This window comes from Streptomyces sp. NPDC101194, from assembly GCF_044767885.1.
In the GTDB taxonomy this organism is placed as follows: domain Bacteria; phylum Actinomycetota; class Actinomycetes; order Streptomycetales; family Streptomycetaceae; genus Streptomyces.
Map to the genome: position 1 here is coordinate 686,887 of NZ_JBIWOS010000003.1, position 57,671 is coordinate 744,557.

Annotated in this window: 42 protein-coding genes (2 of these 42 only partly in view); 11 read left to right on the forward strand and 31 right to left on the reverse strand. The window is 71.1% G+C overall.

The window, feature by feature from the left end; genetic code table 11:
* Positions 1-908: the beginning of a RecQ family ATP-dependent DNA helicase gene (locus tag ACIRP2_RS16085; protein WP_404250610.1), read on the reverse strand. Its footprint begins 1,252 nt before the window's first position; only the first 908 of its 2,160 coding nucleotides appear in the window; its start codon is at positions 906-908; its stop codon lies beyond the left edge, outside the window.
* A gap of 531 nt (positions 909-1,439) precedes the next feature.
* Here ACIRP2_RS16085 and ACIRP2_RS16090 point away from each other — a divergent pair.
* Positions 1,440-2,078, forward strand: a complete 639-nt coding sequence (locus ACIRP2_RS16090; RefSeq protein ID WP_404250612.1) for a hypothetical protein — start codon at positions 1,440-1,442, stop codon at positions 2,076-2,078.
* Positions 2,079-2,143: 65 nt separating this feature from the next.
* Here the strand turns inward: ACIRP2_RS16090 and ACIRP2_RS16095 are convergent, their stop codons facing one another.
* From ACIRP2_RS16095 to ACIRP2_RS16120, 6 genes are all read right to left on the reverse strand, one after another.
* Positions 2,144-2,758 carry a hypothetical protein gene (locus ACIRP2_RS16095; protein WP_404250614.1) on the reverse strand — a complete coding sequence of 205 codons (615 nt, stop codon included), beginning with the start codon at positions 2,756-2,758 and terminating at the stop codon, positions 2,144-2,146.
* A 60-nt stretch (positions 2,759-2,818) separates the two neighbouring features.
* Complete coding sequence (locus ACIRP2_RS16100; RefSeq protein WP_404250616.1) at positions 2,819-3,529, reverse strand: ribonuclease HII; 711 nt, start codon at positions 3,527-3,529, stop codon at positions 2,819-2,821.
* A gap of 174 nt (positions 3,530-3,703) precedes the next feature.
* Positions 3,704-5,479 carry a DUF4153 domain-containing protein gene (locus tag ACIRP2_RS16105; RefSeq protein WP_404250618.1) on the reverse strand — a complete coding sequence of 592 codons (1,776 nt, stop codon included), beginning with the start codon at positions 5,477-5,479 and terminating at the stop codon, positions 3,704-3,706.
* Positions 5,480-5,706: 227 nt separating this feature from the next.
* Positions 5,707-6,609 (reverse strand): ADP-ribosylglycohydrolase family protein, encoded by a 903-nt coding sequence (locus ACIRP2_RS16110; RefSeq protein ID WP_404250620.1) that lies wholly within the window; start codon positions 6,607-6,609, stop codon positions 5,707-5,709.
* A gap of 12 nt (positions 6,610-6,621) precedes the next feature.
* On the reverse strand, positions 6,622-7,281 hold the full coding sequence (locus ACIRP2_RS16115; RefSeq protein WP_404250622.1) for a histidine phosphatase family protein: 660 nt from the start codon (positions 7,279-7,281) through the stop codon (positions 6,622-6,624).
* A 227-nt stretch (positions 7,282-7,508) separates the two neighbouring features.
* Positions 7,509-9,119, reverse strand: coding sequence for an ABC-F family ATP-binding cassette domain-containing protein (locus ACIRP2_RS16120; protein ID WP_404250624.1), 1,611 nt, complete (start codon positions 9,117-9,119; stop codon positions 7,509-7,511).
* 258 nt (positions 9,120-9,377) lie between these two features.
* On the opposite strand from ACIRP2_RS16120, the gene ACIRP2_RS16125 reads away from it, so the two are divergent.
* Complete coding sequence (locus ACIRP2_RS16125) at positions 9,378-10,007, forward strand: TetR/AcrR family transcriptional regulator (RefSeq protein ID WP_404250854.1); 630 nt, start codon at positions 9,378-9,380, stop codon at positions 10,005-10,007.
* Positions 10,008-10,077: 70 nt separating this feature from the next.
* Here ACIRP2_RS16125 and ACIRP2_RS16130 read toward each other — a convergent pair whose 3' ends face one another.
* Positions 10,078-10,683 (reverse strand): YdbC family protein, encoded by a 606-nt coding sequence (locus ACIRP2_RS16130; RefSeq protein ID WP_404250626.1) that lies wholly within the window; start codon positions 10,681-10,683, stop codon positions 10,078-10,080.
* An 89-nt stretch (positions 10,684-10,772) separates the two neighbouring features.
* Here ACIRP2_RS16130 and ACIRP2_RS16135 point away from each other — a divergent pair, with 89 nt between their 5' ends.
* A complete protein-coding gene (locus tag ACIRP2_RS16135; protein WP_404250628.1) occupies positions 10,773-11,729 on the forward strand; it encodes a DUF1152 domain-containing protein in 957 nt (318 codons plus the stop codon).
* Positions 11,730-11,868: 139 nt separating this feature from the next.
* Entirely contained in the window at positions 11,869-12,405 is a 537-nt protein-coding gene (locus ACIRP2_RS16140) for a TerD family protein (RefSeq protein ID WP_404250630.1), read from the forward strand.
* Between the two features lie 394 nt (positions 12,406-12,799).
* On the opposite strand, the gene ACIRP2_RS16145 is transcribed toward ACIRP2_RS16140, so the two are convergent.
* Complete coding sequence (locus ACIRP2_RS16145; protein ID WP_404250632.1) at positions 12,800-15,703, reverse strand: vitamin B12-dependent ribonucleotide reductase; 2,904 nt, start codon at positions 15,701-15,703, stop codon at positions 12,800-12,802.
* 160 nt (positions 15,704-15,863) lie between these two features.
* Positions 15,864-16,376 (reverse strand): transcriptional regulator NrdR, encoded by a 513-nt coding sequence (gene nrdR / locus ACIRP2_RS16150; RefSeq protein ID WP_351075152.1) that lies wholly within the window; start codon positions 16,374-16,376, stop codon positions 15,864-15,866.
* A gap of 556 nt (positions 16,377-16,932) precedes the next feature.
* Between nrdR and lexA the strand changes: the two genes are divergently transcribed.
* A complete protein-coding gene (lexA, locus tag ACIRP2_RS16155; protein ID WP_404250634.1) occupies positions 16,933-17,727 on the forward strand; it encodes a transcriptional repressor LexA in 795 nt (264 codons plus the stop codon).
* An 81-nt stretch (positions 17,728-17,808) separates the two neighbouring features.
* On the opposite strand, the gene ACIRP2_RS16160 is transcribed toward lexA, so the two are convergent.
* From ACIRP2_RS16160 to ACIRP2_RS16180, 5 genes are read right to left on the reverse strand one after another with little or no spacing between them, the layout of a single operon-like run.
* A complete protein-coding gene (locus ACIRP2_RS16160) occupies positions 17,809-19,779 on the reverse strand; it encodes an ATP-dependent DNA helicase (protein ID WP_404250636.1) in 1,971 nt (656 codons plus the stop codon).
* A gap of 50 nt (positions 19,780-19,829) precedes the next feature.
* Entirely contained in the window at positions 19,830-21,770 is a 1,941-nt protein-coding gene (locus ACIRP2_RS16165) for an IucA/IucC family protein (RefSeq protein ID WP_404250638.1), read from the reverse strand.
* A 60-nt stretch (positions 21,771-21,830) separates the two neighbouring features.
* Positions 21,831-22,661, reverse strand: a complete 831-nt coding sequence (locus ACIRP2_RS16170; RefSeq protein ID WP_404250640.1) for a GNAT family N-acetyltransferase — start codon at positions 22,659-22,661, stop codon at positions 21,831-21,833.
* 44 nt (positions 22,662-22,705) lie between these two features.
* A complete protein-coding gene (locus ACIRP2_RS16175) occupies positions 22,706-24,595 on the reverse strand; it encodes an IucA/IucC family protein (RefSeq protein ID WP_404250642.1) in 1,890 nt (629 codons plus the stop codon).
* 23 nt (positions 24,596-24,618) lie between these two features.
* The gene (locus tag ACIRP2_RS16180) at positions 24,619-25,998 is read right to left on the reverse strand and encodes a diaminobutyrate--2-oxoglutarate transaminase family protein (protein ID WP_404250644.1); all 1,380 of its coding nucleotides are present in this window, start codon (positions 25,996-25,998) and stop codon (positions 24,619-24,621) included.
* A gap of 329 nt (positions 25,999-26,327) precedes the next feature.
* Here ACIRP2_RS16180 and ACIRP2_RS16185 point away from each other — a divergent pair, with 329 nt between their 5' ends.
* Together ACIRP2_RS16185 and ACIRP2_RS16190 are read left to right on the forward strand one after the other, a co-directional pair.
* Positions 26,328-27,548 carry a trypsin-like serine peptidase gene (locus tag ACIRP2_RS16185; protein ID WP_404250646.1) on the forward strand — a complete coding sequence of 407 codons (1,221 nt, stop codon included), beginning with the start codon at positions 26,328-26,330 and terminating at the stop codon, positions 27,546-27,548.
* 251 nt (positions 27,549-27,799) lie between these two features.
* Positions 27,800-28,969, forward strand: coding sequence for a trypsin-like serine peptidase (locus ACIRP2_RS16190; RefSeq protein WP_404250648.1), 1,170 nt, complete (start codon positions 27,800-27,802; stop codon positions 28,967-28,969).
* 82 nt (positions 28,970-29,051) lie between these two features.
* Here the strand turns inward: ACIRP2_RS16190 and hflX are convergent, their stop codons facing one another.
* The 9 genes from hflX to ACIRP2_RS16235 all read right to left on the reverse strand — a co-directional run bounded on the left by hflX (position 29,052) and on the right by ACIRP2_RS16235 (position 39,864).
* Positions 29,052-30,572: a GTPase HflX gene (gene hflX / locus ACIRP2_RS16195; protein WP_376218073.1), complete on the reverse strand. Its 1,521-nt coding sequence runs from the start codon at positions 30,570-30,572 to the stop codon at positions 29,052-29,054.
* Between the two features lie 143 nt (positions 30,573-30,715).
* A complete protein-coding gene (locus tag ACIRP2_RS16200) occupies positions 30,716-32,170 on the reverse strand; it encodes a M1 family metallopeptidase (protein ID WP_404250650.1) in 1,455 nt (484 codons plus the stop codon).
* A 111-nt stretch (positions 32,171-32,281) separates the two neighbouring features.
* On the reverse strand, positions 32,282-34,438 hold the full coding sequence (locus ACIRP2_RS16205) for a RelA/SpoT family protein (protein ID WP_404250652.1): 2,157 nt from the start codon (positions 34,436-34,438) through the stop codon (positions 32,282-32,284).
* 140 nt (positions 34,439-34,578) lie between these two features.
* Positions 34,579-35,451: a diaminopimelate epimerase gene (gene dapF, locus ACIRP2_RS16210; RefSeq protein ID WP_404250654.1), complete on the reverse strand. Its 873-nt coding sequence runs from the start codon at positions 35,449-35,451 to the stop codon at positions 34,579-34,581.
* A gap of 118 nt (positions 35,452-35,569) precedes the next feature.
* Positions 35,570-36,019, reverse strand: coding sequence for a hypothetical protein (locus ACIRP2_RS16215; protein WP_404250856.1), 450 nt, complete (start codon positions 36,017-36,019; stop codon positions 35,570-35,572).
* Between the two features lie 107 nt (positions 36,020-36,126).
* Positions 36,127-37,065 (reverse strand): tRNA (adenosine(37)-N6)-dimethylallyltransferase MiaA, encoded by a 939-nt coding sequence (miaA, locus tag ACIRP2_RS16220; protein WP_404250657.1) that lies wholly within the window; start codon positions 37,063-37,065, stop codon positions 36,127-36,129.
* 270 nt (positions 37,066-37,335) lie between these two features.
* Positions 37,336-37,788, reverse strand: coding sequence for a phospholipase (locus tag ACIRP2_RS16225; RefSeq protein ID WP_404250659.1), 453 nt, complete (start codon positions 37,786-37,788; stop codon positions 37,336-37,338).
* A 145-nt stretch (positions 37,789-37,933) separates the two neighbouring features.
* The gene (locus tag ACIRP2_RS16230; protein WP_404250661.1) at positions 37,934-38,602 is read right to left on the reverse strand and encodes a response regulator; all 669 of its coding nucleotides are present in this window, start codon (positions 38,600-38,602) and stop codon (positions 37,934-37,936) included.
* On the reverse strand, positions 38,566-39,864 hold the full coding sequence (locus tag ACIRP2_RS16235; RefSeq protein ID WP_404250663.1) for a sensor histidine kinase: 1,299 nt from the start codon (positions 39,862-39,864) through the stop codon (positions 38,566-38,568). The genes ACIRP2_RS16230 and ACIRP2_RS16235 overlap by 37 nt, the downstream gene beginning before the upstream one ends.
* Positions 39,865-40,141: 277 nt before the next feature.
* Here ACIRP2_RS16235 and ACIRP2_RS16240 point away from each other — a divergent pair, with 277 nt between their 5' ends.
* From ACIRP2_RS16240 to ACIRP2_RS16255, 4 genes are all read left to right on the forward strand, one after another.
* Positions 40,142-42,013 carry a BTAD domain-containing putative transcriptional regulator gene (locus ACIRP2_RS16240; RefSeq protein WP_404250665.1) on the forward strand — a complete coding sequence of 624 codons (1,872 nt, stop codon included), beginning with the start codon at positions 40,142-40,144 and terminating at the stop codon, positions 42,011-42,013.
* A gap of 117 nt (positions 42,014-42,130) precedes the next feature.
* Positions 42,131-42,646, forward strand: a complete 516-nt coding sequence (locus ACIRP2_RS16245; protein WP_404250667.1) for a DedA family protein — start codon at positions 42,131-42,133, stop codon at positions 42,644-42,646.
* A 160-nt stretch (positions 42,647-42,806) separates the two neighbouring features.
* On the forward strand, positions 42,807-43,544 hold the full coding sequence (locus ACIRP2_RS16250) for an ABC transporter ATP-binding protein (RefSeq protein ID WP_404250669.1): 738 nt from the start codon (positions 42,807-42,809) through the stop codon (positions 43,542-43,544).
* On the forward strand, positions 43,538-45,991 hold the full coding sequence (locus ACIRP2_RS16255; protein ID WP_404250671.1) for an FtsX-like permease family protein: 2,454 nt from the start codon (positions 43,538-43,540) through the stop codon (positions 45,989-45,991). The genes ACIRP2_RS16250 and ACIRP2_RS16255 overlap by 7 nt, the downstream gene beginning before the upstream one ends.
* A gap of 64 nt (positions 45,992-46,055) precedes the next feature.
* Here ACIRP2_RS16255 and ACIRP2_RS16260 read toward each other — a convergent pair whose 3' ends face one another.
* The 7 genes in view from ACIRP2_RS16260 to ACIRP2_RS16290 are tightly spaced (at most 45 nt apart) and all read right to left on the reverse strand, a layout consistent with a single transcriptional unit that may run on beyond the window.
* The gene (locus ACIRP2_RS16260) at positions 46,056-46,979 is read right to left on the reverse strand and encodes a TauD/TfdA family dioxygenase (RefSeq protein WP_404250673.1); all 924 of its coding nucleotides are present in this window, start codon (positions 46,977-46,979) and stop codon (positions 46,056-46,058) included.
* Positions 46,976-47,749: a 4'-phosphopantetheinyl transferase family protein gene (locus ACIRP2_RS16265; protein WP_404250675.1), complete on the reverse strand. Its 774-nt coding sequence runs from the start codon at positions 47,747-47,749 to the stop codon at positions 46,976-46,978. Before ACIRP2_RS16265 ends, ACIRP2_RS16260 begins: the two co-directional genes overlap by 4 nt.
* A 45-nt stretch (positions 47,750-47,794) precedes the next feature.
* Positions 47,795-48,730 (reverse strand): TauD/TfdA family dioxygenase, encoded by a 936-nt coding sequence (locus ACIRP2_RS16270; RefSeq protein ID WP_404250677.1) that lies wholly within the window; start codon positions 48,728-48,730, stop codon positions 47,795-47,797.
* Between the two features lie 4 nt (positions 48,731-48,734).
* Positions 48,735-49,481, reverse strand: a complete 747-nt coding sequence (locus tag ACIRP2_RS16275; protein WP_404250679.1) for a thioesterase II family protein — start codon at positions 49,479-49,481, stop codon at positions 48,735-48,737.
* Between the two features lie 7 nt (positions 49,482-49,488).
* Positions 49,489-50,757, reverse strand: coding sequence for an MFS transporter (locus tag ACIRP2_RS16280; RefSeq protein ID WP_404250681.1), 1,269 nt, complete (start codon positions 50,755-50,757; stop codon positions 49,489-49,491).
* Positions 50,754-51,677: an ornithine carbamoyltransferase gene (locus ACIRP2_RS16285; RefSeq protein ID WP_404250683.1), complete on the reverse strand. Its 924-nt coding sequence runs from the start codon at positions 51,675-51,677 to the stop codon at positions 50,754-50,756. The genes ACIRP2_RS16280 and ACIRP2_RS16285 overlap by 4 nt, the downstream gene beginning before the upstream one ends.
* A gap of 40 nt (positions 51,678-51,717) precedes the next feature.
* Positions 51,718-57,671: the 3' portion of an amino acid adenylation domain-containing protein gene (locus tag ACIRP2_RS16290; RefSeq protein ID WP_404250685.1), read on the reverse strand. The gene runs 4,900 nt beyond the window's last position; only the last 5,954 of its 10,854 coding nucleotides appear in the window; the start codon falls outside the window, past its right edge; it ends in the stop codon at positions 51,718-51,720.

Genomic DNA, 57,671 nt, shown 5'->3' on the forward strand with positions numbered 1-57,671 from the left:
AGCGCCTTCACCCGGTTCTCCTGCAGGTCTGCCTCGGCCTGCAGCCGGTCCGCGTTCTCCGTCTTCCCCGTGTACGAGGCCACGCGGAAGCCGCGCTGACGCAGGAAGGCGGTGGCCTCCTCGGCCGCGGCGACCGTGAGGGTGTAGATGATTCCGGAACCTTGCAGATCATCCAGGTGTTCGGCGAGCCAGGCCAGGCGGTGCGCGGCGTCCGGCAGCCGGACCACACCCAGCCGCAGACTCTCCCTGTCCAGTCGGCCGCGCAGCACCAGGGCCTCGCCGGCACCGGTGCCCAACTGCTCGGCCACATCCGCGGTGACCCGCGCGTTGGCGGTCGCGGTGGTGGCCAGCACCGGCACACCGGCGGGCAGCTCGGTCAGCATCGCCCGCAGCCGCCGGTAGTCGGGGCGGAAGTCGTGGCCCCAGTCGGAGATGCAGTGCGCCTCGTCGACCACGAGCAGACCGGTCGTGGCCGCGAGCTCGGGCAGCACCTGATCGCGGAAATCGACAGAATTGAGGCGCTCCGGACTCACGAGGAGAACATCGGTCTCACCGCGCTCGACCTCCCCGTAGATCGTCTCCCATTCCTCCGGGTTGGCCGAGTTGATGGTGCGCGCGTGGATGCCGGCCCGCGCCGCCGACTCGACCTGGTTGCGCATCAGCGCCAGCAGCGGCGAGATGATCACCGTCGGGCCGGCGCCACGCCGGCGCAGCAGAGCGGTGGCCACGAAGTACACCGCCGACTTGCCCCAACCCGTGCGCTGCACCACCAGCGCACGCCGGCGCTGCTCCACCAGAGCCGCCACCGCCTGCCACTGGTCCTCCCGGAGCCGCGCCGAACCGCTCGGATCCCCGACGAGCTCAGCGAGAATGGCGTCGGCTTCGGTGCGGAGCTCCAGGTTGTCCATGCCCCCATGCAACCCGATGGCAAGGACAATCGACCAATTCACCCCACGTGACGATCTGCTCACAAGAGGTGTCGTCCGCGCACCGATCGAGGACCGCGGGCCGGGGCGGCTCGCCCACGCCCCTCACCGATGGCTGCGTCCGGGCAGGTCGGAACGCCGGTTCCGCCCGGCGCCCGACACCTTCCCGGTGCGGTGGCCGAGCGGCTCGGCCACCCCGTATTCCGGGACCGGTTCCTGCCCCGGCTTGCCGCGGCGACCGTTGCACCGCCGCGGCGTCGGCGGTGTTTCCGCTGGTACCGGCCGTTCGAACGTGACGGGAGGCATTACCCGGGCACGGCGCGGGCAGGGATATCAGAGTCATTTCGCCCGATACCCGTCTGCTGTGCCAATTGCTCGTTGCCGCCCGCCGATACGCCAGGAAGAATTGGGTTCGCTCCCCGCACGGTCCTTTCGCGGCCCGGAAGGGCTGTGCCGCGGTGCGCCCCCACTCGACCTTGCCCGCACCGTGGGCGCGTATGCGAAGGGAGGACCGTGACCTTCGGATTCGCTCCGTCCGCAGAGACTTCGATGCCGACGTCTTCGACGTCCACCGAATCCGCCAACCGCCTGGCCCGGTTGCTGGAACCGGCCGAGTGGGCAGAGGCGGGCATACCCCTGTTGCGCAGCCCGCGCGAGGTTGTCAGCGGCCTGCACGCCCGCCACCGGCCGACGCCGACAACCGCTGTCGTCGCCGTGCTCGACCACGAGGAACGCCTCGCGGCCAGTGCCTCGTTCACGCGCCGCTCGATGACCGCGGACGGCTGGGAGTTCCGCAACGCGTTGCTGTCGAATCTGCGCCGGGTCATCCCGCACGACCTCCGCCGCCGCACTCCCGTCCGTACCGCGGTACTGCTCTACTGCCGTGAAGGCGACGAGCGTTGGACGGAGGAGGACGGCGCGTGGATGTGGGGCCTGCGGGACGCCTGCACCTTGCACGGCCTGCGGTGCGGCTCGTACATCACGCTCACCCGCGGCGGCTGGCAGGTGCTGGGCGAGGGCCGGGGCGGACGTCGGCCCGACTCCACATCACAGCCGTCCGCGCTCGCCGACACGACACTCGGCCGCGTTCCCGTGCCACTGCGCACCGGCGGCGGCGCCGCTCAGGCGCAACGGCGAACCGCGGCACGCTGACCGGTGGTCGCGGGCCCGGCCGCCCCGTCGGGCAGCCGGGTCACCACGTTTCGGTGTCCTGCGGCTCAGACGCCGGCGCCGAGCACCGCGTTGATCGTCCGAGGGTCCCCGCAGACGATCAGCAGGGCCCCGGCACGTTCACGGGCACCGGACAGCGCGTCGGCGACAGTGTCGCCGCCGTTGACGGCGACGACGACCACAGGCCGCGGTTCGAGCCGGTCCGCGGCTGCGGCACCGGCGAAGAAGACGTCGTCACCGGCTTCGTGCTGGGCCCAGTAGGCGGCGTCACCGAAGGAGAGTTCGTGCACGGCCCACGGGTGCTGCTCACCGGTGGTCAGCACCAGGATGTCGCCCGGTGCGCGCCCGGAGTCGAGCAGCAGATCCACCGCTTCGTCGGCGGCGTCGAGAGCACCGTCGGCCGAGGCGGGAATGAGCTGGATCTGCGGCGCGGAACGATTCTCCGGGCGGGCCGGCTTCGACTGACCGGAGGTGGGGAGCGGGCGCTGCGCCGGGGGCGCGGGCCTCGCGGGGCCGGGACCCGGGCGACCGGGACGCGGCGTGGCCGCTGAACGCGGACCGGGTACAGGACGGGGGGTCGGCGCGGTGCGGCCTGCGGCCGGTGTGACGCGGGGACCCTGGGCGCTCTCGTGAATCTGAGGCTCCTCGGGGATGAGAGGCATGGGTGGTTGTCTATCAAACGCCGACACACGAGGCATCAGCGGGTGGGTGCATGTGCGCGATCAGAAGTCGAAGCCGAGTTGGCCCCCGCTTTCCAGTGCAGCCGCCTCGGCGGAGATACGGACCTTCTTGAGGTGCTGCCACCTGGGCAGCGCGTCCAGGTAGGACCACGAGAGACGGTGATGGGGCGTGGGCCCCCACTGCTCCAGCGCGGCCCTGTGCACAGGCGAGGGATAACCGGCGTTGGCCTCGAAGGCGAAGGCGGCGTACTCACCGGAGTCCGCGCCCAGTTCGGCCATCATCGTGTCCCGTCGCACCTTGGCGATCACCGAAGCCGCTGCGACCGCGATACAGGACTGGTCACCCTTGATCACCGTGCGGACCTGCCAGGGCTCTCCCAGGTAGTCGTGTTTGCCGTCGAGTATCACCGCGTCGGGCCGCACCGGCAGGGCTTCGAGGGCGCGCACGGCGGCCAGCCGAAGCGCAGCCGTCATGCCCAGGTCGTCGATCTCCTGCGGAGAGGCGTCCCCCAGAGCGAACGCGGTGACCCAGTGCTCCAGCAACGGGGCCAGCTCCGCGCGGCGCTTGGGGCTGATCAGCTTGGAGTCGGTGAGTCCGGCAGGAGGTCTGCGAAGGCCGGTGACGGCCGCACACACGGTGACCGGTCCCGCCCACGCTCCGCGTCCGACCTCGTCGACACCGGCGACGGTCTTGGCACCAGTGGTAGCGCGCAGTGAGCGCTCGACGGTGTGCGTGGGTGGTTCGTACGGCATGGCGCCTGTCAGCGTACGCCGATGGGAACGCCGACAACACCCCGGGTCGCCCGATGACCGGCCGGGCCGTGCACCCAGCCGCCGACGGGATCGCCACCAGGTCACGGACCACGGCATTCCGTTTCGCCGGCTGCCGCACATGGGCGCGGCCGCACCTCTTGCGTCCAGCTCGCGTCAGTACGGGTCGTAGGGGTCGTACGGATCGCCTTCGTCGCCACCGAGGTCGCCGCCCCCGCCGGCCGTGCGCGAAGCGTGGCACACCCTCGCGAGGTCGCCCGGACCCCGATCTCCCAGGATGTCGCGGGCCCGCGCCTCGGACCAACTGGTGGCGTACCAAGGGGTGTCCGAGGCTCGCAGCGACCGTTCGATCTCCATGAGGGCGCAAGAGCGCAGTGGCTCCGGCAGTGTGTCCAGGGCAGGCACGGCGTCGGCCGAGAGGCGCTGTACGTAGTCGATGTCGATGGAGTGGTCGTTGCGGTACCGCTGAACGTTCTGCTCGGCGATCAGCCCGTCGGGCGCGATCAGGCCGAACGTCAGCACGGCGACGGCCGCGCTCGCGGCGACGGCCCGTGGCAGCAGTCGGGCACCGACCACACCGGCGACCATGATCAGGACGAGCACCACGCCCAGCCAGAGCTCGACCGCGGCCACGGATATGCGCAGCCGTGTCAGGCCGTACGCCTCCACGTACAGGTCCATGCGCCTCAGTGCGGAGGCCACGACGACAAGGGTGAGCAGACACAGCACGCCGAGCACGCTCCGTACGAGGGTGCGGTCGCTCCCCCGTCCGCGGGGGGCCTGACGCAGGGCGAGCGCGATCACCAACAGGGTGAGGAGCGTGGCCCACAGCAGTTGCCAGAAGCCTTGCCGAGCGTATTGGGAGTAGCTGAGGTCGGTCTCGGCCATCACCTTGTCGTATCCGCCGAGCAGCACGGTGAGCTGGATGGTGATGAAGGCGGCGAACAGCAGATTCAGCACGACGAGGGGCAGTGCCCATTCCAACCGCCCGCGGGCCCTCCCCGGACGAACGGTGACGGCGTCCCAGCGCACCGGGGCGGCCGCCGTGTACGCGGCGGCGAGCGCGCCGACCAGGCCGACCACGAAGAGGAACGACCGCCAGGGGCTGTCGCCCACCGACACATCGGGGACGAGGCTGCCGAGCACATCGGCGAAAGCGGCATCGGCACTTGCGAAGAGCGTCCCGAACACGATGAGCAGGACGACAGCCACCGCAGTGGTGCGGAAGACGACGCCCAACCGGCCTCGGGAGTCCGCCATCCGCTCGCGCACGCCTCGCGCTCCCCAGGCCACACCGCCGGTGACGGAACTGAAGAGACCCAGTGAGCCGAGCAGCACCCCGAGCCAGCCACGACTGCCGTGCAGAGCGAGCGAGCCCAGGGCAACAGCCGACACCACGGCGAGGAAGGTGGGCCATCCGGCATCCCGAAGGGCCGGGACGACGAGGAGAGCCAGACCGCCGACCGCCCAGACAGCTGTCCATGGACGCAGGCGCCGACCGGCGGCCCGAGCGGCGAAGAAGGCCGCGAGCGCGGCGGGAACCGCGACGATCAACAGGTTCGAACCGAGGCCGTCACCCAACAGCAGGGCGCTCAGTGTCGCGGTGGCGAGGACGCAGCAGAGCGTCGCGCTCCGGATGGTGGTGGGTTCGGCCGGACGCAGCCGCGACAGCACCGAGGGCTGGGATGTGCCGTGCTGCCAAGGGTTGGAGGGTGGCTGTTGTCCACCCGGTCGCATGCCGGTCGGCACCTTCTGCGGTTCCGGGGCGGCACCTCGGGGCTCCGGAAGCCGCTCCGTCGACGGCATGGACGACACGGCGGATGCGGCCGGCCCTGACGTCCTGCGCCGCTGCGACGGCTCGGCCTGCTCCGACGGCTCGGGCCGCTCGCCGGCATCCTCCGGCCGGGACGTCTCTGATGCTTGATCGGACATGGGACCCCTCCCCCACCGGGATCCACGCGCACCGCCGGCGGGCAGCACGGGGTACCCCGGCGTCTCGTTCGGTGCACGCCCGCAAGGATGATCACCATGGGCGGCGTGGCCGAAAGAGTAGCTTCCCCATACGGTCGCCGACCGTGCGCGAAAGGGCTGTGGCAGTACCGTGACAGTCGGCGATCCGGCCGACACAGCATGACGACGGCGTTGTCGTCGCCCTCGTCCTACCGCAGCAGCCAGTCCGGCAGTTCCTCGGTCTGCGCCGACCAGTGGGCGGGTGGCGCGCCCGTGCTGCCCGCCGCCAGGATCCCGCCGACGATGGCACAGGTGGTGTCGACATCGCCTCCTGCCTGGGCCGTCACCCAGAAGGCCTGCTCGAAATCGCCGAGGCTTCGCGCCGCCGACCAGAGGGCGAACGGGACGGTGTCGTGTGCACTGGTGCGCCTGCCGTTGCCGAGAACCGCGGCGACCGTCCCCGCGTCGCCGTAGTCGAGCATGTCGCGTGCCCGGCGCAGCCCGGCACCGACCGCGCTGCGCGGCACGAGCGCGATCACACCGTCGAGAAGCTCCGTCGGGGTGGGCGGTCCCGTGGGCGATGCCGCCAGTGCGGCCGCGCCCGCGACGGCCATCGCACCCACGACCGCCTCGCGGTGTTGGTGCGTGGGGTACGAAGAGATCTCGGCCTGGTGCGTGGCCTGCTCCGGGTCGTCCGCGTACCAGGCACCGAGCGGCGCGATGCGCATCGCCGAGCCGTTGCCCCAGGAACCCTGCCCCTTGAACAGCGCGGACGCCAGCTCCCGCCAGTCGCCGCCCTCCCGTACCAGCCTGAGCAACCGGTTCACGGCAGGGCCGTATCCGCGGTCGAAGTCGTGGTGCTCGGCGAAGGAACGCGCGAGCGCGTCCTGGTCGATCCGCTCGTGCTCCGCCAGGACGGCCAGCACCGAGGACGCCATCTCGGTGTCGTCCGTCCACTGCCAGGGGCCGGGGGGAAGCTCGCGCCGCTTCAGCAGGGGGTAGTTGGCCGGCACGAAGAACTGGGATCCCAGTGCGTCTCCCACAGCCAGTCCACGCAAGCTGGCCAAGGCGCGTTCGAGACGTTGGTCGGTTGCAGAGTCAGCGGATGTCATCGCCCTTCCACTCTATCCGGTGATGCCGTACGGCTCGGGTACGCGCCAGCGTTCGAACGGCCGGTCAAGGGTGTAGCGCCCGTCCTCTCCGAGGATCAGCGTCCTCGTCTCCCCGTTGCCCGGATTGGACAGCGACTCGAACTCGGCCACCGACCAGTGGAACCAGCGCATGCAGAACAACCGCATGGTCAGTCCGTGCGTGACCAGCAGCACGTTCGGCGGATGGTCGGGGTCCTCGAAACTCCGGTGGAGACTCTCCAGGAAGGCGCCGACCCTGTCGTACACGTCAGCCCCGGACTCTCCCTGCGCGAAGCGGTAGAAGAAGTGACCGTAGGCGTCCCGGTACGCCTTCTGCAGCCTCACGTCGTCCCGGTCCTGCCAGTTCCCCCAGTCCTGCTCCCGCAGTCGCGGCTCCTCCCGCACCCGCACCCGTTCGAGGTCGAGGCCGAAGGATCTGAACGTCTCGTGCGTGCGGCGGTAGGGGGAGACGTACACGCTGACCCGCTCGCCGTCGAACATCTCGCGCAGCCGCACCCCCGTCTGCCTGGCCTGCCGCAGCCCGGCGGAGGTGAGCCTCAGCGCGTGGTCCGGCTCACGCTCGTACACCGTGTCGTCGACGTTGCCTTCGGACTCCCCGTGCCGGACGAGGACAATGCGTTGCGGTCGTGCCATGTACAGACCCTAGTAGGGCGTCCCGTCCGGGTCATGCCGGGCTCACGAGGACCGGTGCCGTGCCCCGCGGCGTCAGCGTCGGTCGCCGTGGCCCCTTCTTGAGCTCTCGGGTCCGTTCGAGCAGAGGAGGCCCCGTCCGGCTCCCTCCTCCGCCTCGCGGTCCACGGCATCGGGCACCGCTCGCCGATCCGGCTGATCCAACCGGGAGGCCTCGGATCGACCCTGGCTCATTCGAGCAGCTTTCCGGCCTCCATCCGCCGGATGCCTCCGGTGAAGCGGCGGCGCAGCAGCCGGTCGTGGGAGACCACCACCAGCGCGCCCTGCCAGAGGGCCAGCGCTTCCTCCAACTCCTGCACGAGTCCGAGCGCCAGGTGATTCGCGGGCTCGTCGAGCAGCAGCAGGTCCGCCGGCCGGGCCAGCAGACGGGCGAGGGCGAGTCTTCTGCGCTGGCCCGCGGAGAGGGATCCGACCGGCACCCGGAGATCCCGGGGCCGGAACAATCCGTACGAGAGCAGGAGTTCCGCCTGCTCGTCGTCGGTCAGCGGCAGGCCGCGGCCGAACGCCGCGAGCACCCGTTCCGTCGGGCGGTGCGCCGGGATCTCCTGAGCGAGGTAACCGATCCCGCCCTTCCGGACCACGCACCCCGCGTCGGGTTCGAGTACGCCCGCCATGACGCGGAGCAGCGTGGACTTCCCCGCCCCGTTACCGCCGTGGATCAGCAGCTTCTCGCCCGCCGCCACGGAGAGACGGTCGACAGCGAGCCGATCACCCACCCGTACACCCGTCAGGGAGACCAGCTCCCCTTCGGCCGCGCCTGCCGCGGGCCGGGCGGTGAAGCGCAGTGGGTCGGGCGGCCTGGGCACGGGCTCCTCCCGCAGTCGCTCCAGGCGCTTTCGCGCGTTGCGGATCCGCCCGGACACCGAGGCCTGGACCCGGCCCCCCGCCCGGTCGTACGCCATCTTGTTGTTGTCCTTCATGCCACGGCCTGCCGCGACTCCGTGGGCGGTGGTCGCCGTGTACTCCTCCAGTTGCGTCGTCTCCTCGCACCACTGCGCGTAGGACTGCTCCCAGCGCTGCCGCGCGGCGCTCTGCTCGGCCAGGAATCCCGCGTATCCACCGCCGTGACGCACGACGGTCCGGCGGTCGGAGTCGACCTCCAGCACCGCGGTCGCCACCCGTTCCAGGAAGACCCGGTCATGGGACACGGCGATCACCGTGCCGGAATGGGACAGCAGGGCATCCTCCAGCCAGTCGAGAGCGGCTCCGTCCAGGTGGTTCGTGGGTTCGTCGAGCAGCATCACCTCGGGGGACGCCGCGATCAGACAGGCGATGCCGAGCCGTGCCTGCTCACCGCCGGAGAGGCTGCCGAGCTTCCTGTCCCACCCCAGGTGCGCCAGGCCCAGGCCGTGCATCGCCTTCTCGACGCGCGAGTCCGCCTCGTATCCCCCACGCAGCTCGAACGTGGTGAGCAGGTTCCCGTAGGCGGCGAGCGCGGCACTGTCGGCCGTGCCGAGCCCCGTCTCGGACTCCCGCAACTTCCGCTCCATGGTGCGCAATTCGGAGAGGGAGTCATCGATCGCCTCCTGGACCGTGCTGCCCGGTGGCAGCCGTGGAGTCTGGGCCAGCAGCCCCGCGCCACGGTCGGCGGCCGTGAACGCGCTGCCGGAGTCCGGCCGTTCGAGGCCGGCGAGCAGGTGGAGCAAGGTCGTCTTCCCCGCGCCGTTCTCCCCCACGACGCCGATCCGTTCGCCAGGACGCACGGTCAGCGAGACATCGTCGAGCAACAGCCGCTCACCGCGGGTCACGGTCACGTCGCGCAATGAGATCTGCGTGGGCAAGGGCACCTCCGTGCTCGAACGGCCGACAGGGAACGGAACAGCGACGATCGGCGGGGAATCGCGGGGCGCACCCCCACCCGGAGCCGCCCCACGACATCAGTCAAACGCAATCGCTGTCGCATTAAGACGAGTATGGCAGACTGGAACGCACTAACGCAACAGGAGTAGCAATTGACTGAGCAGGAAGCGAACCCGGAGACCGGGCAGGAAGCCGGGCGGGGAAGCGGGGACGAAGCCTCGCCCGGGGCACCCGTCCCCGTGGCCCCGCTCGCCCCCGGCACCCGTCGGCCCGGCGGCCGCACCGCTCGCACCCGGGCGGCGGTCCGGGACGCCGTGCTCACCGGCTTGGCCGAACACGGCTACCCGGGCCTGTCCGTCGAGTACGTCGCAGAGCGTTCCGGCGTTCACAGGACGACCCTCTACCGCCGCTGGGGCACTCTCGAAGGACTGGTCGCGGACGCCCTGGACCTGGCCGGGGAGGACGACTGGACACCACCCGACACCGGCAGCCTGAAAGGGGATCTACGCGCCCTGGCACACACGACAGCCGATGCCTTCACCGCCCCTGCCGCGGCAGCCGCGCCGACCGCGTTCATCGCCGCGGCCTTCCAGTCGAAGCGCGCCGCCGAGGCGTTGACCGCCTTCTACGCCGATCGGTTCACCCGTTGCGAGGACCTCGTCGCGCGCGCCGTCGCACGCGGCGAGCTGGACCGGCGCACGGACGCCGGAGCACTGGTCCGGGCGGTGACCTCACCCCTGTTCCTCAGGCTGTTCATCACTCGCGAGCCCCTCGACGAGAGGCTCGCGGATCAGGCTGCGGACGCGGCGCTGGCGGCTGCCCTGGCGGGCGTCTTCACGCCTGCGCCCCTGACGCCCGGATCCTCTTGAGCCGGTGGCCGGACCGCCCCGGCGCCCCGCCCCGGTCAGGGCAGGTCCAGCACGCTCCGGTCCGGCCCGGTCACACCGTCCAGGACGGCTCGAGCTGCACAACGTCTCCCGCCACCGCGGCCACATCCTCTTCGGTCTGCGCCCGTTGCGTCAGCCGATCGATGCTCCCCGCCCGGTATTTGCCCCGCTCGGCACTGGACTGCCACATGGACAACACGAGGAACTCGTGCCCCGGCGCCTCCCCGAACACCCCTCGCAGCATGCCGGGCGAGCCGGCCATCGCCGGATTCCACACCCTCTCCTGCATCAAGGCGAAATGCTCGACCCGGTCCTCGTGAACCTTGCTGTGCGCCACCCTGACCACATCCGCGTCGGTGAAGCGCGGTTCGAAGCCGGTCTTCACATCGAAACGGTACTCGAACAGCTTGACCTGGATGCTGCTGTACGTACCGGACTGCGCGGCGGCCAGCTGGTCGTGCGCGCGCGCCATGAACGAGTCGTAGAAGACACGGTTCTCCCAGAAGGCGAAGACATGGGCCACGTCCGGACGCCCTCGGCTCCAGCCGCCGCCCTGCCCCCTGAACCCCGGCTCACCCAGCAGCCCCGCCCACTTTCGCTGTCCCCGTTCAAATCCTCGACGGTCCACCACGGTGCAACGAATCCACTTGACCAGCACCGCGCCATCGTACGGTGCCGAACATGGCGCGGGTCACGCTCTGATGGAGTACACGCGAACCGAAGGGCACGGAGCGCAGAATGATCTCCATGGCCTCGTTGCACTCCAACCCCCTGTTCGCCCGCCTCGATTCCGCGGAACGCGTCCTCGTCGCCGGGGCCGGCGGCGGCTTCGACATCTACGCGGGACTTCCTGTCGCGCTCTCCCTCCTCCACCGGGGCAAGCAGGTCCAGCTCGCCAATCTCTCGTTCAGCGCTCTCGAAGGACTGCCCCTCGACGCCTGGCTCGCGCCGGACGTCGCGGTCGTCACCCCCGAAACGGCCCTCCATCAGGCGTATTTCCCCGAGCGGACCCTCGCCCAGTGGCTCGACCTGCATGGCTACCCGAGCGCGGTGCACGCCCTCTCGCGCGTGGGAGTACAGCCGCTTCGAGCCGCCTACCGGGCACTGATCGAGAAGCACGACATCGACGCGGTCGTCCTGGTCGACGGCGGCACGGACATCCTGATGCGCGGCGACGAATCCGGCCTCGGCACACCGGAGGAGGACCTGACCAGCGTCGCGGCGCTCGCCGCGATCGACGTACCGGAACGCCTGGTTGTGTCCATCGGCTTCGGTATCGACGCCTATCACGGGGTGAGTCACGGCCTCGTACTGGAGAACATCGCCGCACTCGAACGGGACGGTTCCTGCCTCGGAGCATTCTCCGTGTCCCGTACGACCCGTGAAGGAGCACTGTTCGTCGACGCGGTGGCACACGCACAGCACCACACCCCCGACCACCCCAGCATCGTCAACGGGTCGATAGCCGCAGCCGTCCAGGGAGCCTTCGGGGACATCCAGTTCACCTCGCGCACGCGTGGCAGCGAACTGTTCATCAATCCCCTGATGACCCTCTGCTTCGCCTTCGAACTGGACGGAGTGGCCCGCCGCTGCCTCTATCTCGACCGCATCGAGGACACCCATCTCATCCGTCAGGTCGGCAGCGCCATCGCGGAGTTCCGGGACGAGGTCCGACAGCGACCGCCCCGCCGCATACCGCACTGAACGGGCCGAACGGGCTGAACGCCCTTGGCCCGATTCCATCGCCGATGACCGAGCCGGTTGGATCCACAGCCCGTTACGGACATGATCAGGTGGTATGAACGGCCCGACGGCCCAGCGGTGAACCAGGGAGGGAAGTCCGATGAGCACGCCCAACAAGGACCTCGAAAAGGTCGAAGTCAGGCTGAAGTGGGATCCCAGCCCACCGGGTGCCCCGGCCCACGACCTCGACATCATCGCGGCCACCTACTTCGCGGAGGCGCCGTACGGCAGTCCCGCGTATCTCGTGCACTTCGACAGCCGTTCGCCGGACGGCACCATCAATCTCGACCGCGACAGCAGGACCGGCCAGGGCTTCGGTTTCGACGAGGTGATGACGCTCGAACTGCACCGGTTGTCGGCCACGTACACCCGGGTCGTCGTCGGCGTCGCCATTCAGCAGCGCGACGGCCGCAAGACGTTCGCCGAGATAGCGAACACGGGCGTACAGGTCCGGGAGGGCTACACGAATCTGGCCGAGGACGACTTCTCCTCCGTCGCCGGCGCCACCGCGGCGACCGTCGCCGAGTTCGTCCGCGGCGCCTCCGGTGTCTGGGAGTTCCACGCAACGGTCCGGGGCTTCGACGGGGACCCCGGTACCTTCGCCGAGATGATGGGCCGCCGTACGCCCGGAGCGTGACGGGCCGCGGACAAGAGTCTGGGCCACGCGCCCTGCCCGGGACGGACGCGGGGAGACCGGTCGTCGGTCGGTCCCCCGCCTGCGGGCCGCTGATCAGCCGGGCGGGACGGGCGTCCAGGACGAGCACCGCGTCCGCACTCCGGCGCCGCCGGTCCTCACTCGCCCGCGGGCGAGGTCGTCGGGGTGCGCCCCGTCGGCCCTCGTCACCGTGCGTTCGACGCACGGTCGACGCGTCGGACACGCAGCAGCTCGTAGGCCTGTGCCAAAGGCACGTACCCCCGCGACAAAGACCACGACAGAGGGTGCCGACCTGAGGTCGGCACCCTCTGGGGAGTGCGGCTCAATGCGCTCGGCGCGGGACGCTCAACGTCGCGTCACGCCATGGGGCTCGTGCTCAGCTGCAACCGCTGGTCGAGCCGCAGCCCTCGCAGATGTAGCAGGACCCGGCGCGCTGCATCTTCGTACCGCAGGAGAAGCAGAGCGGCGCGTCCGCGCTGATGCCCAGCTGCATCTCGACGAGCTCCGCCGAGGTGTGCGCCGTCCTCGGGGCCGGCTTCTCGGCCTCCGGCACGACCGCGACCGCCTTCAGCGGCTCCGTCCGCACCGGGGCGGACTGGGCCAGAGCCTCGATGTCCAGCTCGTCGTCCTCCAGGGAGGGCTCGTACGAACCGGTGTCGAGGTGACGCTGACGCTCCTCGGCCGAGTGGATGCCGAGTGCCGAGCGGGTCTCGAAGGGCAGGAAGTCCAGCGCGAGGCGGCGGAAGATGTAGTCGACGATCGACTGCGCCATCCGCACGTCCGGGTCGTCCGTCATGCCGGCCGGCTCGAAGCGCATGTTGGTGAACTTCGAGACGTACGTCTCCAGCGGGACGCCGTACTGCAGACCGACCGAGACGGCGATGGAGAAGGCGTCCATCATGCCCGCGAGGGTGGAACCCTGCTTGGACATCTTCAGGAAGACCTCTCCAAGACCGTCGTCCGGGTAGGAATTGGCGGTCATGTAGCCCTCTGCACCGCCGACCGTGAAGGAGGTGGTGATGCCGGGACGCCCCTTGGGGAGGCGCTTGCGGACCGGGCGGTACTCGACGACCTTCTCGACCGCGGTACGGATGGTCTCCTCGGCCTTGGCCGCGACCGCGTCGGTTGCGGACTTCTCCTTCTCCTTGGTCTTCGCGGAGAGGGGCTGGCCGACCTTGCAGTTGTCGCGGTAGATCGCGAGCGCCTTGACGCCCATCTTCCACGCCTCGAAGTAGACCTCTTCCACGTCCTCGACGGTGGCCGTCTCCGGCAGGTTCACCGTCTTGGAGAGCGCGCCGGAGATCCACGGCTGGATCGCGGCCATCATGCGCACGTGGCCCATCGCGGAGATGGAGCGCTCGCCCATCGCGCAGTCGAAGACCTCGTAGTGCTCGGTCTTCAGACCGGGGGCGTCGATCACATTGCCGTGCTCGGCGATGTGGGCGACGATCGCCTCGATCTGCTCCTCCTGGTAGCCCAGGCGGCGCAGGGCCTGCGGAACGGTGCCGTTGACGATCTGCATCGAACCGCCGCCGACCAGCTTCTTGAACTTGACCAGGGCGAGGTCGGGCTCGAGGCCGGTGGTGTCGCACGACATGGCGAGACCGATGGTGCCGGTGGGCGCGATGACCGAGGCCTGCGCGTTGCGGAAACCGTTCTTCGCGCCGAGGCGGATCACGTCCTGCCAGGCCTCCGTGGCGGCGGCCCAGATCGGGTTGTCCAGGTCGTCCATGTGGACGGCCGCGGCGTTGGCGTCGGCGTGCTGCTTCATGACGCGCTGGTGCGGCTCGGCGTTGCGGGCGTAGCCGTCGTACGGGCCGACGACCGCGGCGAGCTCGGCGGAGCGCTTGTACGAGGTGCCGGTCATCAGCGAGGTGATGGCACCGGCGAGGGCGCGGCCGCCGTCGCTGTCGTACGCGTGGCCGGTCGCCATCAGCAGGGCGCCGAGGTTGGCGTACCCGATGCCCAGCTGGCGGAAGGCGCGGGTGTTCTCACCGATCTTCTGCGTGGGGAAGTCGGCGAAGCAGATGGAGATGTCCATCGCGGTGATGACCAGCTCGACGACCTTGGCGAAGCGCTCGGACTCGAAGGACTGGTTGCCCTTGCCGTCGTCCTTGAGGAACTTCATCAGGTTCAGCGAGGCCAGGTTGCACGAGGTGTTGTCCAGGTGCATGTACTCGCTGCAGGGGTTCGAGCCGTTGATCCGGCCGGACTCCGGGCAGGTGTGCCACTGGTTGATCGTGTCGTCGTACTGGATGCCCGGGTCGGCGCAGGCCCAGGCCGCCTCGGCCATCTTGCGGAAGAGGGACTTGGCCTCGACCTCTTCGATGACGTCACCGGTCATCCGCGCGCGCAGCCCGAACTTGCCACCGGACTCGACGGCCTTCATGAACTCGTCGTTCACACGGACCGAGTTGTTGGCGTTCTGGTACTGGACGGACGTGATGTCGTCGCCACCCAGGTCCATGTCGAAGCCCGCGTCGCGCAGGGCGCGGATCTTCTCCTCCTCCTTCACCTTGGTCTCGATGAAGTTCTCGATGTCGGGGTGGTCGACGTCGAGGATGACCATCTTGGCCGCACGCCGGGTGGCGCCACCGGACTTGATCGTTCCGGCGGAGGCGTCGGCACCGCGCATGAAGGAGACCGGGCCGGAGGCGTTGCCGCCGGAGGACAGCAGCTCCTTGGAGGAGCGGATACGGGAGAGGTTCAGGCCGGCGCCGGAGCCGCCCTTGAAGATCATGCCCTCTTCCTTGTACCAGTCGAGGATCGACTCCATGGAGTCGTCGACGGCCAGGATGAAGCAGGCGGAGACCTGCTGCGGCTGGGGCGTCCCGACGTTGAACCACACCGGCGAGTTGAAGCTGAAGATCTGGTGCAGGAGGGCGTACGCCAGCTCGTGCTCGAAGATCTCGGCGTCCGCGGGGGAGGCGAAGTAGCCGTGCTCCTCGCCGGCCCTGCGGTACGTCTTCACGATCCGGTCGATGAGCTGTCGCAGACCGGTCTCGCGCTGCGGGGTGCCGACGGCCCCGCGGAAGTACTTGCTGGTGACGATGTTGACCGCGTTCACCGACCAGAAGTCGGGGAACTCGACGCCACGCTGTTCGAAGTTGATCGAACCGTCGCGCCAGTTGGTCATGACGACGTCACGACGCTCCCAAGCCACCTCGTCGTACGGATGCACGCCGGGGGTGGTGTGGATGCGCTCGATACGCAGACCCTTGCTCGACTTGGATCCCTTGGCTCGGGAACCTCGTGCCGGGCCGCTCGCCGTCTCTGTCATGCCGCCTCCCATATGTGGGCAAAAACGCCCTGAAGTGCCCAGAACTTCCCGGGGCACAGTCTGTCTCTGATGCTCCGTGCGCCACGCACAGCGCCCGGAGCGGGTCCATGAAGCCGCCCTGCCGCCGATCCGCACACCTGCGCCGATCGGCCGGTGTCGCTCAGTCGGCGGCGACGGCGGGAACGGGGACCTCGAGGGTCTCTCCGGTCCCGCGCTCCTCCACGGGAGGTCGCCGTTCGCGGAGTTCCGCGATGGCGGCCTCGAAGTCTTCGAGTGTGTCGAACGCCCGGTACACGGACGCGAAACGCAGGTACGCGACAAGGTCGAGTTCCTGCAGGGGGCCGAGGATGGCCAGACCCACGTCATGGGTGGTCAGCTCGGCGCTGCCGGTGGCACGTACCGCCTCCTCGACCCACTGGCCGAGCTTGGCGAGGGCGTCCTCGGTGACCGGCCTCCCCTGGCACGCCTTGCGCACGCCGGAGATGACCTTGGTGCGGCTGAAGGGTTCGGTCACACCGCTGCGCTTGACCACCATCAGCGAACAGGTCTCCACCGTGGTGAAGCGGCGGGCGCAGTCGGGGCACTGGCGGCGACGGCGGATCGACGTGCCGTCATCGGTGGTGCGACTGTCGACGACCCGGCTGTCGGGGTGCCTGCAGAAGGGGCAGTGCATGGCTCCCAACCCTCCTTCACAGCACGACTGAATAGCCTCTTCAGGGCCCGCAGGGGCCCCTCGAAGCAGTGACAAGCATAGGCGATGGCCACACCCCCGGCGGACCGGGGACCACAACTTCTGGGTGACTGGAGCAATCCAACCACTAGATCTTGGGTTTGGTCGCGCATTCGGCCCTAGCGCGTGTCGCGCATCGAGGGCGATCGGCAGGCAGCGTACGGCCGAGCACGAGGTTACGGGAACCACGTGGCCGCCAGGATTGCGGGGCTCCCGCTGTCGGACTCGGACAACGCCCGGGGAGGGCCACCCCGCCCGGCGGCATCGCGCCGGCGAACGCTACCGTAATGATCCGAATTGCCACGGGAGAGCGATCCGGGTTCCCCCGGCCCGACGGACCGTTCCGAGCGGGAACTCGACCGACCCGGCGCCGCACATACACCCGACAGTGAACACACGACAGACTTTTATTCGTTTTTCACTCGAACGTGTGTTTGGCGCAACCTTTCGAAAGCCACTACCGTTGTCCAGCTAGGGAGACCATTCGAGAGGGGCCGACGTGACCACCACCGCAGACAGTGCCACCATCACTGCCCAGGACCGCTCCCAGAGCCGACTCGAGCCGGTGCATGCCATGAATGACCCAGTCGCGAACACGGAGGGGCCCGAGCCCATGCGCCCAGCGCGCTCGTTGCCCGGCCGCCCTCCAGGGATCCGGGCGGACAGCTCGGGGCTCACGGACCGGCAGCGGCGCGTGATCGAGGTGATCCGGGATTCCGTGCAGCGGCGTGGGTATCCGCCCTCGATGCGGGAGATCGGTCAGGCGGTGGGCCTGTCCAGCACGTCCTCCGTCGCCCATCAGCTGATGGCCCTGGAGCGCAAGGGTTTCCTGCGTCGTGACCCCCATCGTCCGCGGGCGTACGAGGTCCGGGGCTCGGACCAGCCCACCTCGCAGCCCACCGACACGACCGGGAAGCCCGCGGCTTCGTATGTACCGCTGGTGGGTCGGATCGCGGCCGGTGGCCCGATCCTCGCCGAGGAGTCGGTCGAGGACGTCTTCCCACTCCCCCGCCAGCTGGTCGGCGACGGAGAGCTGTTCGTGCTCAAGGTCGTCGGTGACTCGATGATCGAGGCGGCGATCTGTGACGGCGACTGGGTCACCGTGCGCCGCCAGCCCGTCGCGGAGAACGGCGACATCGTGGCAGCCATGCTGGACGGCGAGGCCACGGTCAAGCGCTTCAAGCGCGAGGACGGCCACGTATGGCTGCTCCCGCACAACTCGGCCTATCAGCCGATCCCGGGCGACGAGGCGACGATTCTCGGCAAGGTGGTGGCGGTGCTGCGGCGCGTGTGACGACTCGCCGGCTCCGACCGGGCCCCGGGATTCACTGCGCCGATCCCGGGGCCTCCCTGTGCCCTCCGACAACCGGGCGGACTACCGGCCGTCGGCCTTGGCCGCCGAGTCGATCGCCGCGAGCGAGCGGCGCGCCTGATTGCGGTCGGTGGTGTACCAGAAGTCGGGCAGCGAGGCTCGCAGATAGCTGCCGTACCGGGCGTTGGCCAGTCGCGGATCGAGCACCGCGACCACGCCCTTGTCACCCGTGGCCCTCACCAGTCGGCCGGCACCCTGGGCCATCAGCAGCGCGGCATGCGTGGCCGCGACGGCCATGAACCCATTGCCTCCCGCCTCCTCGACCGCCTTCTGGCGCGCGCTCATCAGCGGATCGTCGGGGCGCGGGAACGGGATCCGGTCCATGACCACCAGCTGGCAGCTGGCCCCGGGCACATCGACACCCTGCCAGAGGGACAGCGTGCCGAAGAGGCAGGTCTCGGGGTCGGCCGCAAAGTTCTTGATCAGCTCTCCGAGGGTCTCCTCGCCCTGCAGCAGGATCGGCTTGTCGAGTCGCCCCCGCAGTTCCTCGGCGGCGGCCTGGGCCGCCCGCATGGACGAGAACAGCCCGAGGGTGCGCCCGCCCGCCGCCTCCACCAGCTCGGCGAGCTCGTCCAGCATGTCGGTGCGGGATCCCTCCCTGCCGGGCGTCGCCAGATGCCGGGCGACGTACAGGATGCCCTGCTTCGGGTAATCGAACGGTGACCCGACGTCGAGCCCCTTCCACTGCGGAATGTCATCGCCCGCAGTGCCCTCGGGAGCGAGCCCGAGCGACGCCCCCACCCCGTTGAAATCCCCGCCGAGCTTGAGCGTCGCCGATGTGAGGACGACGGACCGTTCGGTGAAGAGCTTCTCGCGGAGAAGTCCGGAGACGGAGAGCGGGGCGACCCGCACGGAGGCGCCGAAGCGGTCGTGTCGCTCGTACCAGACGACGTCGTACTCCGAGCCCTGGGTGATCCGCTCGGCGACGCCGTGGATCGTCTCCACCGATGCGAGTGCCTGCTTCCGGACGGCGTCCTCGTCCTGAACGGACTTGTCCCGGGTGGCGCCCAGGGCCGAGATCACCGTACGCGCGGCGTCCCGGAGCGCCAGCAGCGCGTAGCCGAGGTCCTCGGGGACCTCTTCCAGCCGGCCGGGGAGCGCCAGCTCCATCACGCGCTCGAAGCCCTCGGACGCGGTCTGCAGGGCGTCGGCCGCCTTCTCGTTGACCAGCTTCGCCGCCCGGCGCACAGCGCGGTTGACCTGACCGGGGGTGAGCTCTCCGGTCGCCACCCCGGTGACCCGGGAGACCAGCTCATGGGCCTCGTCGACGATCAGTACCTCGTGCTGCGGGAGCACCGGGGCGCCCTCGATGGCGTCGATGGCCAGGAGGGCGTGATTGGTGATCACGACATCGGCGAGCTTGGCACGCTCACGGGCGAGCTCCGCGAAGCACTCGGCGCCGTACGCGCACTTGGAGGCGCCCAGACATTCGCGCGAGGAGACCGAGACCTGCGCCCAGGCGCGGTCGGAGACTCCGGGGGTGAGATCGTCACGGTCCCCGCTCTCCGTCTCGTCCGACCAGTCCCGCAGCCTCAGCAGATCCTGGCCGAGTTTGCTCGACGGGGCCGCGGCCTCGAACTGATCGAAGAGTCCCTCCTCCTCGTCCTGCGGCACTCCTTCGTGGAGCCGGTGCAGGCAGAGATAGTTGGACCGGCCCTTGAGCATGGCGAACTGGGGGCGTCTGCGCAGCAGCGGGTGCAGGGCGTCGACCGTGCGCGGAAGATCGCGCTCCACGAGCTGGCGCTGCAGCGCCAGCGTCGCCGTGGCCACCACCACGCGCTCCCCGTGCGCCAGCGCGGGCACCAGGTAGCCGAGGGACTTGCCCGTGCCGGTGCCGGCCTGGACGAGCAGATGGGATTGGTCGTCGACTGCCTCGGCGACGGCCTCGGCCATGGCGGCCTGGCCGGGCCGTTCCGTACCGCCGACGGCGGTCACGGCGGCGTGGAGGAGCTCGGGAAGGGATGGCTTCGTCATAGCCCGACCACCCTACGGCGCACCACTGACAACGGCGATCACTCCCGGACTCAGGCGGAGGGGTGGAGCGGGTTCGGAACGGTCCCGTGGATGGCGGCGTGCGGCCGTCGGGGGCGGTCCCGGTAACCGTCCACATGCAGGCGGTTGCGGTTCAGACAGAGGCGTTGGATGCGAGGCGTCAGCATGTCGAACATCTCGAAACGCTCCTTGAGCTCGGGAAAGCGGGCGTGGTACCGCAGGATCTCGGCCCGCACGAGTGACCAGAATTCGGCTTCCGGGACTCCCAGCTGCTCCTCGCAGAGCGGGGACAGGAACCGGAAGACACCGATGAACAGTCCGGCGTGGATGAACTGGGTGAGGAACGAGGGGGGCTCGGTGAGCAGGATGCTGCGCACGTCCTGCGGCATCGACGCGTGCTCCGGCAGCGGCTGGGCGCTGATGTTCACATCGTCCACGAAATCCTTGATCGCCAGGCGCACGGGTACGTCCTGGTCGTCGAAGACGACGATGGCGTTCTCGCCGTGCGGGGAGAACACGGTGCCGTAGCGGTAGAGGAAGTGCAGCAGCGGCGGGAGCAACGCGGCGAAGAGCCTGGTCAGCCAGGCGGTGGGGGTCAGTCCCGAGCGGGCGACGAGTTCGGCCGTGAAGGCGCGCCCCTGGGGATCGGTGTGGAGCAGCGAGGCGAGGGTGCGGCCCCGTTCGCCCGGCGCGAGCCTGGGCTGGAGCGGTTCTCGCCAGATGGCGCCGAGGATCTCCTTGAACTGGTACGGGGCCTCGGGAAGGTGGTCGTAGAGCGGGTGCTCGACGGTCACGGAGGCCACCTCGCCGAGCAGGATGACCCCACAGGTGTCGCGCAGAAAGGCGTCCTGGTCACGCAGCCCCTGGACCCACCCGGTGACGGCGGGGGCCGCGAGGGTGCGCTCGGTCGGCAGACCCCGCCAGACCAGGGTGTTGAGGATCGACAGGGGCAGTTTGACCGTGTGCCGGTCGGGACGGGACACGTTGGTCAAGGTACGGATGGACTGCTGCGGCAACCGGTCGTCCGTGTCGGCGTGGAGCGGAACGATGTCACCCGCCGCAAGGGCCGGGGCGAAGACCGGAACGATCCATTCGTCCCACTGCCAGGGGTGCACGGGGAGACAGAGGTAGCTGTCGGGATCGAGGCCGCGGGTGTGGAGCACGGCGGCGAAGGAGTCGCGGACCGACGGGTCGAGTTCCTGCGCGTACAGCTGCCGGGGAGTGGCCAGGCCGGTCACTCCGCGGTAGGCGGAGATCCGGGTGGAGACGGCGATCCACGGCAGCCTGACCGGTGTGCGGGCCTCGGGGGCGTAGCGGGAGGCGTCGGCGGCGGAGAAGCCGAGGCGCCCCTTGTTGGCCACGAGCCAGGGGTGGCCGGTCTGGTGCCCTTCCAGCTCGGCGTAGTCGAGGTCGGCCAGCCGGGCGGCGGGGACCGCGGTGCGGTCGAGCCGGACGTCGGCGGCGAGGGTGGTGGTGATCTCCCGGATGAGGTGGCCGAGGGTGGCGCCGTCGATCCCGAGGAGGTGGCGGGCGCGGGCGAGGAAGCTCAGCGGGTCGTGGAAGGGGACGGTTTCGCCGTTCCGGTCCCGGATCTGCTCGGCGAGCGTGTCCCGGTCACTGCCGTGCGCCGATTCCGCGGGCTCGCTCCGGTCACTGCCGCGCGTCGATTCCGCGGGCTCGGCCCCGGCGCTCCTGCGCTTCTCACGAATCGATTCGGGAGCGATGAGCCAGCCGCCGTACACGCCCCGTCGGGCGCTGAAGCTCAGGGTTCCGCCGTCGTCGAGCCCGAGGGTGTACGTGTCGCTCCCGTCGGCCTGTGCGACCGGTTCGACGACCTCCTCGTAGGCGAACTGACCGAGCATCTTCGCGAGCAGCCGGGCGGCGGCTCCGTCCCAGACCGCCCGGTCGAGTTCCGGTGTGCTGAGCAGTGGGGCTGACTCCGCTGAATCCTGGCTCGCGGGATATTTCGGCACGGGGCCTCCTCGGGACGGAACCGATGGGGTGGTTGCGGTATACGCAAGGCGGCAGTTCGTTCACAGCTGGGCACGGTGGGTTCGGTCGCGGACCATCAGGGCAGCTCGCTTGTCGGGGAGTTCGACTTCCGCGGAGAAGCGGAAGCCGGCGCTCAGGAAGGCGGAGACGGAGGGGGTGTTTCGCAGGTCGGGTTCCGCGACGACACGCGCGCACAGGGGGCGGTTGTCGAGCACGAGGTCGGAGACGGCTCGGAGCAGGGTGGTGCCGACTCCGCGTCCCCGGTTGTTCACACCGCCGATGAGCAGGTGGATTCCGGTGTCGTGCGGGCGGGCCGGGTAGTGGCGCGCCAGCGGATCGAGATCCGCCCGGTAGATCTCCCAGTAGCTCATGGGAATCCCGGCCAGCACGCCGAGACATGGGACGCTGCGTCCGTCGCCGTCGAGTTGAGGACGCAGGTGGTCGGCGGTGACCGATTCGGGTCCGGCGAGTTCCCAGAACGCGGCGACCGCGGGATCGTTCATCCAGCGGCTGATCACGGCGAGGTCGCGTTCCAGTCGTGCGGGAACGAGCTGGAACACTCCGGCCGGGGTGGTCACCGGTCCCCAGTCGGCGGGGTGGTCGAGCAGGTCGGAGGAGGCCGCACTGCTCGTGGCCGTCCGTCTGCCCGCCGCCGAACCCGCGTCGCCCGGTTCGGACGACGCGGACGTGTTCGGCGGCAGGGACGGTGCCGGGTCGGCCGATGCGTCCTCCCCGGGCGTGGCCGGTGTCTCCTCCTCGAACAGAGCGAGGAGTTCTTCGGAGAGCGGCAGGTCCAGGGTGTCCTCGGCGCCCGTGTCGGTCGGCGGGGCAGGGCCGGCACCGGCTTCGGCGTGCGCATCGGCGGGAGTCACGGCGTCGCTCTCCTCTCGGCGGATCAGATCGTTGCCAAGTTCCCTCAGACGTACAAGGGATTGGCCATGGTGACGTAGACGGACTGGGTGTCGACGGGCCCGACGAGTTCATCGAGGCCGTGCAACCGGGTCAACAGGTTGGCCTTGCAGCGCAGGTGGGGGTTCTCCAGCAGATGCGCGGGCAGGGGCGAGCCCAACGCGATGGCCGAGTCGAGGAATCTGCGGAACGCGGCGATGAGCACCTGTTCGTCGGCGAGACGTTGTGCGCCGAAGGCTCCGATCAGGCCGAACACGTTGTTGATGCCGACGTAGTAGGCGAAACGTTCGTCGGTGACCGCGTCGGAGACGAAGGTGTCGCTGACCTGTCCGATGCCGGGGAGCCGGTGCTCCAGCGCGGTGCGGTGGGACTCACGGAAGTAGTAGCCCTGGTTGTCACGGTATCGGCCGCCGACGGGCCAGCCGTGGGGGTCGAGCAGCACCAGGGTGTTCTGCTGGTGGGCTTCGAGCGCGACGCCCGCGTGACCGTCGAGCCAGAGAACCGGGCGTACGACGCGGTCGAGATAGCGCAGGAACCACTCGGTGGCGACGGCCCCGACGGCTCGTCCGGTGGCGGCTGCCAGGGCGAGGACGATCCCGGTGAGGCGTGAGTGCGTACCCGTCCGGCCCGGCCAGGGGCGCGGGGCGGTGAGCGCGGCGATGCAGACCGCGTCGTCGAACGGCCCGAAGGGGTTGTGACGCAGCATCACGTCGAGACCCGCGACGGGCTCGCCGTCCGGGCCGTCGACGGCGAGCCAGGCGGGGTCACGGACGATGTCGAAGCCCGGGTGGACCGCGTGCCACCGCGCGGCGAGGCCGCTGCGGAGCAGCCGGTGCACCTCGACCCCGCGGTGGAGTTCCTTGCGGAGGTTCTCCCGGCGGGAGTTGGTGATGCGGACACCGAGGGAGAGCTTGAGCATCACGTCGGCGTCCGGCCGGTGCACGGTACGGACGGAGGAGGTGGGATGCCAGGGCTTCCCGTGCGGCCCCAGGTCGTGGAGGAGTCCGGCGTCGAGCAGGGCGGCGACTTCGGGCCGGTGTCCGAGTTCGCGGGCCTGCCAGGGGTGGAGCGGAATCGGTGTGGTGTTGTCGGGGAGTCGCAGCCCCTCGGTGTGGGAGACGACCAGTTCCGCCGCCGGTACCGGACGGCCGCCCTCGGTCCAGGCGGAGTCGGTGGCCAGTACGGACCGGTGGACGGCCATCCAGTGGAGCGGGAAGGAGCCGTGCGACTCGGGTGAGTAGCGGCGGCATTCCGCGTCGGAGAGGCCTTCGCGGCTCTTGGGCGTCGGGTGGAGCGGATGTCCGAGGAGGAGTGACTGCTCGGCGGTGAGGAAGAGGTCCGCTTCGGCCGGGGCCTCGGGTGTGCGGCGCCGCTCGGTGATGAAGCCGGCGGTTCGCTGTACGGAGTCGGCGACCCGGGCCACCATGTCGGTGCCCCCGTCACGGTCGGCCTCGCGGCTCAGGAGCGCGGCGACCGTCACCGCGTCGACGGGGGGCGCGCCTTCGGGTGCTCCTTCCAGGACGGGCATGCCGAAGCGGTGCCAGCCCGTGACGGACCAGTAGACGACGGGGACGAGCAGGGCGGTTCCGCTCGCGGGAAGGGGGATGCGGAGGGTCTCCCCGGCCGGTCGGAGCAGATCGCTCTCCCGGACCCAGCAGCGGAGCAGGTTCTCGACACCGGCCGTGTCGGCGGCGCGCAGCGGGTCCGGGTGGTCGAGGAGGTCGGCGGGTGCCTCGGCGCTCTCCATGTGCATCGGGAGGTACTGCTCGTCGTGCGGTGCCGCCTTCTGGCGCGGCACGGTGGTGTGCTCGACGACGAGGTTGCCGGTGAGCCCGGCCGGTCCTCGCTGCGGGGTGGGGGGAGGGCCGTCGGCCTGGGGCGCGGGGGTGGGGTTCACGGCGGTCTTCCTTGTGAGGGGGGTCAGCGAATCGCCCCGGTCGTGGTCCTGCGGTGGGGCAGGCGCTCGGCGGCTGCCAGGGCGTCGGCGAGGCGGTCCACGACCGCTGTTGCCTGTTCGTCGGTGAGAGTGAGGGGCGGGAGGAGGCGAACGACGGTGCAGTGGCGTCCGCCGAGTTCGACGATGAGCCCACGGCGCAGGCATTCCTGCTGGACGGCTGCGGCGAGGGCCGGGGCGGGCGGCGGCTCGGGGCCGTCGCCCCGCGCGGGGGCCTCGGGGTCGACGAGCTCCACCCCGATCATGAGGCCCCGTCCACGGACGTCCCCGATGGACGGGTGGTCCGAGGCCAGTGCCTGGAGGCGCGCGAGCATCCGGGCGCCGAGCGTCGCGGCACGCTCGGCGAGGTGGTTCTCCCGTACGAAGGAGAGGGTGGCCGTGCCCGCCGCCATGGCGAGTTGGTTGCCCCGGAAGGTACCGGCGTGGGCGCCCGGCTGCCAGATGTCGAGTTCGGAGCGGTAGACGATCACCGCGAGCGGGAGGGAACCGCCGATGGCCTTGGAGAGCACCATCACGTCGGGCACGATCCCGCTGTGTTCCACCGCCCAGAAGGCACCGGTGCGCCCCACACCCGTCTGGACCTCGTCGGCGATCAGTGGGACGGAGCGGGTCTCGGTGATCTGACGCATCCGGCGCATCCAGCCGTCCGGGGCGGGGTTCACGCCGCCCTCCCCCTGCACCGGTTCGAGGATCATGCCGGCCGGCGGGGGTGTACCGCCCTTGGGGTCGTCCAGCAGGTTCTCCGTCCAGCGGGCGGCGATCTCCGCGCCGCGTCCGCCTCCGACGCCGAAGGGGCAGCGGTAGTCCCGGGGGAAGGGCAGTCGTGTCACACGTACGTCCTCGGCACCTCCCGAGGCGGCCAGGGCTCCGTCCGTCATTCCGTGGTAGGCGCCGGTGAAGGCGAGAAGGCCGCTGCGGCCGGTCGCGGCACGGACCAGCTTGAACGCCGCCTCGACGGCGTCCGTGCCGGCCGGTCCGCAGAACTGGATCCGGGCGTCGTCGGCGAACCCCCTCGGCAGGGTGGCGAACAGCTCCGTCGTGAAGGCGTCCTTGACCGGGGTCGCGAGGTCGAGCACATGGAGCGGTGCGCCCGAGTCGATCACCTTCTTGATCGCCTCCAGGACCACCGGATGGTTGTGCCCGAGCGCCAGGGTGCCTGCTCCGGAGAGACAGTCGAGGTATCGCCGCCCGTCCGCGCCCTCGATGGTCATCCCTCGGGCCCGCACCGGCACGATCGGCAGTGAACGCGCGTACGTGCGGGCGGCGGATTCACGCAGTGACTGGCGGCGCAGGATCCCCTCGTGCACCGCCGGTGCTGCCACCGGAGCTGGTTCGGTCACGGCCACGGCTGTTGGTCCTCCCGCTGTAACAGTTGCGTTGCACGTCGGTACATCGGCGCACGGACGGACTGCGGGGATGAACGCTGTCCGCGAGTCCCTCGTACGTACCAACGACGCCGGACGCCGGGGATCACGGCCGAATCCGAAGATCCTTGCGGAGGCGGAACCGTGGCCCTGCCGCGTGCCGTCCCCATCGGCACCGGCATAGTGGGGGCCGCACGGAGGGCTCGGGCACATGTCCGGCAGTCCACAGGGCGTTCGGAGCGAACGGCCCGCAGCAGTACCGAAGTGCAGTACAGAAGTGTTGAGTGACGAAGTCCCAGGGGGATCACCACATGCGACTCATTCGACCGGCTCTCGCCGCACGTCAGGGGGGCACACGCCGCAGGCGCTCCTCGGTGCTCGCCACGGCCGCGGTCACCGCGGTCCTCGCGCTCACCGCCACCGCCTGTGGGCCCGGCGAGGACGACGCGAGTGACAAGGCGAGCAGTCCCGCAGGCCAGGCCTCGGACGGCAAGATCACCATTCCGGACGATCTGAAGAACCGGCTCAAGGAACACGGGATCGATCTCGACCAGTGGAAGAACGGCGAGTGGAAGAACTGGGACAGGGACAAGTGGCTGCGCGAGGCGAAGGACTTCGTCAACCCGATCATCGAGGGCCTCTGGGACCCGGACCGTATGCGGGATGCCGACAAGTCGCCGGAGAAGCCGGTCGACAACGACATCTCGGGTGATGTGGGCGTGACGGACCCGACCCCCGCACCGGTCCGCGCCGCCGGTGTCCGAACGCCGTACCACGCCACCGCCGCGGAGTCCGGGAAGCTGCTCTTCGACAGCCCCGAGGGGTCCATGGTCTGCTCCGCGACGGTGGTGCAGGACCCGGCCCACCCCGGCAAGTCCAACCTGGTGTGGACGGCGGGGCACTGCGTGCACGCGGGCAAGAAGGGCGGCTGGTACCGCAACATCGCCTTCGTTCCGTCGTACAACAACGAGGGTCTGTCACCGGCGGAGCTGAAGACGGCCGGCAAGCAGGAGATCGCCCCGTACGGCGTGTGGTGGGGTCAGTGGGCGCAGACGTCCGACCAGTGGATCTCCCAGGGCGCCTCGGTCGGCGGCCAGGGCGCCCCGTACGACTTCGCGGTGCTGCATGTCACCCCGGAGAAGGGCTCCACGGGCAAGTCGCTGGAGGAGACGGTCGGCTCCGCGCTGCCCGTCGAGTTCAACGCACCGGCCGTGCCGAAGATCGGCAGCATGACCGCCACCGGCTTCCCTGCCGCTCCGCCGTACGACGGCCAGAAGGCGTTCCAGTGCGCGGACAAGCCGGGCCGGCTCTCGCTGACCGCGCAGGACCCGACGATGTACCGCATCGGCTGCAGCATGACGGGCGGCGCCTCCGGTGGCGGCTGGGTCGCGGCGGGCCAGGACGGCAAGCCCGCACTGGTCTCGAACACCTCCATCGGACCGGTGACGGCCGGCTGGCTGGCCGGGCCGCGCTTCGGCAAGGAGGCCAAGGCCGTCTACGACTCGGTCAGCAAGAAGTACGCGGGACAGTGACGACAGTCCGTCAGCCGGGCCCTTGGGAAAGCGGATGACGGATCTTCAGGGGTTCCCGGTGCGGCAATCGCCCGCCGGGAGCCCCTGCCGTCGGGCGGTGGCCACGGGCCGCCTGCGGCGCGTGCCTCCGTGGCGAGGAGCGTGGTCCGTCCCGTCATAGGGTGGGCCTGCATGAGCGGCGGCCATGGGTCCGGCCACCGTTCTGCATGACAAGTTCATGACATTCTCACATTTCGGGGGGATCCCTTTCCATGCGATCCATACGTCCGCTCCTCGCCGCGACGGGCCTCGTCGCCGCGCTCGCGCTGTCCGCCACGGCCTGTGGTCCGAGCGAGGACACGGCGTCCGACAAGCCCGCCGTCGACTCCGCAGGCGGCCAGGATTCCGGCGGTTCGCTGTCCGGCGGCCTGGCCGAGACGTTGAAGAAGCACGGCGTCGACCCGGAGAAGTGGAAGAACGGCGAGTGGAAGAACTGGGACAGGGACAAGTGGCTGCGTGAGGCCAAGGACTTCGTCAACCCGGTCATCGACGGGTTGTGGAAGCCCGACCGGATGAAGACGGCCAAGGATCCCGCGAAGACCATGGCGGCCGGCGACCTCTCCGGCGGCCAGGGCGTCACCGATCCGGAGCCCGCCCCGGTCAGGGCCGAGCGCGAGAGGACTCCCTACCACGACTACGCCGCCCCGGTCGGGAAGGTGTTCTTCGACTCCCCCGAGGGCTCCATGGTCTGCTCGGGCACCGTCGTCAAGGACCCGAAGAACCCGGGCAGGTCCAATCTGGTGTGGACCGCCGGACACTGTGTGCACGCCGGTTCGAAGGGCGGCTGGTACCGCAACATCGTCTTCGTTCCCGCGTACAACGACAAGGGTCGGTCCGCCGCCGCGCTGAAGAACGCGCAGCCGCAGGAGGTCGCCCCGTACGGCGCGTACTGGGCCGACTGGGCCACGACGTCCGGTGAATGGCTCGCCGACGGTGGCCCCACCGGAGGTGAGGGCGCCCCCTATGACTACGCGGTGCTGCATGTGAAGCCGGAGCGGGGCACCACGTCCCTGGAGGAGACCGTCGGCAACGCCCTGCCGGTCGATTTCGACGCCCCCGAGATCTCGCGGATCAGTGCCATGGGTGCCTGGGGATACCCCGCCGCCCCGCCGTACGACGGCCTGATCATGCACAAGTGCGTCGACCGCCCCGGCCGGCTCTCCATCAGCCCGAGCACTCCGGCGATGTACCGCATCGGCTGCACCATGACGGGCGGCTCGTCCGGCGGCGGATGGTTCAGCAAGGGCGCCGACGGCAAGCTCGCCCTCGTCTCGAACACCTCCATCGGACCGGTGACTTCGGGCTGGCTCGCCGGTCCGCACCTGGGCAGGGGCGCACAGGACGTCTTCACCATGATGAGCGAGAAGTTCGGCGGCCGCTGACGGCCGCCTGCACGAAGGACGCCCGAAGGCCCGCTCCCGAACGAGGGAGCGGGCCTTCGGGCCGTGCCGGGCCGTGTCGCGGTCAGTGCGCCACGGGCACGTACGCCGAGAGGTCGGCTGCCAGTTCCTCATGAACCCGCGCCTTGAGCAGGGTGCCCTCCGACGTGTGCTCCTCGGAGATCACCTCGCCCTCGGCATGCACCCGGGAAACGAGCCCGCCCCGGGTGTACGGCACGAGCGCCTCGATCTCGACCGACGGCCGGGGCAGTTCGCTGTCGATGAGCGCCAGCAGCTCGTCGATGCCGACACCCGTGCGCGCCGACACCGCGATCGCGTGCCTCTCGATGCGCAGCAGCCGCTGCAGCACCAGCGGATCGGCCGCGTCCGCCTTGTTGATCACCACGACCTCGGGCACGTCCACCGCACCCACTTCGCGGATCACCTCACGCACCGCGGCGAGCTGTTCCTCCGGCACCGGATGGGAGCCGTCCACGACATGCAGGATCAGGTCGGACTCGCCGACCTCCTCCATGGTGGAGCGGAACGCCTCGACGAGGTGGTGCGGCAGATGCCGTACGAACCCGACGGTGTCGGCCAGGGTGTAGATCCGGCCGCTCGGCGTCTCGGCCCGGCGCACGGTCGGATCCAGCGTGGCGAACAGCGCGTTCTCCACCAGGACACCGGCCCCGGTCAGGCGGTTGAGCAGTGAGGACTTGCCCGCGTTGGTGTAGCCGGCGATGGCGACCGACGGCACCCTGTTGCGCTTGCGCTCCTGGCGCTTGATCTCGCGGCCGGTCTTCATCTCCGCGATCTCCCGGCGCATCTTCGCCATCTTCTCGCGGATCCGGCGCCGGTCCGTCTCGATCTTGGTCTCACCGGGGCCGCGGGTGGCCATACCGCCCCCGCCGCTGGAACCGCCGCCGCCCATCTGACGGGAGAGCGACTGGCCCCAACCGCGCAGCCGCGGCAGCATGTACTGCATCTGTGCCAGCGAGACCTGTGCCTTGCCCTCTCGGGACTTGGCGTGCTGGGCGAAGATGTCGAGGATCAGAGCGGTCCGGTCGACCACCTTGACCTTGACGACGTCTTCCAGATGGATCAGCTGGCCGGGGCTCAGCTCACCGTCGCAGACGACGGTGTCGGCCCCGGATTCGAGGACGATGTCGCGCAGCTCCAGTGCCTTGCCCGAGCCGATGTAGGTGGCCGGGTCGGGCTTGTCGCGGCGCTGGAAGACGGCGTCGAGCACCTGGGCACCCGCCGTCTCCGCGAGTGCGGCCAGCTCCGCGAGGGAATTCTCCGCGTCCTGCACGGTCCCCGACGTCCAGACGCCGACCAGCACCACACGCTCCAGGCGCAGCTGTCGGTACTCGACCTCGGTGACGTCCTCGAGCTCCGTGGAGAGACCCGCCACCCGCCGCAGCGCGGCACGCTCGGAACGGTCGAACTGCTCGCCGTCCCGCTCTCCGTCGATCTCGTGGCTCCAGGCGACGTCCTCTTCCATCAGGGCGTCGGCCCGAAGGCTCTCGGTGAGGCTCTCGGTGACATTCTCCGTAGCGCTCTGCGCGTGCTGCGCGTCCTGGGGAAGGGAAGAAGAGGAGGTCATTGGATCCTTACGTCGATGAAAGTCCGTTACATCAGTCACAACGCGTGACCTCTCCCGATGATTCCCGCTGTCGGGAATCATCGATCCGGCCGCCGCGGCGACTCGTCGATAGTGGCATGGTCCGCCGCGCCCGTCACCCTGGTTTACCGGTGTCCGGCGGGCTCGGCACTGTGCCAGTCCGGGTGCCCCGGCATCGGCGGGGTCTTCTTGCCGTACAGCCAGCCGTCGAAGAACCTGGTGAGATCGCGGCCCGCGGTCTGCGAGGCCAGCCGGACGAAGTCCGCGGTGGCGGCGTTGGAGTCCCGGTGTTTCCTCACCCAGCTCCGCTCCAGCAGGTCGAAGGCGTTCGCGCCGATCTCCCGACGCAGCGCGTAGAGGACCAGCGCGCTGCCGTCGTACACCACCGGCCGGAAGAGGCTGAGTTTCTGTCCGGGCGCCGGAGTGTCAGGACGGGCCGGCGGGCCGCCCGCGGCACGCCATTCGTCGGACATCGTGTAGGCCTCACGCATGCGGTTCTCCAGCTTCTTGCCGGCGTGCTCCTCGGCGTAGCGGGCCTCGTACCAGGTGGCGTGTCCCTCATTGAGCCAGAGGTCGGACCAGGCACGCGGCGAGACGCTGTCGCCGAACCACTGGTGTGCCAGTTCGTGCACCATGATCGAGTCGACGTACCACTCCGGGTAGGCGGTCCGGGTGAACAGGGACCGTTCGAAGAGCGAGAGCGTCTGGGTCTCCAGCTCGAAGCCGGTTTCCGTGTCCGCGACCAGCAGTCCGTACGTCTCGAAGGGATAGCGGCCGACCTGCCGCTCCATCCAGTCCAACTGGGCGGGCGTCCTGCCGAGCCAGTGCTCCAGGCGCGTGCGGTCGGCGCTCGGCACCACGTCACGGACCGGCAGACCGTGCGGTCCGGTGCGTCGCAGGACGGTGGAGCGGCCGATGCTGACCTGGGCCAGTTCGGTGGCCATGGGGTGCTCGGTCCGGTAGGACCAGGTGGTCTCGGCACCGTGCCGGGCCGTCCCGGTGGGCAGGCCGTTGGCCACCGCCGTGAATTCCTTGGGGGCGGTGATCCGGAAGGTGAAGTACGCCTTGTCGGCGGGGTGGTCGTTGCTGGGGAACACCCGGTGCGCGGCGTCCGCCTGATTGGCCATGGCCAGACCGTCGGCGGTGCGCACCCAGCCGCCGCTGTCCTGCTTCCCGCTCGGGTCACTGGTGTGCCGGACGGTGATGTGCAGCGGTACTCCGGCGGGGAGCCGGCCGGGGGGCCGGATGACCAGATCCTCGTCGGCCGTCGCGAAGTCGGCCCGCAGACCGTTGACCTCGACCTGGCGGACCTTGCCGTGGGTGAAGTCGAGATTGATCCGGTCCAGCTGCTCGGTGGTCCGCGCGTCGATCGTGGTGACGGCGTCCAGCGGTTTGCTGTTGCTGCCTCGGTAGGTCAGCCCGATGTCGTACGAGAGGACGTCGTACCCGGGGTTGCCGAGGTGCGGAAAGAGCGGATCGCCGATACCGAGCGGCACGGGTGAGGGGAGGGCGGCGGCGACGAGCGTGGCCGCTGCGGTGGCCAGCAGAGCGGCCCGCAGACGGCGGGAGATGAACGGCATGACCTACCGCTACCAGCGACTCCCGCCCGAGCAGGCGCGGCGCGCGCCGCGCCACTCGAACGAGATCGTCCCGACGGACGGCTGCGCGGCGGGGCCGGACGGCGGCGGGCGTCAGACGACGGCGGGGTGCTGGGCGCGGCTCACGTCGTAGACCCCCGGTACGTCGCGCATCGCGCGGATCAGCGCCGGAAGTCCGGCGGCGTCGGCGAGCTGCAGGGTGTACGTGTGCCGGACGCGCTGTTCGCTGGGTGGTTCGACGGTGGCGGAGATGATCGCCGCGTCCGCCGTCGCGATCGCCTCGGTGAGATCGGCGAGCAGCCGGGCCCGTCCGAAGGACTCGGCGACCAGGGTGACGCGGCAGCCGACCGCGTCTCCCCAGCTCACCCCGACCGGAACCCGGCCGACGGAGCGCATCCGGGACACCGTGGAGCACTCCAGCCGGTGCACGGTGACGGCGCCGCCTCGCACGACGAATCCGGTGACGGCGTCGGGGGGCACGGGCGTGCAGCAGCCCGCGAGTCGTACGTCGGCGTCCGGCCGGTCCACCACGGCGCTCGCGGTTCGGGGCTCGGCCCCACCACCCCCCGGGCCACCGGTTTCCTGGAGCTGCGGCTCGGACCTGGGCTCCGCGGTACTGCTGCTGTGCGCGCCCCGGGTGCCCTCGGGGTGGGCGTCCAGCCAGCCGGTGATGGCGATGCGGGCGGCGGGGGTGCGCGCGTGGTCGAGCCAGTCGGGCGACGGGCCGGAGGCGGAGTCCTCGGCGAGCAGCGGTTGCACGGTGTCGCCGTCGCTGAGCACGGTGCCCAGGGTGGCGAGCCGGCCGTTGACCCGGGCGCCGATGCAGCTGTGCGCCTCCTCGCCGTACTGCGCGTAGGCGGCGTCGACGCAGCTGGCTCCGGCGGGCAGCCCGAGCGTGCCGCCGTCCGTGCGGAAGACCGTGATCTCGCGGTCCTGGGCCAGGTCGGCGCGGAGCGTGGTCCAGAAGGTGTCGGGGTCCGGGGCGGACTGCTGCCACTGGAGGAGCCTGGAGAGCCAGCCGGGCCGGGTCGGGTCGGCGCGCTCCCCGTCCGCGGGCTCGACGGCCTGGGTGCCGGAACCGCTGTCCGCGGCGTACGGGTTGCCGAGGGCGATGACACCCGCCTCGGCGACCTTGTGCATCCGGTGCGTACGGATGAGTACTTCGGCGACCGCCCCGTCGGGGCCCACGACCGCGGTGTGCAGTGACTGGTACAGGTTGAACTTGGGTGCCGCGATGAAGTCCTTGAACTCGGAGACGACCGGGGTGAAACAGGTGTGCAGTTCGCCGAGCACGGCGTAGCAGTCGGCGTCGTCACCGACGAGCACCAGCAGTCGGCCGAAGTCGGTGCCGCGCAGTTCGCCGCGTTTGATCCTGACCCGGTGCACGGAGACGAAGTGGCGTGGCCTGATGAGGACTTCGGCGGGGATGTCCGCCTCCCGCAGCACCGTCGCCACGCTCTCGGCGACGGCCGCGAGCGGGTCCCGGACGGCCGCGGCGGCGGAGGAGGAGTCCGGCCGCGCCGACGCGGCGGCGATCAGCGCGCGGGTGTGCTCGTACTCCTCGGGGCGGAGGATCGCGAAGACGAGGTCCTCCAGCTCGGTCTTGAGGGCCTGTACGCCGAGCCGTTCGGCCAGCGGGATCAGCACGTCACGGGTGACCTTGGCGATCCTGACCTGTTTCTCGGGGCGCATCACGCCGAGGGTGCGCATGTTGTGCAGCCGGTCGGCGAGCTTGATCGACATCACCCGGACGTCGTCCCCGGTGGCTACGAGCATCTTGCGGAACGTCTCGGGTTCGGCCGCCGCCCCGTAGTCGACCTTCTCGAGTTTGGTGACGCCGTCGACGAGGTAGCAGACCTCTTTGCCGAACTGTTCCCGCACCTGATCGAGGGTCACGTCGGTGTCCTCGACCGTGTCGTGGAGCAGGGAGGCGGTGAGCGTCGTGGTCTCGGCGCCGAGTTCGGCGAGGATCAGCGTGACGGCGAGCGGGTGCGTGATGTACGGCTCGCCGCTCTTGCGCATCTGCCCGCGGTGCGAGGACTCGGCGAGCACGTAGGCCCTGTGCAGGACGGAGAGGTCGGCGTCGGGGTGGTGGGCCCGGTGGGCCTCGGCGACATGGCCGATCGCGTCGGGCAGCCGGTCTCGGGAGACGGGGCCGAGCAGCGCGACGCGGCCGAGCCTGCGGAGATCGATCCGGGGACGGCCCCGCCTGCGGACGGGCACATCTGGATCGGTGGCCTCTGCGCTCATGGGGCACCTCCGGCGGCGTCGACCGGCGGTGGGGAGGTGCGGTCGCGCCTCCGGGCCGGTGCTTGATGCTACCGAGCCCACCACGTGGCGGAGTCCTGCTCTCGCTCAGCGTGAAACGGATCACCCATTCGAGCGAAGGTCTAGGCGATCGGCGTTTCGAGCCAGGCCGGGTCGATCATGCCTTCCGCGACGATCTCGGCGGCTCCGGTCATCTCGATCTCGCCGTCCGGCCGCTCGGTGATCACGAGGGTGCCGCCGGGCACATCGACCGTGTACGTGACCGGGGTGCCGGTCTCCGCGGGGTCGGCCCCGTCCCTGCGGGCCGCGGCGACGGCCACGGCGCAGGCACCCGTCCCGCAGGAGCGGGTCTCGCCGGAACCGCGCTCATGGACCCGCATCGCGACGTGGCGCGGTCCGCGGTCCACGACGAACTCGATGTTGACGCCGTCGGGGTAGACGGACGCGGGGCTGTACGGCGGTACGGCGAGCAGATCACCGGCGTGCGCCAGGTCGTCCACGAAGGCGACCGCGTGCGGATTGCCCATGTTCACATTGCGGGCGTCCCAGCTGCGGCCGTCCAGGCTGACCGTGACGCCGTCCTCGGGGAGGACGGCGCGGCCCATGGAGACCGTGACGTCGCCGCCCTTGGCGATGTGCACCTTCTTCACGCCGCCGCGGGTCGCGACGGCGAGATCGCCCTCCTCGACGTAACCGGCGCGCTGCAGACAGCGGGCGAAGACACGTACGCCGTTGCCGCACATCTCGGCGATCGAACCGTCGGCGTTGCGATAGTCCATGAACCACTCGGCCTCGCCCGCCATGGCCCGCGCCTCCGGGTGCGCGGCGGACCGTACGACGTGCAGCAGTCCGTCACCGCCGATGCCGGCCCGGCGGTCGCACAGCCGGGCGACGACGGAGGCGGGCAGGTCGACGGCGTTGTCCGGGTCGGGAACGATCACGAAGTCGTTCTCGGTGCCGTGGCCCTTGAGGAAGGCGATCCGGGATGTGCTCACAGGGCAACTGTACGAGGAGTCACCGGCGGTCGGCGAAAGCGGGCCGCGCTACGGCGCACGGGGGTGGGGACGGAGCGTCGCGGCGACCGGACGGCGGCACGGCCGGGCACACCTTCCGTCAGTGGCGCAGCCGTGCCACACGCCAGACGGCCAGGGAGACCAGCGCGGCGCACACCACGACGTACAGGGCGATCACGCGCCAGTCGGAGCGCTCGCCCGAGCCCCGCTGCGGCAGTCCGGGCCAGGTGTGGCCCACGCGGCGGGCGGCCATCATCCCCCAGCCCGCGGCGCAGCAGCTGATCAGCAGGCCCAGCATGGCGACGACCGGCCCGCCGTCGCCGAACTCGAAGGCCAGCGGGAACGCGAACATCAGCGAACCCACGGCGGCGAGCATCACAATCGGCGCGAGCTGCCAGATGCGCAGCCGCCGCGCGGGCCGCAACTCGACCTCGACCTCGGGGGTCGCCTCGGGCTCGTCGGGGCCGTCGGGGCCGTCGGGGCTCAGCCGTACCGCCTCGTGCGGCATGTCCAATGCGTCTTGTTCCGTGTCGCGAGGGCCGGCCTCCATCGCCACGCGCCCTCCCAACTCGGACTCCACTGGTCGATCGATGCTCGATGATGGCACGGTCCCGGCCGCCGAAATGACGGGCAGGGCTTCCCGATGCCATCACGTGATCAGGCTGTAACCGCCCGTTCGACCAACGCCAGCGCCTGGCCCGGGAGTTCCCCGCGGTGCTCCGTCGCGCCGTTCAGCCAGTGGACGCGCGGGTCGCGACGGAACCATGAGTCCTGACGGCGCGCGAATCGTTTGGTGGCGCGGACGGTCTCGGCGCGCGCCTCGTCCTCGGTGCATTCCCCGGCCAGCGCGGCCAGCACCTGCTGGTAGCCGAGCGCCCTGGACGCGGTGCGTCCTTCGCGCAGCCCGTGCCCCTCCAGGGCGCGCACCTCGTCCACGAGTCCGGCCGCCCACATCCGGTCGACCCTCAGGGCGATGCGTTCGTCGAGTTCGGGGCGGGCCACGTCGACGCCGATCTGAACGGTGTCGTACACCGCATCGTTACCGGGGAGGTTGGCGGTGAAGGGCTTGCCGGTGATCTCGATGACTTCGAGGGCCCTGACGATTCGGCGACCGTTGCTGGGCAGAATGGCCCGGCCCGCCTCGGGATCGGCGGCGGCGAGGCGGGCGTGCAGCACACCGGAGCCGCGTTCGAGCAGTTCCTCCTCCAGCCTGGCCCGTACGTCGGGGTCCGTACCGGGGAACTCCAGGGCGTCGATGGCGCCCTTCACATAGAGGCCGGAGCCGCCGACCAGGACGGGGGTGCGGCCTGCGGCGAGCAGCCTGTCGATCTCGGCACGGGCCAGCCGCTGGTACTCGGCAACGCTGGCGGTCTCGGTGACGTCCCAGATGTCCAGCAGCCGGTGCGGAATGCCTCCGCGCTCGGCGGACGTCAGCTTCGCGGTGCCGATGTCCATGCCCCGGTAGAGCTGCATGGAGTCGGCGTTGACCACCTCACCGTCGAGCCGCTGAGCAAGGAATACCCCCAGATCGGACTTTCCGGCCGCAGTGGGACCGACGACGGCGATGACCCGCGGCGCGGGAGCTGAGCTTCTCACCGCCCCAGTCTCGCAAACCTCCGGACCTGAATCTCACGGGATCAAACATAAGAAATCCATAAAGGATGAGGAAATGAGGAAAAGAGGGCGCCTCCCGGCCGCGGCGGGGTCCGGGCGAGGCGGAGAGGCGGGACCGGCCGTGCCGACGGCACCGGCCCGCGCCACCCCGCACGCGCGTCCGTCGGCCGACGGACCCGGCCGCACCGGCATGGGGCCGGGGAAGGACGGGGCCGGCCCCGGAAGGCGCTCACGAACACCTTCCGACCGTTCTCAGCCGAGCTTGTCGACCGCCTGGTAATACGTCCAGGCGGTCGCGTCGCACGTGGTCTTCTTCACGCCCGAGTAGGTCGCGCACACCCGCTTGAGGTCGCCGTAGAAGGCGTCGTCCAGTCGGGACTTGTTGGCGCCGAAGGAGCCGGCCGCCTTGTAGTTGCGATAGCCGAAGTCATGGCGGGCACAGGCGTTCCGGAAGGGAAAGCCCAGAGGGTTGTCCGGCGAGGTGGTGCAGTAGTCCGTGGACCAGTCGAAGCCGTACGCGCTCCAGGCCCCCTGGTCGGCGCGGGCCGCGAAGAACGCGTCATAGCTGGTCGCACCGGACTGGGTCCAGCGGGCGAGGACCGCGTCCTTGTCGGCGGGGGCGGCCGAGGCGGGGGTCGCGGACAGCAGGGCGACGGTCATGGCGAGTGCCGTGCCGGCCAGCGAGACGGGGATGTGCCGACGCATGAATGTCCTCCATGGCGGGTGAGGGCGACCGCGACGCGGGTTCGTCGGGGCGCGCCCAGCTTCCGCCACGGGCATACGACGGATGTGCGCTGGAGCTATATCGGCCGGTCGCGCCGCCGAGGAGGGCCTGGAGACCGGGCAGGTGTCAGGCCCTCAGGAAAGCGAGCACCGCAAGCACCCGACGGTGCGTCTCGTCCGCCGGGGGCAGGTCGAGCTTGGAGAGGATGCTGCCGATGTGCTTGCCGACCGCCGCCTCGGAGACGACCAGCTCGCGGGCGATCGCGCCGTTCGACCTGCCCTGGGCGACCAGGGCGAGCACCTCCCGCTCACGCGGCGTCAGCCGCTCCAGCGGGTCCCGGCGACGGCGCAGCAACTGGCGTACCACCTCGGGGTCGACGACGGTGCCGCCGTCGGCGACCTCGGCCAGCGCGTGCACGAACTCCTCGACCTGGCCGACACGGTCCTTGAGGAGATAGCCGACACCCGATCCGTCGCCGGAGTCGAGCAGCTCGGAGGCGTAGGCCCGCTGCACGTACTGGCTCAGGACCAGAACGGGCAACGTCGGCTGCTTCTCGCGCAATCGGACCGCCGCGTGCAGGCCCTCGTCCTGGAAGCCGGGCGGCATCCGCACGTCGGTCACGACGATGTCCGGGTGGTGCTCGGCGACCGCGGCGAGCAGCCCCGGCGCGTCCCCGACCGCCGCGACCACCTCGTGGCCGCAGCGGGTCAGCAGACCGATGAGTCCCTCGCGCAGCAGCACGCTGTCCTCGGCCAGAACTACACGGAGGGGTCGGTCCGCTCGTAGGGGTCGCAAGGAATCTCCACACGCAACAGGGTCGGCCCACCCGGCGGGCTGGACAGGACAAGTCTGCCATCCAGGACCGACACCCGGTCCGCGAGTCCGGTGAGCCCGCTGCCGCCCTCCGCGCTCGCACCGCCCCGGCCGTCGTCGCGCACCTCCAGGACCAGCCGTCCGTCCCGGTGCCCGCCGCTGACCTCGGCGCGGCCGGCCCCGCTGTGCTTGGCGACGTTGGCCAGGGCCTCGGACACGACGAAGTACGCCGCGGCCTCCACCGCTTGGGGCAGTCGATCCGGGATCCGCAGGGCCGTGTCGACCGGAATCGCCGAGCGGTCGGCGGCGTCCGCCACCGCCGCCTCCAGGCCGTAGTCCGTGAGCACCCTGGGGTGGATGCCGTGGATGAGTTCACGCAGTTCCGTGAGCGCCTGGCCCGCCTCGTCGTGGGCCTTGGCGAGCTGGTCGGCCAGCGGCCCCGGGGGTGCGTCGAGACGGGCCAGGCCGAGCGTCATCGTCAGCGCGACCAGGCGTTGCTGCGCCCCGTCGTGCAGATCGCGTTCGATGCGACGCCGCTCCGTCTCGAAGGCGTCCACCAGCCGCACCCGGGAACGGACGAGTTCGGTGACCTTGGCACCCAGGCCGGCGTCCCTCGGGGCGATCAGAAGGCGCGTCAGCTCGGCCCGCGCCCCGGCCGCGAGCCCCAGCAGGTATGCGCCCAGCGCGAGCAGCACCACTCCGAGCACGGCGACACCGAACGCCTGCGGCCAGGTGGTGACCGTCCACTGCTTGAGCACCTTCGTCTCCCGGCCGTCCCCGAGGGTCGCCAGCAGGACCGGCGTGGCGGCCATCGACGCCGGGCACAACAGGCCCGCCACGACGGCGAGTGCGTCGAGCGGCCACAGCACCACCGCGAACAGCAGCGCGTAGCCGAGTTCACGCCAGGTCACCTGCTCCCGCAGCCGCGTGCGCAGCCATCCCCACAGGCCCGGCACGGACGGCGTGCGGTGCTGGTCGGCGGCCGCATCGAGGTCGATGAGGCGCAGCCTGCGCCGTTCCACGGACGCCACCGGGATCCCGCCGAGCGCCGAGAGCACGAGGAGCGGCAGACCCACCAGGACGACGGCGAGTACCCCGCCGACCGCGGCCGCGGTCACGATCGAGACCAGCGCGACGGCACCGGCCACCACGCCGGTGACCAGGTACGCCACCGACCGCCAGGGCCAGGCCGAACGCAGGAAGTCCGGCCCGGTCATGGCCTGCCACACATTCCGAGGGTGCATGGCGTCACCCTAGAAGGCGCGAAACCGGCCCGGCCATCGGTCCAGTGGGCACGTCAGGGGTAGGGCAGGCCCCACCTTCCCCGGTGAGGCCGCGTGCACGGCGGTGGCGGCCGGACCAGCAAGGGCGGCGGCAAGGACTTGCCACCGCAGCCTGTTGCCATTTCCGAAGGCTCAATTCCGCCACATCTTGGCCGAACAATGGCCAGGAGTTCACGCTCCGGCGTGCTGATCGGCCGTGGCCGCACAGGGCGGCCACGGCCGTACAAGGGGGGCACACATGGAATTCCAGCTTCTGGGACCGGTCGAGGCAAGAGAGGGAACACGTCGCATCGCACTGTCGGGATCGAAGGCACACACCGTGCTGGCCGTGCTGCTTCTGGCGCGCGGACGGGTGGTGGGAGACGACCGGCTGAGCTCGCTGCTGTGGGGGTGGGAGCCACCGGTCACCATGAACGCCCAGATCTACACCTACATATCGAGACTCAGAAAGCTGCTCGGGCCCGGCGTCGAACTGGTCCGGAGGCAGCCCGGCTATCAGCTGATCGCCGAGGGCTCGACGGTCGACGCCGTCGAGTTCGAGCGGCTCGACCGGCAGGGTCGCAAGGCCCTGGAGGAACGGCGGTTCGCGGAGGCGGAGGAGCTGCTGCGGCGCGCGCTCGACCTGTGGCAGGGACCCGCGCTCGCGAATGTGACGCCCTATCTCGCCGAGGCGGAGCTACCGCAGTTGGAGGAAGCGCGGATGAGTGCCGTGGAGCACCGCATCGAAGCCGATCTGGCACTGGCGCGTCATCGGCGACTCGTCCCGGAACTCACCGGTCTGGTCGGCGAGTTCCCGGTTCGTGAGCGGCTGCGCGGCCAGCTGATGACGGCGCTGTACCGGTGCGGGCGGCAGGCCGAGGCCCTGCGCACGTACCACGAGGGCCGCAAGGTGCTCGCCGAGGAGCTCGGGGTGGATCCGGGCAGCGAACTGACGGCCAAGTACCAGGCGGTCCTGTCGGGCGAGTTGAGCCTGCGGCCCGAGCCGGCGCATCTGCCCACCTCGGCCCCGCACTCCCGACCCGCCTCCGCCGTCGCACCGATGTCACCGGTCATGCTGCCGCCCGACATCGCGGACTTCACCGGCCGGAAGAGCCAGTTCACCGAGTTGTGCGCGCAGTTGACCGACACCCCGGCGGATCGGCGTGCCGGTTCGCGGCCACGGCGACTGCTGATCTCCGGGATGGCGGGCGTCGGCAAGACCGCGCTCGCGGTGCGGGTGGCGCACGCCGTCGCGGCCGGGTTCCCCGACGGGCTGCTCCACGCGCGGCTGCGCCACCGGGACGGCACGGTCAAGGACTCCGGACAGGTGCTCACGCATCTGCTGCGGGCGCTCGGCGAGCGGCCCGAGGCCCTGCTCTCCCCGGACGGCGGCCGGCTCCAGCTCGACGAACTGATCCGCCTCTACCGCACGAGGACCGCGGGGCGCAGGCTCCTCCTTCTCCTCGACGACGCAGCGAGCGAGCTCCAGCTCGACGCGCTGCTTCCGGCCACGGCGGACGCCGCCGTCCTCGTCACCAGCCGCAACAGGCAGAGCGCGGTGCCGGGCTTCCGCACCACTCCCCTGTACCCCATGGACGGCAGCGAGTCGCTCGCCCTGCTCTCCGCGATCGCCGGGGTCTCCCGCATCGTCACCGAGCCGCAGGCCTCCCGGGCCCTGGTCGACGCCTGCGGGGGGCTTCCGCTCGCGCTGCGGGCCGCCGCCACCCGGCTCGCCGCGCGGCCGCACTGGCCCGCCTCCCGCCTCGCCCGCAATCTCGCGCAGCCGGTGACGCGCCTCGCGGAACTGCATGTCGGCGATCTGGACATCGGTGGCCGCCTCGGCTCCGCACTGCGTCTGCTGCCCCCTCATGAGCTGGAGTTCACCCGGGCACTCGCCTCCTGCGGCCCCGCGGTGTTCTCCGCGTCGGCTGCCGCGCCGCTGCTCTGCAGGTCCGAGTCGGCGACCGAGGAGTTCCTGGAGCGCCTCGTCGAGAAGTCGCTCCTGGAGATGTCGGGCGTCGACGCGGCGGGTGAACCGCACTACCGGTTCCACGAACTGGTCCGGCTGGCCGCCCTGGATTCCGGAGGGCTCGCGCTCGTCGCGAACCGGACGTTCACCGGGGCGAGCTGAACCGAACGCGGAGGGTATGCCTGGCCCTACCCCAGGTCTCGGTCCTGCCGCACTGCGCCGGCCCCCCGCGACACGGTTTCGTTGAGCCATCGAAGTTGCGAGGAAGGCGGCATCCCGATGGTGGCTTGGCTGACCGAGCACACGCTGGTGTACGGAAGCCTCGGCGTTCTGGCGGCGGTGCTGCTCCTGCCCGCGCTGGAGGCGGCGCTGCCGCTGGTGGGTGCGCTGATGCCCGGGCAGACCGCCGTGCTGATGGGCGGGGTCCTCGCCTGGCACGGCCGGGTGACCGTGGCGGCGGCTCTGCTGACCGCGGTCACCGGAGCCGTCGCGGGCAACCTGATCGGTTACGCGGTGGGACGACGCTGGACCACCCGGGTCCTGAGCCGGATCCCGGACGGCGGGCGGTGGCAGCGCTCCACCGAACGGGCCCTGGCGCTGATCGAACGGCGCGGCGGTGCGGCGGTGTTCTTCGGCCGCTTCACCGCCGTCCTGCGCACCCTCGTACCGGCTCTGTGCGGGGCCACCCGGATGCCGCTGCGCCGCTACCTGGGCTGGTCCCTGGTCAGCAGTGCCGTGTGGGCGCCCGCCTTCGTCCTGATCGGGTACGCCATGGGCCCCGCGGGGCCGGGCTGACCCGTGCCGCGTGCAACCTCCTGCCGTCGCAGCCTCCTGCACCCCGCGCACCGCCTCCTGGCCGCCCGGCAACGGCCCGGCCAGGGCAAGGTGGCCGACGCGCTCCCGACCATCCGTCCCGCCCGATGTGCGGGGTGACCGACACCGAATGAGTGGAAAGATGACTGACGACGCGATCAAGTTGCGCTCCGTGAGCAGGCAGTACGGGTCGGGGGGCGGCGCGGTGACCGCCCTCGACCAGGTCTCTCTCGGCTTCCCCAAGGGCACGTTCACCGCCGTCATGGGCCCGTCCGGTTCGGGCAAGTCGACGCTGTTGCAGTGCGCGGCCGGGCTCGACCGGCCCACCTCGGGCTCGGTCACCGTGGGCGACACCGAACTGACCGGGCTGAGCGAGACCAAGCTGACCCTGCTGCGCCGCGACCGCATCGGCTTCGTGTTCCAGGCGTTCAACCTGCTGCCCTCGCTGACCGCCGAGCAGAACGTGGCGCTGCCGCTGCGCCTGGCCGGGCGGCGTCCCTCGCGGGACCGGGTCCGTGAGGTGCTGCGCCAGGTCGGCCTCGACGAACGCGCGGGGCACCGGCCCTCGGAGATGTCCGGCGGCCAGCAGCAGCGCGTGGCGCTGGCGCGGGCCCTGATCACCCGCCCCGAAGTGCTCTTCGGCGACGAGCCGACCGGCGCGCTCGACTCGCAGACCAGCCGCGAGGTGCTCGCCCTGCTCCGCGGCATGGTCGACCGGGAGCAGCAGACGATCATCATGGTCACGCACGATCCGGTGGCCGCCGCCTACGCGGACCGCGTCGTCTTCCTCGTCGACGGGCGCGTCAACGGCGAGCTGATCGGTGCGGGCGCCGAGGAGATCGCCGCCCGCATGACCAAGCTGGAGGCCGTGCCGTGCTGAGCATCGCCCTGCGGACCCTGCGCACCCGCTGGATCACCTTCGTCGGCAGCTTCGTCGCGCTGTCGCTCGGCGTCGCGCTGATCGCCGTCATGGGGCTGGCCCTCGCCTCCTCGCTCGACGCGCCCGAGCGGGGGCCCGAGCGGTTCGCCGCCGCGCCGGTCGTGGTGAAGGGCGCCGACGAGCTCCGGGTGCCCACCCGGATCGGCGACCGGGTCGAGAAGCTGGCCGAGCCGCGCGCCGTGCCGGACGCCCTCGTGGTGAAGCTGCGCGAGCTCGGCCGGGTGGTCGAGGACCGCTCGTTCGCCGTACGCGCCGAGGGCGGGCCCGGTGACCTGGTGGGCCATCCCTGGTCCACCGCCGCCTTCGCCCCGTACCGGATCGGCGAGGGGCACGCGCCCCGGGCCGCCGACCAGGTCGTCGCCGGCGGCGACTGGGCCGCTGTGGGGCAGCGCATCGCCACGGACCGCGGCACCGTGCGGGTCACGGGCACCGTGACCGGGCTCGGCTTCGAGGACGCGCTCTTCTTCACGGACGCGCGGGCCGCCCGGCTCTCGCCGCACAGCGTCCAACTGGTGGTCGATGCCGACGCGGACGCGGTGCGCCGGGCGGCCCGGGACAGCCCGGGTGTGCGCGTGCTGACGGGCGACGACCGCAGGCTCGCGGACGCCGACCCGGACCGCGACAGTGAGGCCCTGGTCGCGATGAACGCCATGTTCGGCACGGCCGCCGGTGTCACCGGCTTCGTATCGGTGTTCGTGGTGGCATCGACGTTCGCGTTCGCCGTCGCCCAGCGGCGCCGCGAGTTCGGTCTGCTGCGCACGGCGGGCGCGACCCCCGGGCAGATCCGCCGGATGGTCTTCGCCGAGGCGCTGCTCGTCGGTGTCCTCGCGTCGGCCGCCGGCTGTGTCCTCGGCTCGTACGGCGCCCCCCGGCTGGCCCGGTGGGTCGTCGACGGTGATCTGGCGCCGCGCTGGTTCACCATCGGTGACTACACCTGGCCGTACCACATGGCCTTCTGGACCGGCCTGCTGGTGGCGCTCTGCGGAGTGGTCGCCGCGTCGTGGCGGGCGGGCAGGACCGGCCCGGCCCAGGCGCTGCGCGAGGCGTCCGTGGACACCAGGACGATGACCTGGGGGCGCTGGCTCTTCGGCGGGGGCCTGCTGCTCGCCGCGGTCGTGACGCTCGCCATGGCACTGTCCACGGAGCCGGGCGAACTGCTCCACCGCAAGACGTACGTGAGCCGCCCGATGCTCCTGATCACCGCGGTCGCCCTGCTCGCGCCGGTCCTGGTGCGCCCGTTGACCCGGATCGTCGCCTGGCTCCCGGCCCAGCTTCCGGGCGCGGGCGGGATGCTGGTGCGCGAGAACGCGGCGGCGGGCATCCGTCGCACCGCGGCCATCGCGGCCCCCGTCCTGGTCACGGTCGCCCTCGCGGGCTCCCTGCTCGGCGCGACCGCGACACTCAACGAGGCCAAGGCCACCGAGACGCGCGACCAGGCAGCCGCCGACTACGTGGTGTCGCCCGCGGGCCCCGCCGGCTTCGACGCCGCCACCGTCGAACGGCTGCGGAAGGTCGAGGGCGCCGAGGTGTCCGCGACCTCGGCGAGCGCCGTCTACGTCCTGGAGGACGGCGTGGCGCTCATCAAGTCCGAGGCGCGGGCGGCCGATCCGGCGATGCTCGCCCGGACCACGCGGCTGCCGATCGCGTCGGGCCGCGTCGCCGATCTCGGCGACGACTCGATCATCGTCAACGAGGAGTGGGCGCGGCACACCGTCGGACAGCGCGTCGACGTCTGGCTCGGGGACGGCACGAAGAAGTCGCTGAGGATCGCGGCGGTGATGCGCACCGGCACCGGCAACAACGGCGTCTACGTCACTCCGCGCAACGCCCCGGGCGCGAGTGTCGACCGGGTCGACGTGAAGGTCGCGGGCGGCGCGGACGCCACCTCGGTCGCCGCGGGGCTGCGCACGGCCGTCGCGGGCGGCGGGCAGGTGCGCTCCGAGGAACAGTGGGTGCGGGCGAGTTACCCGGAGACCAACCGGACGACCCGTCTGGGCTTCCTGCTCGTCCTCGGCATCGCCCTCCTCTACACGGGGATCGCCCTCGCCAACACCCTGGTCATGGCGACGTCCGACCGGGTGCGCGACCTGGCGGTGCTCCGTCTGGCCGGGGCGACCGAGTGGCAGGTGCTGCGGCTGGTCGGCGCCGAGGCCCTGATGGTGGTGGCGGTCGGCGGGGTGCTCGGTCTCCTCGTCGCCGCGCTCAATCTGCTCGGGATCTGGAGTGCCCTCGGCATCCTCGACGTGTGGACCAGCATCGAGGTTCCGTGGTCGACGCTCGGCGCGACCGTCGGCGCCTGCGCCGTTCTGGCCGTCGTCTCGGCGATGACCCCGGCCTGGTTCTCCTTGCGGCGCCGGGCGGTGGAGCTGGCCGGCATGCGGGAGTGAGCCAACGCGAAGGGCCGGGCACCGACCTCACGAGGTCGGTGCCCGGCCCTTCGCGCACCCGGGTTCAGGCCGAGGGCTCGGCCATCGCCACCGCGATCCTGCGCGGCCCGGTGAACGGCTCCCGGCCGTGTGCGGCCAGCATGTTGTCCACGATCAGCACGTCGTCGCGCCGCCAGTCGAAGCGGGTCGTCGCCGCGCGGTAGGCGGCCCTGAGATGGGCGACCGTCCCGTCCGGGATCGGGGTGCCGTCGCCGAAGTAGGTGTTGGTGGGCAGGTCCTCGTCCGGGAAGATCTCCCGCAGCCCCTCCTGCACCTCCGGCGCCAGCGAAGTGACGTGCCAGAACGTGGCGTGGTTGAACCAGACCCGCTCCCCGGAGACCGGGTGCGTGTGGGCCGCGTCCCGCGTCGTCGTGGTGCGCAGACCGCCGTCCTCGCGCCACTCGGGCGAGATCCCCCTGTCCCGGCAGTACGCCTCGACAGCGGCCCGGTCACGGGTGTTGAACGCCTCCTGCCACGGCACTCCGAAGTCGGCGTGGAAGTTGCGCACCACTCGCCAGCCGCCGCGTCGGGCGAACTCCTCGCGGACCTCGGGGTCGATGGACCGGTACACGTCACGGATGTCGGCGAGCGGCGTGGCGCCCCGGGTCAGGGCCGGCTCGACGCAGTAGAAGTACAGCGCGAGCGGCCAGACGGCCTGGTACGAGTTCTCGTTGTGCAGGAAGATCTCCTCGTCGGCCGGATAGTCCGTCGACGTGTACACCCGGCCCTTGATGGTGGAGCGGGGCGAGGACCGCTCGGTGTAGCTCAGGGGGGCGGTGCCGGAGAACTCCCGCACCACTGCGTCGAATCCGTCGACGCCGCCCACCTCGAAGCCGCGCAGCAGGATCGCCCCGCGCTCGCCGAGGATCCGCCGCAGCTTCGTCCGGTTCCCGGCGATGTACTCGTGCACCTTCGTGCCCGGATCCGCCGTGTACTCGATCGCGGTCATGGGACCAGTACCCCTCTCCACTGCCGCTCCTCGTTCCGCGGTTCCTCGTAGTCGCACAGTTCCACCGGCCCCGTCGAGCCCGCCTCGCGGGCCAGCGCGGCGAACGCCCCGTCGGCCGTCGGCAGGTCCTGCACCAGCCAGGTGCCGGGGCCCGTCGGCTCCGTGTGCCGCACGACGACGGGGCCGTCCCGGTGCGGCTGCACGTCGACCGCCTTCAGGTCCGTGATGATGCCGACGCCGCTCGCCTTGACGACGGCCTCCTTGCGCGTCCAGGCACGGAAGAAGGCGTCGAGGCGCGCCGCCTCGTCCGGCCGGGAGCGGGCGTGCGCGAGTTCGGATGCGCTCATCACGAGTTTCGAGGCCCCCTCGACGTCGAGGCGGCGCCCGTCCTCGACGTCCACTCCGACCTGCCGGCCGACGACCACGGCGAGCAGCCAGTGCCCCCCGGACCGCGAGAAGTTGAAGTCCAGGTCGGTGACGGGTCCGTCGACGCGCGGTCTGCCGTGCCTCGGGTGGCCGCAGCGCGGGCAGGGACGGCGCCCGAAGGCGACCTCCTGCGGCGCCACGTCCAGATACCGGGCGAGCACCCTGCGCAGTGCCGCGTGCGAAGCGGTGTAGCGCACCGCGGCCCGCGAGGACATCCGCCGCACGCTGCGCAGTTCGTCCTCGCCGAGCAGGAGGGCGTCGCCGGGCGCGGGTTCGTCGGGGGCCCTGCCGTGCCAGATGTGGGCCGCGTCGCGGTCCCTCAGGTACTCGTATGCGGCTGTCATCGCCTCAGTCCGTTCTTCCGGGTCCGTGGTCCTCGCCCACGGAAGTCAGTCCGACATCGCGACGAGCACCCGGCGGTCGCCGGTGAACGGGCGCCGTCCGTGGGCGAGCAGGACGTTGTCGATGAGCAGCAGGTCGCCGGGGCGCCAGTCCACGTCGACGGCGTGCTCCAGGCCGCGGTCGCGGATCTGGGCGACGTACTCGGCGGGAATGGGGCTGCCGTCGGCGAACGTGACGTTCTGCGGCAGCTCGTCCTCGGGCAGGATCTGCGCCAGGGCGCCGGCCGTGTCGTCCCCGAGCCCGGCCGGGTGCCACTGGTCGGACTGGTTGAACCACACCTCGGTACCGGTGACCGGGTGCCGGGTGGTGGCGGGGCGCAGCGAGGAGACGCGGATGCCGCCGTCCGCCTTCCACTCCCAGGTGGCGCCGGTCCGGTCGAGGAAGGCGTCCACCTCCGCCCGGCTCGTCGTCTCGAAGGTGTCCTGCCAGCTCTTGCCGAAGCCGTATCCGTCGTGCAGGTTCTGGACGTAGCGCACGCCGTCGGCGAAGGCCTCGCGCACCTCGGCGTCCAGGGACCGGAGCCACACGGCCGCGTCGACCACGGGTGTCGCGCCACCGCTGCCGGGCTGCACCTGGCAGTAGAAGGCGAGCCGCGACGGCCAGGCGTGCGCGTAACTCATCTCGTTGTGCATGGAGATGGTGAATTCCTGTGGGTACTCCGTGGACGTGTAGACGTTGCTGCCGACCTTGGTGCGCGGCGAGTTGCCGTGCACATAGGCGAGCCGGTTGGGCAGCAGCGTGTCGAGCACCTGGTCCAGGTCCGCGGGGGTGACTCCGAAGCCGCGGAAGACCAGGCCCTTCTCCGCCACGAGCAGCTTGCCGAACTCCTCTCCCATGCCGGTGATCCGCTCGACGAGCTCCTCGCAGCCGCCGATGCCCTCGGTCTCGATCTCCAGGGGAGTCCAGGCCTGCGTGTGCGTCATGGGTTCATGCCTCCAGATCCTTGGTGATGTCGGCGACCAGTTCGGCCTCGCGGGGAGCGAGGTAGAAGTGGTCGCCCGGGTAGGTGCGCAGAGCGAAGTCCCCGGCCGAGGTGAGCTCGGACCAGGCGAGGACGTTCTCGCGGGAGCAGCCCGGGTCGTCGCGGCCCAGGTACGCGGTGACCGGCGCCGACACCCGTGGCGGTGGCGACGCGGGCCGGTAGTCCTCGATGAGCCGGTAGTCGGCGCGGAGCGCGGGCAGCAGCAGTTCGCGCAGCTCCGGGATGTCGTACGCCTCCGAGCCCAGGTCGCCGAGCCTGCGCACCCCGGCGACCAGGTCGTCGTCGTCGCGCAGATGCAGTCCGGTGGGGCGGGCACGGTGCGGTGCGGAGCGGGCCGACACCAGGAGGCGGCGCGGTACGACGCCGTGCCGGCGCTCCAGCCGCAGGGCCGTCTCGTACGCCACGGACGCGCCCATGCTGTGCCCGAACAGGGCCAGGGGCACGTCGAGTTCGGGCACCAAGGCGGCGTCGACGGCGTCGGTGAGCGCGGCCATGGACTCCACACAGGGCTCGCTCAGCCGCTCCTGGCGGCCGGGGTAGCGCACCGCGAGCAGTTCCACGTCGGACGGCAGGCGCGCCGGCCAGCCGTGGAAGAGCTGCGCGTTGCCGCCCGCGTGCGGGAAGCAGACGAGGCGCAGCCGCGGCCGCCCGGACGGGGCCGGGTAGCGCCGTAGCCACGGCTCATCGCGCACCGTCCGCTCACTCGCTCCCCTTGACCGGTTCATGTGTCACCTCTCGCTTCAAGTCCGGTGCCAGTACGGCGAGCAGGGCCAGCACGGCCATGGCCGCGGCGATCACGCGGACGGTGGGCAGTGCGCCCCACGCCGCGAGCAGCAGGCCGCCCGCGAAGGACCCGAGCGCGTTGGTGCCGGAGCCGATGAGGGTCGCCGTGGCGGCGACCCGGCCCTGGAACGCGTCGGGTGTGATGCTCACCTGGTAGACGGCGGCGGCCACGTTGAACACGGCGCCGACGAATCCCGTTCCCGCGTACAGGGCGCCGAGCAGCACCGGGTGCGCGGTCAGGGCCATGGCGCCGATGAGCAGCGCCCAGGCTGCGGCTCCGCCGATCAGCAGGGTGCGCTGGCGCATCCGGCGCCGCACCCTGCCGCCGGCCAGCGCCCCGCACAGTCCGCCGACGCCGCCGATGCCCACGATCACCGCGAGGGCCGAGGACGACAGCCCCGACTCCTTGACCCGCACGATCAGGGCGAGCGCGAGCATCTGGAACAGGACGTTGGTACCGGCCACATAGCCGAGCGCGGAGCGCAGGAACCGCTGACGCCACAACCACCTCATCCCTTCGGCGACCTCGCCGGTCAGCCGGGAGCCGTCCCGCCGGCCGGTCTCCTCCGTCTGGAATTCCTTGCGGATGAACAGCAGCGAGAGCAGCGAGACGAGATAGCCGAGCGCCCCGAAACCGAAGGGGAACGAGCGGCCCAGCGAGTGCAGCAGCACTCCGCCCGGCTGGCCGAGCAGCCCCGCCGCGCGCCCGCGCGCCTCGTTCTGCGCGAGCGCGGCGGGCAGGTGGTCCGGGTGCACCAGATTGCGTACCGCACCGCGCTCCGCGAGCCGGTAGAACACCGAGAGCGACGCCTCCGCGAACGCGGCCGCCGCCAGGTGCGCCACGAAGACGCGGCCGGCGGCGAGCGACAGCGCCACGCCGCCGACCACCAGCACCCGGCCCGCCTCGCAGACCAGCATCACCCGGCGCCGGTCCCAGCGGTCCACGAGGGCCCCGGCGGGCAACTGCACCAGGAGCAGGGGCAGCAGGGCCGCCGTGGTCACCGCGGACATGGCGAGCGGCGAGCCGGTGTGCCAGAGCACGATCAGCGGATACGCGACGGTGGTGACCCGCGCGGCCAGGAACGACATGCTCGCCCCCGACCACAGCAGCAGGAACTCCCGGTTGCGGCGCAACGGCCCGGTCGGTGCCCCGGCCCCCTGCGCCGCACCGTCCACGAGTGTCATGTCCTGCACCACTCCAGGACCGCCATCGCGCTGTGCATCTTGTTCTCGGCCTGCGCGAAGGCGATGCTCGCCGGGCCGTCGAGCACCTCGGCGGTGACCTCGTCGCCGCGGTGCGCGGGAAGGTCGTGCATGAAGACCGCCTTGGGGCTGGTCTCCCACAGGGCCGCGGTCACCTGGAACGGCGCGAAGACGTCCCGCCAGTCGGCGTCGGGCTTGCTGGAGCCGGTGGTCTGCCAGCGCGTCGTGTAGACGACGTCCTGGTCGGCGGGCGGTTCGTCCATGTCGTGCCGCTCCCGGAACGTGGCCCCGTACCGGGCCGCCTGCTCGGCGGCGCGCTCGCGGTAGTACGGGGCGAGGCCGTATCCGGGCGGGGTGCGCAGTTCGAGCGTGGCGCCGGGGAAGCGGGTCAGGGCGAGCGCGAGCGCCGAGGCGGTGTTGTTGCCCTCGCCCACGTACAGGACACGCAGTCCCTCGATGCGGCCGAACTGCCGGTGCAGGGTGGTGAGATCGGTGAGCGCCTGGGTGGGGTGCTCCTCCGCGCTCATGGCGTTGACGACCGCCATCCGGTCCTGCGCCGCCCAGGCCCGCATCTCGGCGGGGTCGCCCGCGGTACGGGCGACCAGCACATCGAGCATCCGGGACATGACGCGTCCGGTGTCCTCGCTCGTCTCGCCCGTGTTGAGCTGCAGGTCGCCGGGCCCGTACGGGACGATCTGCCCGCCGAGCCGCAGTGCGCCGCTGGAGAAGGCGGTACGGGTACGGGTGGAGGTCTTGCTGAAGTAGACGCCGACGACGGCCCCGGTGAGCGGGGCGGGGCGGCCCGCGCCACCCGCCGAGAAGGCGGCGCCACGGGCGACGAGGGTGTGCAGGTCGGTGTCGGTGAGGTCGTCGATGGAGATCAGATGCCGTACGTGGGCCACGGTGTCCTCCTGAGGTGCCGAAGATGTGGATGACATGTCGTCATGCGTCGTTCCGCGACGCGCGGTCCTCGTCGGTGACGACCGGGGCCAGGACCGCCGGGAGTTCGCCGGTGCCGGAGGCGTCCCGCCAGCCGGAGGCGAGCCTGCCGCTGCCGAACCGGGCGTCGTGGGAGGTGAGTTCGGCGGTGAGGTGCTTGACGACCGCCTTGCCCGAGTCGGCGTTGGTGAGGGCGACGAACCCCGTGCCGCCGTGCATCCGGCTGATCGCCATGTTCCAGTAGCCCGACGGCTCGCCGCCGTGGCCGAACTCCAGGTCGTCGCCGGTGTCGTCGACGATGGTGCCGAGCCCGTAGAACGTGCCGGCCTCCCCCGCGAGGAGCTCCCGCGCCAGGGTCTGGGGAACGAGCGCGCCCGGTGCGCCGAGCAGGGAGTCCCGGACGGCGAGCGCGAACCCGGCGATATCGCCCGCGGTGGCCCACAGACCGGCGGCGGCGAGGTGGGCGCGGTTGCGCCAGCCGCCCTTGAGGGGGGTGCCGTGGGCGTCGTGGCCGAGCGCCACCGGGAGGCCGCAGGTGCGCGGGTGGCCCTGGTCGAAGCTGCTGTCGACGAGGCCGAGCGGGTCCAGGACCAGTCGGCGCATCAGGGCTTCGAAGGGCTCCCCCGTGACGTCCTCCAGCACCTGCTGCAGCACCCAGTAGTGCGTGCTGCTCTTGCGGAACGTCCCGCCGGGTGTCAGTTCGCGCCGCACGCGCGGGGTGCCGACCGGGCCGCTTCCCTCCAACAGGTTCAGCAGGGTGGGCAGTTGCTCGCCGGGCCGGAATCCGACGCTGCGGTGCCGGGCGAGGCCGGCCCGGTGCCCGAGCAGCGCGCGCACCGTGACGGGTCCCGGTGCGGCCGGGTCGTCGCCCAGGTGCCAGGAGCGCAGATACGTGTCGATGTCCGCGTCGAGGTCGATCAGGCCCTGGTCGACGAGGCGCAGTACCGCGAACGCGGTGAGGTGCTTGCTGACGGAACCGACCTGGAAGAGCGTCCGCCGGGTCACCGGTCCGTCGCCCCCGGCCGCGAGGACCCCGTGGGTCCGCAGTTCGGCGAGCGCGCCGTCGCGGATGACGGCGAGAGCCACACCGGGGACGTGGTGCTCGGCCATGACGTCGGTGAGCCGGGCGGCGAGCGGGTCGGTGTTCCCGTCCTCGGACGCCGGACCGAGCAGCGCGGCGGCCCGCGCGACGGCGTCGTGGTCCGCGTGTCCGCCTTCGGACGCCTGCGCGAGCAGCGCGGCGAGGAGTTCCGCGGGCACCTCCACGGTGGCGGCGGCAGCGGTTGCCGGGGAGTCGTCCTTGGCCGGGGAAGCGGCCACCGGCGACTCGGCCGGGGAACCGGCCGGCGCGGTGCCCCCCGCCGGGGAGCCCGCCGCGTCCTCGTCCACCGCCGCGGCCAGGTCGATCAGGGTGTCGTGCTGGTACATGCGGTAGACGGAGACCGTCAGGCCCGCCTCGCGGGCCGCGGCCAGCACCTTGATCATCAGCAGCGAATGGCCACCGAGGTCGAAGAAGCGGTCGTGGACACCTATGCCTTCGACCCCCAGGACGTCGGACCAGATGGCGGCCAGGGTCTTCTCCGTCGGAGTGCGCGGCGGCACGTGTTCCGTACCGGTGCGCAGCGCGCCGCGGTCGGGTACCGGCAGCGCCTTGCGGTCGACCTTGCCGTTGGCGTTCAGCGGCAGGGCGTCCAGGGGGACGAAGGCCGACGGCACCATGTAGTCCGGCAGGCGCAGCGCGCAGTACTCGGTCAGTGCCCGGGGGTCCGGTGCGGCGGTGTGCGGAGCAGGCGTCCAGTAGGCCACCGTACGCCGGTCGCCGGGCACCGGCTCGTGCACCGTCACATGGACGTCGCGCACGGCGTCGTGGGCGGCGAGCACCGCCCGGATCTCACCCAGCTCGACGCGGTAGCCCCGGATCTTGACCTGGTCGTCGAGCCGGCCGAGGAACTCCACGTTCCCGTCGGAAAGTTGACGCACCAGATCACCCGTGCGATACAGCCGCGCACCGGGCCGCTGCGCATACGGATCCGGCACGAAACGCTCCGCCGTCAGATCCGGACGCCCCGCATACCCACGCGCCACACCCGTACCACCGACATACAGCTCACCCGCCACCCCGACCGGCACCGGAGCCAGCGCCGCGTCCAGGACGTACACCGTCGTGTTCGGCAACGGACGCCCGATCGGCACCACCTCCCGGCCCACCGGCCCGGTCACCGGGAACACCGTCGACCCCACCGACGCCTCGGTCGGCCCGTACTCGTTGATCAGCCGGCCGGGCCCCAGGATGTCCAGGGAGCGGTCGGCGACCGTGCCGGGCAGCGCCTCGCCCGCCACCACCGTGACCTCGGCCAGCTCCTGCGCCTGTTCGGTGGTGAGTTGTGCGGTCAGCAGCTCCAGATGGCCGGGGGTGAGCTTGATGAAGCTGTACGGGGCTCCGGCCAGCAACTGCCGCCCCAGGTGGCCCGGTTCGGTGTCCTGGGACACGGCGTAGACCCGCTGGCCGGTGACCAGTGGTGCCCAGAGATTGGGTACCACCAGGTCGAACGCGACCGACGAGAACAGCGGCGCACCCCCCGTGCCGCGGGAGGCCAACTCCCGCGCCGCCCAAGCCACATGGTTGACCAGACCCCGGTGATGCACCTCCACACCCTTGGGCACCCCCGTCGAACCGGACGTGAAGACGACATACGCCAGAGCGTCCGGATCGTCCACACGCCCCGGCGCCGTGCTCGGAAGCGAGCCGACGTCCTCGCCGATGAGCAGTACCCGGGCCGCGTCGCCGAAGCGCTCCTCGTACGCATCGGACGTGACGACCGTCCCGGCCCCCGATGTACGCACGATCGCCGCCACCCGCTCGGCCGGGTACGACGGGTCGACCGGCACATACGCGCCGCCCGCCTTCCACACCGCGAGCAGGGCCGCCACCAGGGCGGGTCCCCGGTCCAGCTGGACGGCGACCCTCGACTCCGCGCGCACGCCGCGCGAACGCAGCGCATGGGCCAGGCGGTTGGCGTACGCGTCGAGCTCGGCGTACGAAAGGGTCCGCCCGTCCAGGGTGACGGCCACGGCGTCCGGGGTGCGGGCGGCCTGCTCCTCGAAACGCCGGAGCACCGTCGCCGTCTCCGCCTCGTACACCGTGTCGTTCCACTCGACCAGCTGGCGCCGGAGCTCGTCCTCGGGCAACGGGACGATCCGGGCGTCGCCCGCCGGGTCCCGCGTCATGGCGGTGAGGACGCCCTCGTACAGGGCGGTGAGCCGGTCGGCGTGGTGACGGGACAGGGCGTGGGTGTGCGTCGTCATCAGGAGGTGGCCGGAGACCGCGGACACGGCCAGGCCGAACTCCGTGGCGCCCTCCCCCGAGCTGTCGCCGACATCCACCCGCTCGGTGTCCACGTGGTCGAAGTCCTGATAGCTGAACCGGACGTCGAGCAGGCGCTCCACCCCGGCGTCGTGCTGGATCGCCGGCATCGGGTAGCGCCGGTGCTCCCACATCCCCGCCTCGTGGGCGAAGACGTCACGGACCAGTCCCTCCCAGCTGCGTTCGCGGTCGGAGTCGAAGGCGAACGGCAGGGTGTTGAGGTACATGCCGTACACGCGCTCGGCCCCTGGCGCCTCGGGGCGGGCGCTGAAGACCAGCCCGGAGTGGAAGCGGGTCTCCTCGGTGAGCATGCTCAGGACCTTCAGGTGCGCCGCGAGCAGCACGCTCTTCAGGGAGACCCGGGCCCGTGCGGCCACGGCGCGCAGCCCCTGCTCGAACGGGGCCAGCCGCACCGCGACCCGGAAGGTCTCGCGCGGTGCCGAGCGGTCGCCCGCCCAGGCCGTCGGCAGGGTGAAGCGTGCGTGGCCGCCGGTGACGCCGGCCCAGTGCGCGCGGTCGTCCCCGGACCGGAGGGAGCGCTGCTCGGCGGCCACGAAGTCCGCGTACCGGACCGCGGGCACGGGCACGTCGGAAGGGGCGCCGCCGTCGCGGACGCGCCGGTAGTCGTCGAGCAGTTCCATCAACAGCGCGCGGTGGCTCCAGCCCTCGGTGATCGCGTGGCACACGGTGAGGCCGAGCCGCCAGGCACCGGGTCCCTCGACGTGGGCGGTCATCCGCAGCAACGGCGCCCGCTCCAGGTCGAAGAGGTCGGCCCGCTCCCGGGAGATGAACTCCTCCACGGCGTCGCGCAGTCCCGTCGCGTCGAGCCCGCTCAGATCGTGCACGGCGACGGGGATGTCCGCCCGGGCGTGCACCACCTGAAGCGGCTGGGACCAGGTGTCGAGGTGGAAGGAGGTGCGCAGCAGCTCGTGCCGGGCGACGACGGCGCGGGCCGCGGCGCGCAGCGCGTCGGGCGAGAACGGCACGTCCTCGGTGATCCGGAACGACGACACGTTGTGGTACGCGTGCTTGGTGTCGTCGGCGAGCATCTCCAGGACCATGCCGAGTTGCACCTGGGTCAGCGGATACGCGTCCACGGCGTCCTCGGGCAGCGACGCCCGGTCCTCGGCGGACACCAGCGCGAACCGTTCGACGGGGGCCTCGATCCCGGTGGGCGCCGGCCGACCGGTGAGGTGCTCGCTGAGCGCGGCGACGGTGCGGAACTCGAACACGTCGCGCACCCCGATGTCGAACCCGGCGGCGCGCAGCGCCCCGACGAGGGCGACGGCTCGGATCGAGTGGCCGCCGATGGCGAAGAACTCGTCCTGGACGCCGACCCGTTCGAGACCGAGGACCTCGGCCCAGACCGCGGCGACGCGCTCCTCCGTCCCGGTGCGCGGCGCCACGTAGCCGTCGTCCGCCGCACCGGCGGGGTCGGGCGCGGGCAGCGCCCTGCGGTCGACCTTGCCGTTGGCGTTCAGCGGCAGGGCGTCCAGGGGGATCAGGGCCGCGGGGACCATGTAGTCGGGCAGGCGCCCGGCCAGGTGGGCACGGATCTCGTCGGCGGTGACCGTCGCGGGTGCGTAGTACGCCACCAGTTCGCCGTCGGTGCTCGTCACATGGGCGTCGCGCACGGCGTCGTGGGCGGCGAGCACGGCCCGGATCTCACCGAGCTCTATCCGGTAGCCCCGGATCTTGACCTGGTCGTCGAGCCGGCCGAGGAACTCCACGTTCCCGTCGGAAAGTCGACGCACCAGATCACCCGTGCGATACAGCCGCGCACCGGGCCGCTGCGCATACGGATCCGGCACGAAACGCTCCGCCGTCAGATCCGGACGCCCCGCATACCCACGCGCCACACCCGTACCACCGACATACAGCTCACCCGCCACCCCGACCGGCACCGGAGCCAGCGCCGCGTCCAGGACGTACACCGTCGTGTTCGGCAACGGACGCCCGATCGGCAGCACGTCGAGATCGACCGTCCCGGTCACCGGGAACACCGTCGACCCCACCGACGCCTCGGTCGGCCCGTACTCGTTGATCAGTTCCGTGTGCGGGGCGAGCGCGCGCCAGCGTTCCAGCGTGCCGCGCGTGAAGGCCTCGCCGGCCACGACCAGGACCGGGGCGAGCGCTCCTGCCTGCTCCGCCGTGAGCTGCCCGGCGAGCACGTCCAGGTGGCCCGGGGTGAGCTTGATGAAGCTGTACGGTCCCGAGGCGACGAGGCGCTCCCCCAGGTCGGCCATGTCGACGTCGCCGGCGACCGCGTGCACCGCCTGGCCGGTGACCAGTGGCGCCCAGAGATTGGGCACGACCAGGTCGAACGCGACCGACGAGAACAGCGGCGCACCCCCCGTGCCGCGGGAGGCCAACTCCCGCGCCGCCCAAGCCACATGGTTGACCAGACCCCGGTGATGCACCTCCACACCCTTGGGCACCCCCGTCGAACCGGACGTGAAGACGACATACGCCAGAGCGTCCAGATCGTCCACACGCCCCGGCGCCGTGCACGGAAGCGAGCTCAGGGCCTGTTCGGGGAGTTCCGTGAGAACCACCGTGGCACCGGCCGCCTCGCGCATCACGGCCACGCGCT

What these genes read in the sequence shown, in the direction of transcription:
- ACIRP2_RS16185 (WP_404250646.1), top strand. Translation starts at nt 26,328, where the DNA reads ATGCGACTCATTCGACCGGCTCTCGCCGCACGTCAGGGGGGCACACGC.
- ACIRP2_RS16095 (WP_404250614.1), bottom strand. Translation starts at nt 2,758, where the DNA reads ATGCCTCTCATCCCCGAGGAGCCTCAGATTCACGAGAGCGCCCAGGGT.
- ACIRP2_RS16260 (WP_404250673.1), bottom strand. Translation starts at nt 46,979, where the DNA reads ATGACCGCGATCGAGTACACGGCGGATCCGGGCACGAAGGTGCACGAG.
- ACIRP2_RS16135 (WP_404250628.1), top strand. Translation starts at nt 10,773, where the DNA reads ATGGCCTCGTTGCACTCCAACCCCCTGTTCGCCCGCCTCGATTCCGCG.
- hflX (WP_376218073.1), bottom strand. Translation starts at nt 30,572, where the DNA reads ATGACCTCCTCTTCTTCCCTTCCCCAGGACGCGCAGCACGCGCAGAGC.
- ACIRP2_RS16115 (WP_404250622.1), bottom strand. Translation starts at nt 7,281, where the DNA reads ATGGCACGACCGCAACGCATTGTCCTCGTCCGGCACGGGGAGTCCGAA.
- ACIRP2_RS16160 (WP_404250636.1), bottom strand. Translation starts at nt 19,779, where the DNA reads ATGACGAAGCCATCCCTTCCCGAGCTCCTCCACGCCGCCGTGACCGCC.
- ACIRP2_RS16240 (WP_404250665.1), top strand. Translation starts at nt 40,142, where the DNA reads ATGGAATTCCAGCTTCTGGGACCGGTCGAGGCAAGAGAGGGAACACGT.
- ACIRP2_RS16215 (WP_404250856.1), bottom strand. Translation starts at nt 36,019, where the DNA reads ATGGAGGCCGGCCCTCGCGACACGGAACAAGACGCATTGGACATGCCG.
- ACIRP2_RS16270 (WP_404250677.1), bottom strand. Translation starts at nt 48,730, where the DNA reads ATGACGCACACGCAGGCCTGGACTCCCCTGGAGATCGAGACCGAGGGC.
- nrdR (WP_351075152.1), bottom strand. Translation starts at nt 16,376, where the DNA reads ATGCACTGCCCCTTCTGCAGGCACCCCGACAGCCGGGTCGTCGACAGT.
- ACIRP2_RS16100 (WP_404250616.1), bottom strand. Translation starts at nt 3,529, where the DNA reads ATGCCGTACGAACCACCCACGCACACCGTCGAGCGCTCACTGCGCGCT.
- ACIRP2_RS16105 (WP_404250618.1), bottom strand. Translation starts at nt 5,479, where the DNA reads ATGTCCGATCAAGCATCAGAGACGTCCCGGCCGGAGGATGCCGGCGAG.
- ACIRP2_RS16205 (WP_404250652.1), bottom strand. Translation starts at nt 34,438, where the DNA reads ATGAGCGCAGAGGCCACCGATCCAGATGTGCCCGTCCGCAGGCGGGGC.
- ACIRP2_RS16200 (WP_404250650.1), bottom strand. Translation starts at nt 32,170, where the DNA reads ATGCCGTTCATCTCCCGCCGTCTGCGGGCCGCTCTGCTGGCCACCGCA.
- ACIRP2_RS16225 (WP_404250659.1), bottom strand. Translation starts at nt 37,788, where the DNA reads ATGCGTCGGCACATCCCCGTCTCGCTGGCCGGCACGGCACTCGCCATG.
- ACIRP2_RS16280 (WP_404250681.1), bottom strand. Translation starts at nt 50,757, where the DNA reads ATGACACTCGTGGACGGTGCGGCGCAGGGGGCCGGGGCACCGACCGGG.
- ACIRP2_RS16250 (WP_404250669.1), top strand. Translation starts at nt 42,807, where the DNA reads ATGACTGACGACGCGATCAAGTTGCGCTCCGTGAGCAGGCAGTACGGG.
- ACIRP2_RS16145 (WP_404250632.1), bottom strand. Translation starts at nt 15,703, where the DNA reads ATGACAGAGACGGCGAGCGGCCCGGCACGAGGTTCCCGAGCCAAGGGA.
- ACIRP2_RS16245 (WP_404250667.1), top strand. Translation starts at nt 42,131, where the DNA reads ATGGTGGCTTGGCTGACCGAGCACACGCTGGTGTACGGAAGCCTCGGC.
- ACIRP2_RS16235 (WP_404250663.1), bottom strand. Translation starts at nt 39,864, where the DNA reads ATGCACCCTCGGAATGTGTGGCAGGCCATGACCGGGCCGGACTTCCTG.
- ACIRP2_RS16140 (WP_404250630.1), top strand. Translation starts at nt 11,869, where the DNA reads ATGAGCACGCCCAACAAGGACCTCGAAAAGGTCGAAGTCAGGCTGAAG.
- ACIRP2_RS16265 (WP_404250675.1), bottom strand. Translation starts at nt 47,749, where the DNA reads ATGACAGCCGCATACGAGTACCTGAGGGACCGCGACGCGGCCCACATC.
- ACIRP2_RS16190 (WP_404250648.1), top strand. Translation starts at nt 27,800, where the DNA reads ATGCGATCCATACGTCCGCTCCTCGCCGCGACGGGCCTCGTCGCCGCG.
- ACIRP2_RS16110 (WP_404250620.1), bottom strand. Translation starts at nt 6,609, where the DNA reads ATGACATCCGCTGACTCTGCAACCGACCAACGTCTCGAACGCGCCTTG.